This is a genomic window from Kribbella sp. NPDC026596, from assembly GCF_040638415.1.
In the GTDB taxonomy this organism is placed as follows: domain Bacteria; phylum Actinomycetota; class Actinomycetes; order Propionibacteriales; family Kribbellaceae; genus Kribbella.
This window is the reverse complement of the sequence record NZ_JBEZYF010000018.1, coordinates 1-55,026: the sequence shown is the minus strand read 5'-3', so window position 1 is coordinate 55,026 and position 55,026 is coordinate 1. Positions and strand designations below refer to the sequence as shown.

Sequence of the window (55,026 nt, the reverse complement as noted above, 5' to 3'; positions counted from 1 at the left end):
GGCCGGCTCTCGCCGGAGACCTTGTACGCCGAACTCGGTGAGATCGTCGCAGGACGCAAGCCCGGGCGCGAGAATGATGCCGAGCGCAACCTTTTCTGGCATCGCGGACTGTCGTTGCTGGACGTCGCGATCGCGCACCTGATCCTGCGCAAAGCCGAGGCCGCCGACATCGGCACGATGCTGCGCTTCCACTGATGATCAACGAACCGTCGGACCTCGACCCGGCCTCCACCGAGCCCATCACGATCGCCCAACCCCTCTTCGATCGTCTGGCCGCGATCCGCGCCGCAGCGCTCCACACCCTCGACTCCGGCCTGCCCGTCTACGGTGTGAACACCGGGATGGGCAACCTGAGCAAAGTCCGCCTCACCGAGGACGAGCAACGCGTCCACCAACGCAATCTGCTGCTCGGGCGAGCAGTAGGCGGCCCGCCCTGGCTCCCACCCGACGAGGCCCGAGCCGTCTTGATCGGCCGCCTGAGGACCTTCCTGACCGGCGATGCCGCTGTATCGGTCGGACTGATCCAGCAGCTCGTCACTCTGATCAACAGCGGCGTGCTGCCGGCCGTCCCGGCCGAGGGTGCAGGCTCAGCGGGGGAGATCATCCCGCTCGCGCACGCCCTCGGGCCGCTCGTCGGAATCGGCTCGGTGCTCGACACGGGCGCCGAGGGCATCCGGCCCGCAGCAGAGCTCCTGCCGGCAGCAGAGCCCCGGCCTGCAGCCGAGCTCCGGCCTGCAGCCGGGCTCCGGCCTGCAGCGGGGGCCCGGCCAGCATCGGGGGTCCTGCCCCGCTTCGAGCTCGGGCCCAAGGAGGGTATCGCCTTGCTGGCCGGGATTCCCGGCGCCAGTGGGCGAGCTGCTCTCCACGCCAGGCGGACGCACGGCCTCGCGGACCACCTCAGCTCGGTCGCCTCCGGAGCGATCGCGGTGATCGGCGCCAACCGATCGCCGTACAGCCCGGCAGCCGCACGGGGCGATGACTTCCTGGTGGCCGAGTTCGGCCGGATCCGCGCACTGGCCGGCCCCGAGGACGAGCCGCGGAGCCTCCAGGCACCCGTGTCCTTCCGGGTCGCGGGACACGTGCATGCGCATCTTCGGCGGACTCTGAACGCCCTGGACGACGCGGTCGAGCGGGCGTTCGCCGGCGTCACCGACTCACCGGCGTACCTGGACGGTGAGTTCATCGGTACGGCCGGCTTTCACGGGATCGACCTGGCCGCTCACTGCGATCACCTGACCGCGGCCCTCGCCCATGCGGCTGAGGTCTCGACCGCCCGGCTGCATCGCCTGCTCGACCCGGTCGTCACCGGCCTGCCCGCTCAGCTGGCCCACGAACCCGGCCCGCAGGCCGGGCTCGTCGCCGTCCACAAGCGCGCCGTCGCCACAACCCACCAGCTCCGCCGCCTGACGTTGCCCACGGCAATCAGTACGGCGCAGACCTCGAACGGCCAGGAGGATGTCCAGACGTTCTCCTGGGAAGCCGTCGGCGTCCTCGCCGAAGCGATCCGGCTCACCCGCGAGACGACCGCCTGCGAACTCCTGGCCGTCCGCCAAGCCTTCGCCCTGTCGAATCGCCCGATCCCCACCGGTCTGAGCGACCTGATGCGGGCGGTCGACGCCGTCGTACCCCCGATCGACACCGACCGCCCGTTCGGTGAAGACCTGACCCGACTGATCGAGCAAGTCCTCAGCTCTTCTCGAGAGGTGTCTAAGAAAGGTAAGCCTCATCTAATTTTCTAGGCGGTCTCGGTCATGGGTTGATCGAAAAAGCCAGCGCGACACGCGGAGGTGGGCAAGCCGTAAGTAGCCTGCGCGGGGTCTGTGTCGTTGGCCTGGATACGGGCGCGTGAAATCTGGGCCAAAGCTGCTCCGGCGGGGCTGTCACCGGTCCAGACCATCGACTAGCCTGACCAAGGTTCGAGGCGGAGTTGGAGGAGATTCTTGAAGCGGTTCGTGGTCCCGCCGACCTGGCCGTCGCCGCCCCGCCGTAGTTGGGTCCCGCCGAAGACCTGGCGCCCGGATCCGTCCTGGCCGCCGCCACCCGAGGACTGGAAGTTCTGGGTCGACGGCAGGGGCAACCCGGTCCGCGGCCCGGTCGGCCTGTATGCCGGCCCGTCCCGCCGGGTCATGTACGCCGGTGCCGCCGCCCTCGTGCTCTTCCTCGGAGTCAACGTCTGGGCGCTGACCGCGATCGGCCTGTTCGGTGGCGACCCCGGTGATTCGAAGGCCGTCCAGGTCGTCGACGACCGTTCGTCGACCCCCTCGGCGACGCCGAGCCCGACTCCCGTCGTGCCGCAACTGACCACCCCGCCGCCGGTGCCGACGACGCCGACTCAGAAGCCGACGACGCGGCCGACCCAGCAGCCGACGAAGACCCGGACGACCGTTCGTCAGACCGAAGAGCGGCCCGACCCGACGCCGACCAAGACGACCACCACGGCGAAGACCCCGAAGCCGCGGCGCCCGAGCACCAGCCCGCCGCCGACCCGCGAAGAGATCCTCCGCCAGTACTGCATCCAGCGAGGCTGGGACCCCGAGTGGTGCGACCCGGACAACTGGCCCCAGGACCCCGCCGACGATCCCCGCAACGAGGAGCCCTGAGTTCCCTGAGCGGTTGACAGCAGTGGAGCCCTCGCGCATCCTTAACCGTATGGTTTCAAAACCAAGTGGTTATGAAGATGCTTTGAACGGCGTCTTCGCCGCGCTGGCCGATCCGACCCGGCGCGCGATCCTCGGTGAGCTGCGGCAAGGTGACGCGACCGTGGCACAGCTGGCGGCGCCGTTCAGCATGTCGCAGCCGGCCGTCTCCAAGCACCTGAAGGTGCTGGAGCAGGCGGGCCTGATCAGCCGGTCCCGGCAGGCCACCGCACGATTCAGCCACCTGGAGGCAGCGCCGCTGCGGGAGGCCGTTGGCTGGTTGATGGACTACCGGTCCTACTGGGCCGAGAGCTTCGACCGACTCGACGACGTGCTCGACGAGCTGCGGGCCGAGTCATGACCGAGATGCGGGTGATCGCGGAGCCCGGCGTACCGCAGGTCGTCATCATCCGGGAGTTCAACGCTCCGCGGAAGCTGCTGTTCCGCGCGTACACCGAGCCGGAGCTGGTGGCGCGCTGGCTCGGACCGGCCGATCTCGAGTTGGTCGTGAACCAGCTGGACCCGCAGCACGGCGGGCGCTGGCGCTGGACGCACTACGACGCCGACGGCAAGGGGTATGCCTTCCACGGGCTGTATCACGGGACGCCGTCGCCGGACCGGATCGTGCAGACGTACGAGTTCGACCAGCAGCCCGGGACCGTCTACCTGAACCTGATCACCTTCGACGAGGCCGACGGCGTCACCACCCTGACGCAGAACACTGTGTTCTTCGCCGTCGAGGACCGCGACCTGTACGTCGATGGCGGCATGGAGCGCGGCATCCGCGCGTCGATGCAGCACTTGGACGACCTCGTCACCCAACTGGCCAAGGAGGGCCACCAATGATGCTCACCGGAAAGAACGCGATCGTGTACGGCGCGGCCGGACCGATCGGCTCCGCAGTCGCCAAGGCCTTCGCGGCAGACGGCGCGACGGTGTACCTCGCCGGGCGTAGGGCGAAGACGCTCGATCAGGTCGCGGACGAGATCCGCGCCGCCGGCGGAACCGCCGAGACGGCCGTCGTCGACGCCCTCGACGAGCGCTCGGTGGACGATCACGCCGACGCCGTGGCGGCCGCGGCCGGCAGTATCGACATCTCGTTCAATCTGATCGGCCACGAGCAGTCCTTCGGTACGCCGCTGGTCGAGATGTCGGTCGCGGACGTCGCGGCACCGGTGCGGGCGATGCTCCGCACCTTCTACCTCACCTCGCGGGCGGCCGCCCGGCACATGATCAACCAGGGCTCCGGCGTGATCCTGACGTTCGGCGGGTACGGCGAGCCGACTGCGAACCTCGGCGGTTTCCAGGCCGGCTTCGGTGCTGTCGAGGCGCTTCGGCGCAGCCTGGCCCTCGAGCTCGGAACGCACGGCATCCGCGTACTCACGTTGCAGACCGGCGGGATCCCCGAAGCCATTCCGAAGGACTTCCCCGAGAAGGCGGCCCGGGCGATCGCCGAGGACACCGCGCGCCGCACGATGCTCAAACGCGCCGCGACCTTGTCCGACGTCGGCGCCGTCGCCGTCTTCGCCGCCTCCGACCGCGCCGCCTCCATGACCGGCACCGCCCTCAACCTGACCGCCGGCGCCGTCGTGGACTAGGGCGTGTCTGACGGTCCCGCGAGACACGCCCTAAACCACGTTCCACTCGGCGCGTGGGCCGTGGTGCTGGAAGCGGCGCGCGTCGAGTGGGGTGATGTCGACGAAAGGCTCACGGTCCAGGTAGAGGTCGCGGATGATCTCGCCAACGGCCGGGCCTTGTAGGAAGCCATGGCCGGAAAACCCTGTGGCATAAAGGAATCGGGACACTCCGGCTGATTCCCCGATCAGTGCGTTGTGGTCCGGCGTCACCTCGTACAACCCCGCCCAGCCGCCGGTCAGGCCGACGTCGAGCAAGGACGGTGCACGGCGTTGCATCGCGGTCGTCAGTCCCGGGAGCCAGGTATCGGTCCGGTTCAGGTGGAAGCCGGGCTGCTCGTCCGGGTCCGACATCCCGACCAGCAGTCCGGGACCTTCACGGTGGAAGTAGAACGTGCTGCTGAAGTCGATCGTCATCGGGAGGCCTGCCGGTAGACCGTCGATCGCCTCGGTCACCACGATCTGCCGTCGGAGTGGCGTGACCGGCAGCTCGACCCCGATCATCGCGGCCAGCTCCGCCGACCACGCACCGGCGGCACAAATGACCGTGCTGGTGCGGACGTCGCCCAGGCTGGTCCGGACCGTGGTGATGTTGTTGCCGGCAGCATCGATATCGAGCACCTCGCAGCCGGTGACCAGGGTGGCGCCGAGTCGGCGGGCCGCGGTCGCGTAACCCAGTACGACGGACTCCGGCGTGCAGTGCCCGTCCGCCGGGGAGAAGCAGGCTCCGACGAGTCCGTCCGGAGCGACGATCGGTGCGAGGCCGATGGCTTCGTCGACGTCGATCATCCGGGTCGGCTGGCCGGCCGCGTTCTGCAGGCGGGTGCTCTCGCGGAACAGTTCGAGCTGGTCGGCTGTCTCGAGCAGGAAGAGGTAGCCGACGCGGTGCAGGTCGATCTCCTGGCCGGGCCGTTCGCCGAATCGCGCGAACGCCTCCAGGCTGCGAGCCCCCAGCGCGATGTTCAGCTCGTCGGAGAAGTTGGCCCGCACGCCACCGGCCGCCTTCGAGGTGGACCCGGAGCCGAGCTGGTTCTTCTCCAACAGCAGGATCCGTTGCACCCCGGCTTCGGCGAGGTGGAAGGCGACACTGGTGCCCATCACACCGCCACCGACAATCACAACGTCGGCGGAGTGGGGAAGGTGAGTCGTCATCGGCGCGCGGTGGCGGTCCGGCCGGTCAGGGCAGTTGGTAGTCGAGGTCGGCCTCGACCGTCTCCGTATCCATCTGCGCCTTCTGCAGCTTGCCCGAGTAGTCCCAGTTCATCGACTGCCAGCGGGTGAACTGGTCGAGCACCCAGACCCCGCTCTGCCGGGACCCGTTGCCCGACTTGCCGTTGCCGCCGAACGGCAGGTGTGCCTCGGCCCCGGAGGTCGAGTTGTTCACACTCACCATCCCGGCCGAGATCCCCTGCGCGAACCGGAACGCCTTGTTCGGGTCGGTGGTGTAGATCGAGCTGGACAGGCCGTAGCCCGACTTGTTGCCTAGGGCAATCGCTTCGTCCAGCGTGGTGTACGTCGTGACGCTCACCACCGGACCGAACGTCTCGTTCAGGAACAGCTCGTCATCCGGCCGCACCCCGGCCACGATCACCGGGTGGTAGAACAACCCTGCCGCCGGATCCCCGACGAACCCGCTCCGCGGGTTGTCCGCGGTGACCCGCCCGGTCCTCCCGATCACCCGGTGATGGGCCGCGATCCAGCCGAGCGACTTCTCGAACCCGGCCGCGAACTTCTCGTCCAGCAACGGACCGAACAACACATCCTGCGCCGGATCACCCATCGCCGCGTCCGCGACCGCCCGGCCGAACCGGTCGAGGAACTCGTCGTGCACCGACTTGTGGACGATCGCCGTACCGAGTGAGGTGCACCGCTGGCCCGCCGTACCGAAGCCGGAGAAGAGGGCGCCTTCGACGGCCAGGTCGAGGTCGGCGTCCTCGGTGATCACCATCGGGTTCTTGCCGCCGAGCTCCAGGCACGGGGTCTGCAGGTGCCGGCCGCAGAGCTCGCCGATCCGGGTGCCGACCGCACTCGACCCGGTGAAGCCGACCTTGTTGATCAGTCCGGCCTGCAGGGCCTGCTCGAGTCCGGTGAAGGTGTCCGGGCCATCGGCGTACACGACGTTGAAGACCCCGGCGGGTACGCCGGAATGCGCGAAGATCTCGTAGAACGCGTCGGAGACGACCGCCGAGTACTCGGCCGGTTTCCAGACGACCGTGTTGCCGCACAGCAGCGCGGGCACGATGTACCAGGACGGTACGGCGACCGGGAAGTTGCCGGCCGTGATCACGGCGACCGTGCCGACCGGGCGGCGGAACGTGAACAGCTGCTTGTCGGGCATCTCGGACGGGACCGTCTGCCCGTACAGCCGGCGGCCCTCGCCGACGAAGAAGTCGCAGGTGTCGATGATCTCCTGCACCTCACCGCGCGCCTCCGCGATCGGCTTGCCGATCTCGCGGGTGACGAGCGCGGCGAGCCGCTCCTTGTTGGCGGTCATCAGCCGGCCGACGTTCGCGATCACCTGCCCACGCTGCGGCGCCGGCGTCGCTGCCCACGCACCCTGCGCCGCCCGGGCCGCCTCGGATGCGCGGACGAACACCTCGGGTCCCGCGCTGCCGACCGTCCCCACGACATCGCTCAGCTGAGCCGGGTTGGTCGAAGGGGTACGGCGTACCGCGTCCGCCACTCGCTCGCCACCGACAACGGACAGCACCTCAACGGCCATGCGGCATCCCTTCCTCGTCGTGGGGCTCCACCTTAAGCACGCGGCGGCACCTTGCGGTCCGGATAGAGATCCGGGATCGGGATCGGCATCCGCCACAGGCGAGACTGCGGGTGGATCATGCCGTGCCGGATGGCGACGTACCGGAGCAGGCGGAGCGGGCCGGCGATCAGGATGAAGGCCAGCGGGAGCTCGACCAGGAGCGCGCTGAGCAGGGCCTGGGTGAGGTCGCCGCCACGCTGACTGGTCATCACGTCGAACCAGGCATCACAGATCAGCAGCACGCCGGAGGCGAACGCGGTCGGGAAGACGAGCTGCTTGCGCTTCCAGCCCGCGATCGCGGTCAGCGCCAGCATGGTGAGCAGCAGGATGTCGAAGCCGACCCAGGTCACGACCCAGTTCCTGGCGACGTAGTGGCTGGGCAGTGTGTTCGCCAGGTACACGGTCCACGGGATCAGGGCAGCCACGCAGACCACCATCAGCGCGGTCCGCCACTTGCGGATCCGCTCGATCGTTCGCCTGGACGGTAGCCCGGCCGGGCGGGGCGCCAGCCGCAGGATCAGGTCCTGCCGTTCGGCCGCCGTCATCGCCGCGATCTCTTCGTCGGTCAGAGGCACCCCTCCAGTATGTCTTGTGAATGCAATCACAAGCCGGTAGGCTGACTTCCGCGAAGCAACTGTCGATGAAGACAGATGAGGTGAAGCATGACCGAGCGCAAGCCACCGGGCATGAGTACCCAGGATTGGGTCCGGGCCCAGGTCCAGCAGGCCGCGAACGCGGGCGAGTTCGACAACCTGGCGCTGGCGGGCAAACCGCTGACCAGGTTGGCGGCCCCGCATGACCCGGACTGGTGGGTCAAGGACTTCATCCGCCGCGAGCAGATCGAGACCGACGCGCTGCTGCCACCCGCGATGCTGCTCCGCAAGGAGAAGCAGAAGGTCCAGGAGACCGTCGCGCGGATGCGCCGCGAGTCCGAGGTGCGCGATTACCTGGCGGATCTGAACAAACGCATCCTGGTCAGCATTCGCGACACCACCGGCCCGGTCGTTCCCGTCGGCACGGTGGACGCGGAAGCGATCCTGGCGCGCTGGAAGACCGAGCGGACGGAAGCCGCCAAGCCGCAGCCCAAGGCCGAGGTCGAGCCGCCGGCCAAGAAGTCGCTCTGGCAGCGCCTCTTCAGCTGAGCAGTTCGCGGGCCGCGGCCTCGATGGTCTCCTCGCTGAGCAGGACCTGATGCGCGGCCGCACCAAGCGGCACATAGGAGTCGTGGCTCGTCACCCGGGCCAGCCGGCCGGTGTAGCCGTGGTCGATCAGGGTGGCCAGGATGCCTTCGGAGACACCGCCGGTACGCCGGGTCTCGTCGACGACCAGCACCCGGCCGGTACTGGTTGCCTCGCGCAACAGATCGTCGACCGGCAGCGGAGCCAGCCAGCGCAGGTCCAGGACCCGGATGCCGGGAACCCGCGCGGCCACCCGCAGGCTCATCGGCAGACCGTTGCCGAATGTCACGATGGTGAGGTCCGTCCCGTCGCCGTACGTCCGGCCGCGCCCGATCGGCACCGGTTCGTCCGGGTACGACGCCAGCCACTGGTCGTCGCCGTCGTCGTACAGATCCCGCCGGTGGTAGAGCGCGATCGGCTCGAGGAACACGCTGACCGTGCCGGCGGAGCGCGCGGCCGCCGCGCACGCGTGCAGCATCGCGGCCGCGTCGTCGGGACGCGATGGTGACGCGATCACGAGACCCGGGATGTCCCGGAGGACGCCGATCGCGTCGTCGTTGTGGAAGTGGCCACCGAAACCCTTCTGGTAGCCGTACCCGGCGATCCGCAGGACCATCGGGTTCGCGTACTGCTCCTGGGAGAAGAACTTCAGCGACGCCGCTTCACCGCGGAGCTGATCCTCGGCGTTGTGCAGGTACGCCAGGTACTGGATCTCCGGGATCGGCAGCAATCCAGAGACTCCCGCACCCAGGCCCAGTCCCAGAATCGACTGCTCGTCCAGCAAGGTGTCGAACACGCGGGCGGGTCCGAAGGCCTTCTGCAGCCCGCGGGTCACACCGTAGACGCCACCCTTGCGGCCGACGTCCTCACCGAAGACCATCGCCTCCGGGTAGGCCGCGAGGACGTCACTCAGAGCTCGATTGATCGACTGGCACAGGGTCAGACGTTCGGTGCTCGGCGTGCGCTCAGGCAGCGCCTCGGCAACGGTCGTGGGATCGGGGTAGCGGAGCGGCGCGGCGACGGCTTCGGCCGAGGACAGCTGCGGCAGGCCCGCGACCTCGGCCGCGATCCGCATCGCCTCGGAACGCTTGTCCTCGTACAGTTCGATGATGTCGTCCGCACTGAATCCGGCGCCGAGCAGCAATCGCGCCGTACCGAGCAGTGGGTCGAGCTCCTCGTCCGCGGCCAGCTCGGCCGGACTCCGGTACGCCGCCTCGACGTCGGAGCCGGCGTGACCGAGCAGGCGGACGGTGCGCAGGCGCAGGAAGGCCGGACGATGGTTGCGACGGACGAAGGTGGCCGCCTCGGTCGCGATCGACAGGGCCGCGGCGAGATCGGTGCCGTCGGCATCGAAGTACCGCAGGCCGGGCCGCTGCCCGTACGCCTGCCGGATCCAGCCGTCCGGGGTGCGCACGCTGATCCCGATGCCGTTGTCCTCACAGACCAGCAGCAGCGGCATCGGCAGCCCCTGGTACGACGCGTGCAGGGCGGCGTTGATCGCGCCGGTCGCGGTCGAGTGGTTCGCGGACGCGTCGCCGAAGCTGGTCACCACGATCGCGTCGGCCGGCCACGGCGAGGGTACGCCGAGCTTCGCCGAGCGGGAGATCGAGAAGGCGACGCCCATCGCCCGCGGCAGGTGCGACGCGATCGTCGACGTCTGCGGGATGATCGCCAGGTCGTGCCGGCCGAACACCTTGTGCCGGCCGCCGGCGATCGGCTCGCTGGTCGCGGCGGCGACGCCGAGCAGGATGTCGCGCAGCCCCTCCTTCGAGCCGCACTGGTCGGCGCGGGTGAGGTAGAAGGCACCGGAGCGATAGTGCAGCAGCGCGGGGTCGGTCGGTTCGAGGGCCGCGGCAACCGCGGCGTTCCCCTCGTGGCCGGCGGATCCGATCGTGTAGAAGCCCTTGCCCTCCGACTGCATCCAGCGAGCCGCGAGATCCGCGTGCCGGCTCCCGAGCTGAGCGTCGTAGAGCCTCCGCAGCAGCTCCGTGGGCTGATCCCACGGCGTCGGCTTGAGGGCGCGCACCCGCCCGGCGAACCGCTCGTCGACGCTGCTCACCACAGGGGCTCCAAGGTCCTCATCTCATCCATGATCGGTGAAGAACGCCGCAAGCACAGCTTCGCCCACGGATTGAACCGCCGCGTTGCGCCCGGATGGTATGCCGGATGCCGGCCGACGAGATCGCCCACCCGCTCGATCACCCGGTGGAGTCGGCGCCGACCCCCGCGTGAGGTGGGTTGGGGCCGATGACCTTGGGGAACGGTGACGAGGGGTAGTTCGTTCTTCGGGGGTAGGGGGTGCTGTGAGGTGTTCGTGGCGACGGTGAGTGAGTTGCGGTGATGCGTTCTTCCCCGATGGTCCGGCGGATGGCGATCGCGGCTGGCCTCGGGGTGGGAACCACCGGGGTGCTGGCGGGCGTGCTGCTGCTGGGTCCGCTCGCCGCGTCGATCCTGCTGGCCGTGGTGTTCGCGCTGGTCTGGCCGCTCGCCGCGGTGATCCGGTACGTGACTGACGAAGCGCCGTACGAATCGGCATGGACGGTCGCGGCGGCGGCGGCGGCCGCTGTGCTGTGCCTGCCGGGGCTGGTGCGGTTGCTCGCGTGGGGTGCGCTCGGGTTGGCCGTGGCACTGGTTTTCGCGGCGTTGTTCGTGCTGATCGACCTCGTCATGCCCGAGCGGCGGCCGCGGCGCTCGCGGCACCACCGGAAGCTCGCGCGGTTGACCGACGCGCAGTTCGTCGAGGACGAGCAGCTGATCGCCTCACTGCAGTGCCCACTCAGCATCGAGGAACTCTGCGGCGTCTGGTCCGAGACCGCCACTCAGCTCGCGCAGGGCGCGGGACCCCGTGATCGCCAGGCAGTCGCCGAAGTACGCCGAATCTGCCTGGACGAATTCGAACGCCGCAACCCCGACGGCTTCCACCGCTGGCTCGACGCCGGCGCCCCCGCCAACCCAAGCACCTACCTCCTGCCGACGCCGGACGAGTGAGCCCGGCCGTCCGCGAAGCTCAGGCCGCCTTCTTCGTGGCCTTCCTCGCGGTGGACTTCTGGTGTCGATCAGCTTCTGCACCCGCTGGTCAGAGCCGGTTGTAGCGTTTCCGCGCCTCGCGACTTTCCTTCTGGGCGTCGCGGGCGGCCCTGCGAGCGTCGTCGAGCTCGGCGCCCAGGCGTCGTACCAGCTCCTGGGCGGCGGTCAGGGCGTCGCGGGCGTCGTCGAGCTGGTTGTCGAGGTCCTCGACCGTCGCCTCGGCCTCCTGCGCGGCCGTGACCGCGTCCTCGAAGGCCTGCTTGGCCTTCGCCTTCTCGGCGGCCTCCCGCTCCTCCTCGTCGCGCTCCGCCGCCTCGCGCTTCTTACGTGCAGCCGCCGACTCCTCGTCGGCCTCCGTCTGCTGGGCCTTGCGCCGGTCCCGGGCGGCCTGGCGGCGTTCGTCGGTGAGCGGGGTGACGTTGGAGGGTTCGCCGTTCTCGTCGACGACGCCGAAGCCGACGTGCCGTAGCGCACTGCTCAACCGGCCTTCGCGTACGGCGTCACCCGCGGCCGGGTCGACCAGCGCGGCGTCGAGGGTCTCCCGCAGCTTCTGACCGACGTCGGCGCTGACCTTCTGGCCCTCCTCGCCGGCCAGCTTGGTGGCCTCCTTGGACAGCTTGTCCAGCAGTTGGTGGCGTCTCGGTGTCAGCTCGCGCAGCCGGTCACCGTCGAGATCGGCGGTCGCCTGGCGGAACTCGTCGCCGAGCGCGAGTAGGTCGTCCAGGTCGTCGGGCCGCTCGCGGGCCACCAGGTTCGTCACCCAGGCGGCGACGGTCGGTTTGCGCATCGCCTTCAGCCGCGTCGATCCGACCTGGTCGCCGTCCGCCTTCAGCTGTTTGGCCAGCTCGTTGCGAGTAGCAATGAAGTCGGCAGCCGGCGCCGCATAGAGCGCATCCGCCGCCTCTTCGAAGTCCACGAAGGCGACGCTACCGTACCGATGAACGGGTAGTACGGCCTTCAGCCCGTCCGACGACCCTCTCCTCCCGCTCGGGGCAGCCGAGCCGGGCCGACCACTACCCGTTCTTCGGTACGCCGTCCGGGGCGGCGAGGTCGGTGCGGAGGCGGTCGAGGATGCCGCGGAGCAGGCGGGAGACCTGCATCTGGCTGACCCCGAGCTCCTGGCCGATCTCTTCCTGGGTGAAGCCGTTGCGGAACCGGAGCTCGAGGATCCGCTTGTCCCGGTCGCCGAGGCTCGCGACCGCCGGCGTCAGGGTGTGCACGTTCTCGACCAGGTCGTAGCCGTCCTCGTCATCGGCGACCGTGTCGAGCAGGCTGGTCCCGCCCTCGACCGAGCCGGGCGCGTCCAGGGACAGCGTGGTGAAACAGCCGCGCACCGAGCTGGCCTCGGCGACCTCGGCCGCATCCGTACCGAGTGCCGCCGCAGTCTCCGCGTCGGTGGGAACGTGGCCGAGGCGCTGGATCAGCTCAGGCTCGGCGGCAGCGATACTGCCCTGGACCTCCTGGACCCGGCGCGGTGGCCGCACGGTCCACGCGCAGTCGCGAAAGTACCGTTTCAGCTCGCCTCTGATCGTCGGTACGGCGTACGACAGGAAGGCCGTGGACGCGTCGACCCGGTAGCCGTTGGCGGCTTTGACCAGGCCGAGATAGGCGACCTGTTCGAGGTCGTCTGAATCCACACCCTTGCTGCGGTATCGCGAGGCGATCGATCGGGCGACCGGGGCGTTCAGGATGACGACCTCGTCCAGGAGTTCCTGGTGGCGCGGATCCGGGGTTCCATCGGCTTCGAGCAGAAGTTCATGGGTTGAATCAGCAATGCGCTGTTTGGAGTCGTTGGCGCTGACAGCTGCGATCGTCACGGGAGGGACCTCGTCGTGTCGTCGTGCAGGTCGGTGGCATCACGGCTGAACCACTTGTCTCCACCAGATCAAACTCAGCCGCCGCTTTCAAGTACCCGGCTGTTACAGGTGTTTGAAACGTGTGCGTTGAGTCGCGACGATGCAGAGCAGTACGACGACCGCGGTGAGGGGCGCGGTGATCGGGAGGCGCTCGTTCATCAGCAGCACCGACCAGACGAGGGTGAGCAGCGGCTGGGCGAGCTGCAGCTGACTGGCCTTCGCGACCCCGATGATCCCCATCCCGCGGTAGACCGGGCGGTGCGAGAGCTGCTCTGAACACTGACAGCTTCTGTCAGGGATAGCTGCTTCACTACGATCCATGGACGAGTGCTGCGCCGTGGTCGACCTGCGCCAATACACGCTGCATCCCGGGCAGCGCGACACCCTGATCGATGTCTTCGACGAACACTTCGTCGAAGGACAGGAAGCGGCCGGCATGCACATCGTCGGCCAGTTCCGCGACCTCGACGACCCGGACCGCTTCGTCTGGCTCCGCGGCTTCGCCGACCTGCCGGCCAGGGCCGATGCGCTGAACGCCTTCTACTACGGCCCGATCTGGCGCGAGCATGCCGCGATCGCCAACAAGACGATGATCGATTCCGACAACGCTCTCCTGCTCAAGCCCTTGCACCTCGGGGCCGGCTATCCCGGCCTGGACTCACCCCGCCCACCGCGAGGTACGACGGAAGTCCCGGACTCGATCGTGGCCGGAGCCGTGTACCACCGCGGTTCGCCCGATGACGGGTTCGTCGAATTCTTCACCGATCACGTCGTCCCCGCGTTGGCCGGCGCCGGGGCCGAGCCGGTCGCGGTCTTCGAGACTTTGGTTGCCGAGAACAACTTTCCGGCGTTGCCGCTGCGGGACGAGGTCGTGCTGGTGTGGTTCGCCCGCTTCGCCGACGACGCGGCGTACGACGACCATCGCCGGCGGCTCGCGGCCTCGGCGGTGTGGCAGCGGCAGGTGCTACCCGAACTCGTCTGCCGGACGGTCGCGCCGGCCCAGGAGTTGCGCCTGCGGCCGACCGGGCGTTCTCAGCTGCGATAAATACGTTGCGCGCCCCGAGAGGGGCGTGCATCCTGGTTCGACCGAGTAGCGGCGAGCGCTGCCTGGACCTAAGGAGGGCTGACGGATGGCCATCACTGTGCTGCGGCATGTCCGCGTCAGTCTCACCTCACCGTTCAGGAGCACTCCAGATGTCTTCAGACGTCTTTCGTACAGCGTCTAGTTCTTCGCACGACCTTTCTGACAACCTCTCAGACCTCGACTCCCGCTGGGCGGACTTCACCAGCGACGAGTCCCAACCAGATCCGGCCGATGCCTTCGTCTTCCGCTTCACCGAGGTCGACGAACATCTGGGACAGGATCAGCGGTGGTCCACCTGGCTGGACGTCGAGCGCGGTTCTCGCGGCCCGGAACCACGACCCGATTGGGTTGTGACGGAACAGGCTGCGATCGACACCGAGCTCGGCGTCCTCAAAACCGGCAAGGAAGCCGACGTCTTCCTGGTCGAGCGGGCCGTCGAAGCCATCGGTGACAACCCGGCGCGTTCCTCGCTGCTCGCCGCGAAGCGGTACCGCACCGAGGAACACCGGTCCTTCCATCGCAGTACGTCGTACGTCGAAGGGCGCCGTACCCGCAACAGCCGCGACACCCGGGCGATGGCGAAGAAGACCTCACACGGTCGCAACGTCGCCGCCGGGCAGTGGGCCGGCGCCGAGTGGGGTGCGTTGTGCGCCCTGTGGAAGGCCGGCGTCCCGGTGCCGTACCCGGTCCAGGTGGACGGTACCGAGTTGCTGATGGAGTTCATCGACGACGGTGAGGGCGGCGCCGCGCCACGGCTCGCCCAGGTCCGCCCGTCGAAGGAGTTGCTCGGTCAGTACTTCGAGCAGGTGCGGCACGGGATGCGCGAGTTGGCCAGGGCGGGGTTGGCCCATGGCGACCTGTCGCCATACAACGTCCTCGCCCAGGGGGATCGGATCGTGATGATCGACCTGCCGCAGGTGGTCGACATCGTCGGCAATCCGAAGGGCATGGACTTCCTGCTGCGGGACTGCCACAACATGGCGACCTGGTTCACCAACCGCGGGCTCGAGATCGACGAACAGGAACTGTTCGCCGACCTGCTCACGATGGTGTTCTGATCGCTTCCCGCAACAAGGGAACCAGCGGGGTCAGCCGGTCGGGGTAGGTGTCGACGAGACCGTCGACGTGGTTGCCTGCCTCGACCCGCTGGTACATGTGCAGCCCGGTGCTCCGAGCCATTCCGGCGTACACGTCGGAGTCCTGGGTGATCGGGAGCAGGCTGTCGTAGGTCCCGTGAATCGTGAGGAGCGGCTTGCCGATCTTCCCGGTCAACGCGATCCGCTTGACCGCCTTGTGTGCTTCGGGCCGGTGCGCGTAGTCGTAGTCGGCCTCGGTGCCGGTGTACGTCGGGTCGAGCTCGGCGGCGTAGATCCGTTGGGTCAGCTTCCAGTAGATCGCGTAGTGGTAGTCCCAGAGGAAGTCCGACCGCGGATCGAACCCGGCGCCGGTGATGAGCTCCGGAGAATGTTGCTCGTAGCCCCTGATCGCCGGAGGCAGGAAGGTGAACAGATTGGGCCCGTTCACGGTCCACAGCGTCCCTTCGAGGTCGACGCCGCGGGTGTAGAGCTCGGGGTGGTTCTCGAGCTGCCAACGGACCAGATAGCCGCCGTTCGAGATCCCCGCGGCAACCACCTCACGGGGCGGGCGGCCGTAGTACTGCGCGATCGTGGCCCGCGCGGCCCGCGTCAGCTGCGTCGTACGGACGTTCCACTCCACGATCGCGTCGCCGGGACGCAGTCCGTCGGTGTAGAACTCCGCGCCCGTGTTGCCCTTGTCGGTGCCGGCGTACGCATAACCCAGGGAGAGCACGTAGTCCGAGATCGCCTTGTCGTTCGCGTACTGCGCTCGCACACCAGGCGACCCGGAGACGACCAGTCCGCCGTTCCACCGCCGCGGCAGCCGGATCACGAACTGGGAGTCGTGGTTCCAGCCGTGGTTGGTGTTCAGGTGCGAGTTGTCCGGGAAGTAGCCGTCGATCTGGATCCCGGGCACTCCGGACGGCGCCGGCAGACCCGCCTGGGTGAGCCCCGCGTAGTCGGCGGGGTTGGTGTGACCGGAGGCTACGGTCCCGGCCGTGGTCAGATCGTCCAGGCGCGCGAGTTCTTGGTACTCGGCACCCGGCACGCGGATCAGTCGATGAGCGTCGGCCGGCACGGTCACACCCGTGAGCAGCAGGACGGCGGAGAACAGGGTGGAAGACAGGGCGAGGAGGCGGCGCATGGCGTCACGCTAGGAGTCGCCTCCTTCGCCAGACAGAGGGTCGGACCACACAACCCGCTGCGTCCGGATGGTCTCTTAGGACACCGCCTTCGCGGCCGCGCGGCCCGCCGTACGTCCGGTGAAGAGGCAGCCGCCGACGAAGGTGCCTTCCAGGGAACGGTAGCCGTGGATGCCGCCGCCGCCGAAGCCGGCGACCTCGCCGGCCGCGTAGACCCCGGGCAGCGGCGTACCGTCGGCACGCAGCACGCGGGAGTCCAGGTCGGTCTGCAGACCGCCGAGGGACTTGCGGGTCAGGATGTTCAGCCGTACGGCGATCAGCGGGCCGGCCTTGGGATCGAGGATGCGGTGTGGTGACGCGACCCGGATCAGCTTGTCGCCGCGGTAGTTCCGGGCGCCGCGCAGCGCAGTGATCTGCAGGTCCTTGGTGAACGTGTTGGTGATCTCGCGGTCCCGGGCGACGATCTGGCGCTCCAGGTCGTCGAGGTCGATCAGCTTGTCACCGGTCAGGTCGTTCATCCCGCGGACCAGATCGGGCAGGTTGCCGCGGACGATGAAGTCGGCGCCCTTGTCCATGAACGCCTGCACCGGCGCGGTCGCCCCGCCACGGGCGCGGCCGAGCACGCCCTTGATGTCCTTGCCGGTCAGGTCCGGGTTCTGCTCGGAGCCGGAGAGGGCGAACTCCTTCTCGATGATCTTCTGGGTGAGCACGAACCAGGTGTAGTCGTAGCCGGTCCGCATGATGTGCTCGAGCGTGCCGAGGGTGTCGAAGCCGGGGAAGAGCGGCACCGGGAGTCGCTTGCCGGTGGCATCGAACCACAGCGACGACGGACCGGGGAGGATCCGGATGCCGTGCATCGGCCAGATCGGGTCCCAGTTCTGGATGCCTTCGGTGTAGTGCCACATCCGGTCGCGGTTCACGTACCGGCCGCCGGCCCGCTCGGTGATCGCGAGCATCCGGCCGTCCACGTGCGCCGGGACGCCGCTGATCATCCGCTTCGGCGGCTGACCCATCCGCGCCGGCCACTGCGCGCGTACGAGGTCGTGGTTGCCGCCGATGCCGCCGGACGTGACGATCACGGCCTGTGCGGTCAGGCTGAAGTCACCGATCTCGACGCGTGAACTCGACACCCCACGGGCGACGGTGCTCGGCTCCAGCACCTTGCCCGTCACGCCGTCGACCACTCCGCCGGTGAGGGTCAGCTCGTCCACGCGGTGCCGGAAGCGGAACTCGACCAAACCCTTCGCCACCGCCTCGCGAACCCGCCGCTCGAACGGCGCGACCAGACCCGGCCCAGTGCCCCAGGTGATATGGAAGCGCGGGACCGAGTTGCCGTGACCGTCGGCGTTGTACCCACCGCGCTCGGCCCAGCCGACCACGGGGAAGAACCGCACGCCCTGGCCATGCAGCCACGGACGCTTCTCACCGGCGGCGAAGTCGACGTACGCCTCGGCCCACTGCCGGGCCCACTTGTCCTCGTCGTCGAGCCGGTCGAACCCGGCCGAGCCGAGCCAGTCCTGCATCGCGAGGTCGCGTGAGTCCTTGATCCCCATCCGGCGCTGCTCGGGGGAGTTGACGAACATCAGTCCACCGAACGACCAGAACGCCTGGCCGCCCAGTGACGCCTCGGGTTCCTGGTCCAGCAGCAGTACCTTCCGGCCCGCGTCGGCCAGCTCGGCGGTCGCGGCCAGCCCGGCCAGCCCCGCCCCGACCACGATCACATCGGCGTCCATGGTGTCCATATATAGCGCAATTGAAAGGATGGCGGTTGTGACGATTCTTTCCGCGCATCAGCTCGTCCTGCCCGCCGCCTCCCTCGGACCGGAGAATCCGCTCGCTCCGCTGCACAGCCACCAAGAGCTCAAGTCCGTCGAGAACCTCGCCGACCTCCCTGAGGACCTGCGCGACAACATCCAGTACGGACGTCTGCACAGCACACTGCCGTGCCTCAACCAGGACGGCTACGACCGCTCGCTGGTCGACACCGCCTTCCCCGTGCTCGTCCTGGAGAACGATCACCTGCGTGCGACCGTAATGCCCAGCCTGGGCGGACGGCTCTACTCGCTCGTCCACAAAAGCAGCGGACAGGAACTCCTCTACCGCAATCCCGTCTTCCAGCCGGCGAACCTTGCTCTGCGCAACGCCTGGTTCGCCGGCGGCGTCGAGTGGAACGTCGGCAGCACCGGCCACTGGACCGGCACCTGCGCTCCCCTGCACGCCGCCCGTGTCGAAGGCCCGGACGGTACGCCGGTGCTCCGGCTCTGGGAGCTCGAACGGACCCGGAACCTCGTCACCCAGCTCGACTTCTGGCTGCCGGCCGACGCGGAGTTCCTGTACGTCGGGGTCCGCCTGCAGAACCCGTCCGACACCGAGGTCCCGGCGTACTGGTGGTCGAACATCGCGGTCGAGCAGTCGCCGGAGACGCGGGTGCTGGTGCCGGCGGACCAGGCCTGGCGGTTCGGGTACGCCGGTGCGGACCGCCCGGATGCGACCGGCCGATGGCTCGACCTGATCGGCGTACCGGACTTCGACGGCATCGACCTGACCTACCCGATGCGGCATCCGCGGGCGGTCGACTTCTTCTTCGAACCGCTGGCCGGCGAGCGGCCGTGGATCGCGTCGGTGGATGCGGCCGGCCACGGGTTGGCGCAGGCGTCGACCGAACGGTTGCGCGGGCGGAAGCTCTTCGTCTGGGGTGAGAGCGACGGCGGCCGGCGCTGGCAGGACTGGCTGGCGCCGGGCCTCGAGGGCGGCGGGTACGCCGAGATCCAGGCCGGACTGGCGCGGACTCAGCTGGAGCACTTGAAGTTGCCCGCAGCAACTTCCTGGCATTGGCTGGAAGCCTACGGACGGATGTCGGTGGATCCCGCTCTTGCGCACTCGGAAGACTGGCAAACGGCCCGTAATGCAGGGGCTTCGGCACTCCGTCCAGTAGTCGATGACCTGGCGGCGCGCGAGCGGGAGTGGCTCGCGGTGGTCGATGCCGCACCGGTCGAGCAGTTGGCGGTCGGGTCGGGGTGGGGTGCGTTGGAGGTGGCACGGACCGGGTGGACGATCTCACCCGGTACGCCGTTCGCCGACGACACGATGACCTCGCGGGAACGCGCATGGTCGCCACTGCTGGACGGGCGGTTGCCCGCGGTTGACGGCGTACCCGATGGGACGTTGGTGGCGTGGCGGGAGTTGCTGGAGAGGGCCGAGGACAACTGGCTGGTCTGGTACCACCGGGGTGTCGCGCGGCACTGTGCCGGCGAGGTGGAGAGTGCGGTCGACGCGTGGCGGCGGTCCGGCGACAACCCGTGGGCGCTGCGCAACCTCGGGCTGGTGACCGGCGACCTGTCGTACTACGAACGCGCGGTCGAGCTCCGGCCCGACCTCGTGCCGCTGGTCGCGGAAGCCGTCGCCGCTGCCCTCGACACGGACGTAGCGCGAGCCGAGCGCATGCTCGACCATGCTCCGGACGACCCGCGGATCCGGCTGCTGCGCGTCCGCCACGCGCTGCAGATCGGCAACCCCCAGACTGCCCACGAGCTACTCGCCGAAGGCATCCAGCTCGCGACTGTCCGCGAGGGTGCGAACCCGCTCACGGACTACTGGCTTGCCGCCGAGGAAGCCCTCGGAACCAACCGTCCCGTGCCCTCGCGGTACCAGTTCGGCATGGGCGGAAACTGACCGCGCTCCCTCCCACCACGCTCCGTCTGCCCCGACCACAGCCGCCACTGTCTGCTCTGTCAAAGATCTTTGTACTGACCTGGAACCGACTGGTCGCCTGCGGCGTCTCACCGGTGTGCGGCAAGGGCCGCGCAAGGCAGTTCGACTACGACGACCGCGCTGCTCGCGGGCGGCGCGTCGGGGGTGAGTGCCATGTTGACGATCGTTGTGCTCGGTGGGTTCGGCCTGGTGCTGCTGGTCACGGCATGCATCGCTGCAGACGTGATCGGCGGTCTGCGCCGGAACGAAACCCCGTCGGGTACGGAGGAGAAGACCGCGGGGCAGGTGATCCGGGTTCGTGGCCCGGTCCGCGGTCAGCTGGACGGCGGGATCCCGGCCGAATACACCGAGGTCACCGTCGAGTACTGCACCCGCCGGGGTGAGGGACCGTTCGAGGTGTCCCGGAAGTTCCCGACCGGGAGCCGGATGACCTACGCCAAGGGTGACCGGGTCATCGTCAGCTACGACGTACGGACGCCCCGCCGGGCCCGCATCGCCGGCCGGGTCAGCCACTGGCCCCAGCTGGGACCGCGGGCCGGACAGTCGGCGGATCCAGTTCCACAGCCATGAAGAGCTGACCGCGACAGCGGTCGGCAACCGGAGTGATCCGCAATCCCTCGCCTTCGAGGCGGGGGCCTTTCAGTTTTCCGCACCTGCCGTCAGGACGGCAGGTGCGGGGCCAGCAGGTTGTACAGCACCGGACGTCCCTGCGACAGAACGAACTCCGCTTCCGCGGCCGGCAGCCGATCGGCCAGATGCGCCAGGGATTCACCCATCGCGATGCTCAGCGTGACCGCCAGCCGGAACTCGCGGCTGTCGTCCGCGCCGAAGCGAACCGCCAGCAGCTCGGCGAATTCACCGGCATGCTGGTCGTCGTACTCACCAGGCTGGGTTTCCAGGTCCGGGTCACCCAACCCGCTCAACACCACCGCGCGGAAGCCCGGGTCGTTGCGATGCATCTCCCGGAACGTGTCGAGCGTGACGTCGACAGCACCACGCCAACTGGTTACCGTCGCCAGCCGCTCGCGGACCGCCTCGGTGTAGCGCGCCTGGTTCCGGCGTTCGATCGCCTGGATCAGGCTTCGCTTGTCCGGGAAGTACCGGTACACGCTGCCGACCGCGATCTCGGCCCGCTTGGCGATCCCGCTCGTCGACGCGGCGTCGTACCCGCGCTCGACCACCTCGGCGCAGGCCGCGTCCAGGATCCGCTCGACCTGCCGGCTCGCGCGGTCCTGGGTGGGCGTCCGGCGGAGCGGATAGGCCCCCGAAGTCACCATGTCGCTCATTGTCCATCCTCCAGGGGGACAACGTTGGCACCTTACTGTGACAGATTGCCGTCAATCGCTGTCCACAGGAGGGGAACTCTTCGCATGCGCATCAGCAGAACGATGGTCGCCGGCGTGGCTTCCGCCGCGGTCGCCGCCTCCGGCCTCGCCGGTACGGCGCTCACCGGCCGGCACGACCCACAGGGCGCGGGGGCGGGCCTGCGACTCAACCAGATGCAGGTGGTCGGATCGCACAACTCCTACCACCGCGAGCTGAGCCCGAACGAGCAGAAGGTCCAGCTGCAGAACAACCCGGGCTCGGTCGATCTCTGGTACTCGCACGCCCCGATCGACCAGCAGCTGGAGGACCAGAACGTTCGGTCCCTCGAGCTCGACCTGTTCCCGGACCCGCAGGGCGGGCTGTACACGTACCCGTTGATCCGGAAGCTGACCGGTCAAGGCCCGCTGACCGACCCGGCGATGGCCCAGCCCGGCATCAAGGTCATGCACGTCCCGGACTTCGACTACAACACCAACTGCGACACCTTCGTGCTGTGCCTGCAGCAGGTGAAGACCTGGTCCGACGCGCACCCCAACCACGTACCGATCGCGATCAACCTCGAGCTGAAGCAGTCCGACCCGAACGTGGTCGCCGCCGGTGGTGTGAAGGCGCCGCCGTGGAACGCGGTGAACCTGGACTCTGTCGACACCGAGATCCGCTCGGTGTTCACCGAGAAGGAGATCCTCACGCCGGACGACGTACGCAAGCCGGGCCTGACGCTCGAGCAGTCGGTGCTGACGAAGGGCTGGCCGAAGCTGAGCAGCGCCCACGGCCAGGTGATGTTCTACTTCGACAACGGCGGTCCTGGTGAGATCCGCGACCTCTACACCGCCGGCAAGCCGAACCTGGAAGGCCGGGCGGTCTTCACGCGCGGTCCGGAGGGCGCGGCCGACGCCGCCGTCACCGAGGTGAACGACCCGCGTGGTGCGAACCAGGCCGAGATCCAGCGCCTGGTGAAGAAGGGGTACCTGGTCCGGACCAGGTCGGACGAGCCGATGGCGACGATCCGGGACAAGGACTACAGCCGGCTCGGGATCGCGCTGGCCAGCGGTGCGCAGTGGGTGACCACCGACTTCCCGGTCGCCGGGATGGCCGCCCGCTACGACAGTGACTTCGTCGCCAAGCTGCCCGGGCACACTCCCGTACGATCGAATCCCGTCACCGCAACCGCGAGGACGGCTGTCTCGGAAGGATGAGCTGAGCATGTCGGAGCACGTGGTCGATGTCAGTTGGAGCCGTGGTGAGCACGAGTTCGGCTACGACACGTACAACCGCGACCACGAGTGGCGCTTCGACGGCGGGATCACCGTGCCCGGGTCGGCGAACCCGAAGTACCTCGGCAACCCGGGCCCGGTCGATCCGGAGGAGGCGTTCGTGGCGGCGCTGTCGTCCTGCCACATGCTCACGTTCCTGGCGATCGCGGCCCGCAAGCGTCTGGTCGTCGACGCGTACGACGACCACGCGGTCGGGGTGATGGCGCCGAACGAGGCGGGTCGGCTCGCGATCACGCAGGTGACGCTGAACCCGAAGATCGTTTGGGGCGGCCCGGAGCCGGACGCCGAGGTGCTGGAGCGGATGCACCACCTGGCCCACCAGGAGTGCTTCATCGCCAACTCGGTCACCACCGAGATCACCGTGGCCGGCTGACCCCCGCTCACCTTTCTTTGTTTTCCTTCCTTCCCTGCAAATAAACCACCCGCCGGTTTGGCCTGAGCCTCGCGCAAGCGGCGTCAGGACAGCCGGCGGGTGGTTGCGGTGCATCTCTGTGGTGATGCACCAGACGGATCCGGCGGCGCCTCGCACTGGGCGCCTCTGCGTTGGTGCGACCTCCGTGCGGTCTAGCTCGGTGGGCAAGACCGTCCGGGTGCGCCGCCTGGATCCGTTCGTCCGGTTCGCGCCAACTACTGCTCGGCGGCGGCGTCGCTCCGGTCGTCTGTGGTCACGGTCGTGTCGATGGCCAGCAGATCCTCGAGCCGGCGAACCTGCTCGGTGGCCATCGAGGTCATCAGTCGGTGGATCGTCATGCCAGTGAGACGCACGCGGTCCCGGGGTATGACGGGAATCCGGCTCATCTTTTTGATGTGACCTACTTCTCATCCAGCCCGTCGGGGCGGAGCGGGACCAGGTCGCGGGCTTCGTCGTACGTCGTCCCGGTCAGTTCGAGCAGATCGACCACGGTGGAGCGGATCTGGCCGAGGACCACGATCGCCGACAGGCCGGCAGGCAGCGGCATCTTCGCCGTGCGGCGGCCGAGCTCGCCCAGCACGCGGTGGGCGGCGACATCGGCGGCCGGCTCGAACAGCGACTCGCCGATCAGCCGGGTGCCGTCGGCGAGGCGGTCGAGCAGCAGCGGGTACTCGTCAGGCATCGCCTCGTCACGCCAGACGGACACCGCGCAGCGTCGTACCAGGACGCGGATGTTCCGGATCGCGCGATCCAGCGGTACGACGAGGTCGGCGATCTCCTGGACCCGGCCGCGGTGCCGGCGCCGGAACGGCGACAGCCGGACCACTGCGACCCCCTCGTCGGCGGCGCTCCGCAGGTCGTCCAGCAGTGACTCGGAGGCGCGGGCCCGGCGCAGCGCGTCGGTGACCGCCACCTCGTCCCAGGCCCGGAGGCCGTCGGCGGTCTCGACCAGAATCTCGGCCAGCTCGGTCAGGACCCCGTTGGCCTGTTGCCGGGGACGGCGGATCGCCGTGACCGGGGCGATCGTGGCGGCGGCCAGCGCGACCAGGCCGCCCAGGACCGCGTCCAGCCAGCGGCTGAAGCCGGCGCCCGGGTTCGGCAGAAGGGTGGTGACGATCGCGGCCTGGACGCCTGCCTGCGTCGACATCAGAGTGCCGGCGCCGAGGAGGACGGCGATGCTCATCGCGAGCGCGATCACGAAGATGATCTGCGCGACCCCGGTGCCGAAGACGCGGACGAACAGGTCGCCGACGCCGACCCCGACGGCCACGCCGACCATCACCTCGACGACCCGGCTCAGCCGCTGGCCGAAGCTGAAGCCGAGGCACACCATCGCCGCGACCGGAGCGAAGAACGGTGTCTTGTGGCCGACGACGTACCGGGCCAAGGCCCACGCCACCCCGGCCGCGATGGCGCATTGGGCGATGAAGAAGACCCGGCTCTGCCAGCGTTCCACCCGGCGACGGATCGAGGCGCGCGAACGACGGGCTGCCTGCGGCGCGATGTCGTCGCGCAGCTCCCGCAGTTGGTCCAACGTCAGCCTGACCGGATCCACGCGCCCCATTGTGGTGCACGAGCTCTCCGGCTTGCTTCGCCCGCTCCTGGGCGTCAGGGTTGGGGCATGACGGAGAACAACCGTGAGGACTACGGCAGCTACAGCGTCGACGACGAGGACCAGCTGCAGGCCGAGGACACCCTGAACGACCGTGGGGTGGAGGACCTGCTCGACGAGGGGTACTCGCCGCCGGAGAAGTGGTCCGCGGGCGAGGGATTCGGTACGACGGCCGAGGAGGCGCTGGAGGGCGAGACGCTGGACCAGCGGATCGCCCAGGAGGAGCCGGACGTCGACCCGTACGCCGAGGACGGCGAGGACGTCGGCGGTCCCGAGATCGGGGTCGAGCGCTCCGGCCGCCTGGTCGCACCCGACGAGGGCGCCCACAGCGACGACGACCAGGAACTGATCGCCGAAGACGTCGGCTTCGACGGGGCCGCGGCGTCCGCCGAGGAAGCCGCCGTCCATGTCGTCGACGACGAGGAGAACTTCGAACTCGAGGACGACGACGAGGAAGACCTCGAGTCCTACGAGAACGTCGACCTGGGCGACGTCGGCGACCCCGAAGACTAGGAAGTGGGGAGGATCCCGGCGCGTATCGGCGCAGGATCCTCCCCGCACTACTTGAGATCAGCGGCGGGTGACGATCACTTCGGAGCCTCGGCGGGGGACCAGGGTGACGTTCTTGGCTTGAGCCGGCTCGGGCTTGGGGTTCGGGGCGGTGAAGTTGTAGGCGGCGAGCGCGGCACGGAGGATCTCCGTGCCTTCCATCAGTGAGAAGCCGGCCCCGATGCACCGCCGCGCCCCGCCGCCGAACGGCATCCACGTGCCGGGGGCCGGCGGATCATCGGAGAGGAACCGCTGCGGGCGGAACTCCTTCGGCTGGGGAAAGTGCTCGCCGTCCCGGTGGACCAGGCCGATCGCGGCCATGATCGTCGTACCCCGTGGCAGCCGGTAGCCGGCGATGTCCGTGGTCTCGGTGACTCGCCGGCCGACCTGGTACACGACCGGGTGCAGTCGCAGGGCCTCCTTGAGGATCGCCTCCAGCTCGTTGTCGGCACCGGCATCCGAAGCCCGCTGACCGAAAGCCAGATCCTCCGGACTTCGGGCCAGCTCATGGAACGTCCAGGCCAGTGCGGTCGCGGTTGTCTCGTGCCCGGCCAGCAGCAGCGTGACCAGCTGGTCCCGCAGCTCCTCGTCCGTCCAGTTGCCGGCAGCAAGCAACCGCGAGAGTACGTCGGTGCGTCCGGCAAGATCCCCGCGGCGCTTGGCGATCTCGTCGTACAGGATCTCGTCGACCTGCTGCTGGGTCTCCAGGTACGTGCGCCACGGCCGGATCCGGAGCAGCGCCGGGTAGAACCCGCCGAGCATGATCACCGGCGACACCGAGACGATCTTGTCCATCAGCGGCCTTAGCAAGGCCAGCCGGTCGGAGTCCGTCACGCCGAAGATGACCTGAAGAATGATCTCGAGGGTCAGATTCCGCATCCGCTGGTGCACTTTGAATGGAGTGCCGGTCGTCCAGGTGGCGACCTCCGCAAGGGCGAGTTCGTGCACCATCTCGGCGTACCCACGCAAGGCCTGGCCGGAGAAGGCCGGCATCAGCTGCCGGCGCATCCGGACGTGGTCCTCGTCATCGAGGAGGAGCAGCGAATGCGAGCCCATGATCGGCTCGAGCACGGTGTTGCCCTCGCCCGCGTGCATCACCGACGGCGGGCTGCCGAACACCTCGCGGATGTGGTCCGGCCGGCTCAATACGACGCACACGCGGCTGGACGGAACCAGTCGGATCGTGAACACATCGCCGTACTTCTCCCGCATCCGTGGGAAGAACGTCCGGCGGTGACTCGCGAACAGGACGGTCTGAACCAGCGTGGGCAAGCGCGGACCTGGCGGGAGCGTGCGCGCCGTCTGCCGGTCGAGCGTCCGGGCACCGAGCAAGGGTGTCGAGGCCATACCTTCACGCTACGTCAGACGGGTGAACACCGGGCGTCGTCCGCGACAAGCGCCGCCGCCCGCCAGCCAGAAGCCGGGGCCGTGGACAGGAACCGGGGGCCTGGGACAGGTTATTGCCTGTCTCAGGTCCCCGGTGGGGGTTCACGCCCCCGGCTTGTGGCCGGTGGTCAGGAGCGCTTGAAGCGGAGGGTGAGGATCTGGAACGGGCGGAGCTCGAAGGAGACCCCGCCTTCCGTCAACTCGCGGTCCGCCAGGTGGCGCTCGAGCAGGTCGACCTCGGTCACCGACGCCGCGCCGAACGACGGCGTGACGGTGGCGCGAGCGCGGCCGCCGGAGGACTCGTACAGCCGGACGACGACGTCGCCGGACTGGTCGTCGGCCAGCTTCAGCGCCTCGACGATCACGTTGTCGTTGTCAACGGCAACGAGCGGCTCGGCACCCTCGGCTCCGGTCACGACCCGCTCGGGCAGGTTGATCCGGTAGCCCTCCTCGATCGCGTCCGGGATCCCGGCGCCGACCACCAGCGCGTGGTTCACGGTGTGCACGCCCTGGTCGGTCTGCGGGTCGGGGAACCGCGGCGCCCGGATCAGCGAGGTCCGGATCGTGGTCGTGGTCCCGCCGTCCTCGCGGGCGGTCCGGTTGATGTCGTGGCCGTACGTCGAGTCGTTGACGACGGCAACGCCGTACCCTGCCTCGCCGACGTGCACCCAGCGGTGCGCCGCGATCTCGAACTTCGCCGCGTCCCACGAGGTGTTCTGGTGGGTCGGCCTGAAGATGTGCCCGAACTGGGTCTCCGACGCCGACCGGTCGGCGTGCACGTCGACCGGGTACGCCGCCTTGAGGAACTTCTCCGCCTCGTGCCAGTCGATCGTGGTCTCGATGTCGACCCGCTTCGCGCCCGGCCGCAGCCGCAGCGTCTGGGTCACCGACGACCGGCCGAACGACCGCGTCACGACCACCGTCGCGACGCCGGAGACGGTGCTGAAGTCGACGCTGTCGACCTCGGTGACGTCCCGGACGTTGTTCTTGTAGAACGAGTCGACGTCCCACGCGTCCCAGTTGTTCGGGGTGTCCACGTGCAGCTGCAGAAGGTTGCCTGCGGCACCTGGTGCGATCACCTCACGCTGGGCCTCGACGTCGTACAGCGAGGTGATCAGACCGCGCTCGTCGATGGTGACCCGGATCAGCCCGTTGTCCAGTACGCCGTTCTCGACCGACACGGACTGGCCTTCGCCGGCCGCGATACCGGCGCCGAGTCCGGCGACACCGTTGCGCCCGTGCGGTGCGGCGTTGAACACGATCTGCGCGTCACCGGAGCCGGCCAGCGCCTGCTGCGCCGTCGCGATGATCGCCTCCAACTCGGAAGCCAACCGAGCGTACGTCTCCTCGGCCTCGCGGTGCACCCACGAGATCGACGAGCCGGGCAGGATGTCGTGGAACTGGTTCAGCAGCACGGCCTTCCAGATCCGGTCCAGGTCCTCGTACGGGTACGCGTCCAGCTTGCCCGCGACCACGGCCGCGGCCGACCACAGCTCGGCCTCGCGGAGCAGGTGCTCGCTGCGCCGGTTGCCCTGCTTGGTCTTGGCCTGCGAGGTGTAGGTCGCCCGGTGGATCTCCAGGTAGAGCTCACCGGACCAGACCGGCGCGTGGCCGGCGTACTCGTCCTCGGCGGCGCTGAAGAACTCGGTCGGGGACTCGATCGTCACCCGCGGCGAGGACTCCAGGTTCGCCACCCGGCGAGCGGTCGCGACGAACTCACGGGTGGGGCCGCCACCGCCGTCGCCGTACCCGAACGGGACGAGCGAGCGGGTCGCCGCACCGTTCTCGGCGAAGTTGCGCTGGGCGTGCGCGAGCTCCCGGCCCGACAGGTCGGAGTTGTAGGTGTCGATCGGCGGGAAGTGGGTGAACACCCGGGTGCCGTCGAGGCCCTCCCACCAGAAAGTGTGGTGCGGGAACTTGTTCTCCTTGTTCCAGGAGATCTTCTGGGTCAGGAACCACCTCGACCCGGACAGCTTCACCAGCTGCGGCAGCGCCGCGGTGTAGCCGAACGAGTCCGGCAGCCAGACCTCCTGGGTGTCGATCCCGTACTCGTCCAGGAAGAACTTCTTGCCGTGCACGAACTGCCGGGCCAGTGCCTCGCCACCGGGCAGGTTGGTGTCGGACTCGACCCACATACCGCCCACCGGAACGATGGTGCCGTCGGCAACGGCCTTTTTCAGCCGCTCCCAGACCGCCGGGTAGTTGTCCTTCACCCAGGCGTGCTGCTGGGCCTGCGAGAACGCGAAGACGAGCTCCGGGTACTCCTCGGCCAGGTTGGCGACGTTGGACACCGTCCGGGCCACCTTGCGCCGGGTCTCGCGCAGCGGCCAGAGCCAAGCCGAGTCGATGTGCGCGTGCCCGACCGCGGACAGCTGGTGCGCGCTGGCGTGCGCCGGCCGGCTCAGTACGTCGGTCAGCTGTGCGCGGGCGTCAGCGGCGGTGCCGGCCACGTTCTCGTAGTCCAGAGCGTCCAGCGCGCGACTCAGCGCCCGCAGGATCTCCCGGCGGCGCGGCTCCTGCAGGGACAGTTGCTCCTGCAGGCCGTTGAGGGCCTCCAGGTCGAGGATCAGGTCCCAGACCTCGGCGTTGAACACGGCCACGTCGGCGCGGGTCAGCCGGTAGATCGGCGTGCCGCCCGGCTCGGGCTTGCTGCCGACGTCGGTCGGCGCGAACGCGTTCGACCCGAGCACCTCGGGGTTCGCGGCCGCCTCGACGTAGAACTCGATCCGGTCGCCGGCGTGGGCCGGCGTACCGTCGGGGCCGAGGATCGACAGCGGGGCATAGGTCTGGCGCGGGTGCAGACCCTTCAGCGGTACGCCGGAGGTCGTGTGGACCAGACCCTCCGCGGAGAACCCGGGGCCGCCGCTGAAGCCGAGGTCGATGACCGCCTCGATCTCACTGCCGCTCCACTCGGCCGGCACCTGGCCGCTGAACTTGAACCACGCGGTACCCCAGGCTGCTCCCCAGGGCAGACCGATCGCGGCCGGCTCGTAGGTCTGGGCGAGCGCCTCGGCGGGGGACACGGGCTCACCAGGGGCGTGCCACACCTCGATGTCCAGCGGGACCGCCGCGCCGTAGATCGCGGGGCGGATCCGTTCCCGCAGGGCGCGCTGAAGCCGCTCCTCGATGAGTTGACGGTCGTCGTGCACGAAATCATCCTCCGGGGAAGGGGTCCTCACGCGGCCCACGCAGGCCGCACGGATGACAACGCTGTCACACCTACCCCTGACACGTCCAGACATAGTTTCATCGCGGTCGTCGCCGTACCTGCGGGTAGCGGTTCGGTTGCGGCCGGGGACGCGGCTACCCCGGAGGCCCCGTTGTTGTCTAGGTTGTCTGCATGGATCGCCCCCGCCTGCTGACCCCTGCCCGGCCGACTGGGATGACCCGACGCAGCGTGCTCGGCCTAGGTGCCGCCGCTGCCTCGGCTCTGATGCTGCCCGGCTGCTCCCGCGGCCGAGCCGACGAGCCGGCTCCGGCCGGACCGGCCACGTTCGCGACCGGCAACGCCGGTGGTGTCTATGCGGTCTTCGGCAGCGCGCTGAGCGGACTGGTCAGCGAGGTCACCGGCATGGAGCTCAAGCCGGTGCTCACCAACGGTTCGATCGACAACCTGATGAGGGTGGCCAGCGGCAAGGCCGACCTCGGCTTCGCTACGTCGGACACCGCGCTGGCGGCGTACGAGGGGAGTGGGCAGTTCGACACCGGCCGGCTGAAGTTCTCCGCGCTCGCCCGGGTGTACGACAACTATGTCCACGTCGTCGTACCGATGGCCTCGAACGCGTCGAAACTCGAGGACCTGAACCAGAAGGACCCGAAGAAGCCGCCCCTGGTCGTCAGCGTCGGCCCGACCACCTCCGGCACCAGGGTCGTCGCGGATCTCATCCTGGCCGCGGCAGGCGTCACGGTGACGAAGAAGTACCTGACACTGGAAGACGCGGTCAAGCAGTTGGAGGACAAGGCCAACGGCAAGAACCCGAAGGGGATCGATGCGCTGATCTGGAGTGGTGGTGTACCGACCGACCCGATCAAGGAACTGCAGAAGAGCATCGGGTTCCGGCTGCTCGACATCGGTCCGGTGGCCGAGAAGATCGCGCTCACGCGGTTCGGCGGATATGTGGTGTCGTCGATCCCGCCCTCGCAGTACGGGCTGGCCAGTTCGGTGGCGACGCTGGCGATCCCGAACTACCTGGTCACCAAGCCGACCCTGTCCGACTCGTGGGCCTGGTGGACGGTCAACACGTTGTTCCGCCGGCAGAACGACCTGGTCAAGAACCACCCCGAGGCCGGCGCCCTGGACCCGCGCTCAGCGATCGCGACGATGCCGGTCCCGCTGCACGCCGCCGCCGAACGCTGGTACCGCAACAACCACATCTGACGCCCGCGGGGACCCGGCGGGAGCGGGTGCGCAGGCGGTGTAGTCGTGCTCAGGCGTCGTAGTCGTCGATCAGGGGGACGCGGACCTCGATCACCAGGCCGCCGCCGATCGGCGGGCGGGCGACCACGCGGCCGCCGACCCGGGCCGCCTCGGAGCGGACGATCGCCAGCCCCAGGCCGGTGCCCGGCATCTCCCGGTGGTGCGCGCTGCGCCAGAACCGCTCGCCGACCTTCTTCAGGTCGCGCGATCCGAGCCCGAGCCCGTGGTCGCGGACCGACATGACGACCTCGGTGCCGTCCCGGGTCACCGAGACCTCGACCGGCGGAGCGCCGTACTTGGACGCGTTGTCGAGCAGTACGTCGAGGATGTCGTCCACCTCGAGCTCCGGCGCGACACCGCCCGGCACCATCTCGCCGGTGATCAGTTCCAGGTCGTCGGCGGCGTACACGGCCTTCCAGCCGACCAGCCGCTCCTTCACCGCCTGCGCGAGGTCCAGCGGCTCTTCGTTGCCCTCGACATCGGCTCCCGGGCGGTCCGAGCCGGCCAGCCGGGACAGTCGCTGGACGATCCGGCCGAGTCGGTCGATGTCGCTGAGCGCGAACCGTGCGGTCGGCGACAGCCGGGACAGGCCCTCGATGTGGATCCGGGCCGAGGTCAGTGGCGTCCGCAGCTGGTGCGACGCGTCCGCGACGAACTCCCGCTCACGCTGGCGGGCCTGGTGCAGGCTGAGCGCCATCGAGTTGAAGCTGTCACCGAGCCGGCGCAGCTCCGGGGCACGCCCGTCGGTCGACACCCGGGTGTCGAGTGCGCCGCGGGTGATCTGGTGGGTCGCGTTGTCCAGGTCCTTCAGCGGCCGCAGCACCCAGCGGGTGATCGGCCGGACGATACCGATGATGATCGCGCCGATGCTGATCAGCAGACCGCCGAGCAGCAGCAGCAGACCGCTCTGCACCGTGTCGCGGGACTTCTCGGTCGGCACCCGCAGTACGGCGGCACCGAGCACGCTGCCGTTGTTGACGACCGGGCGGGACACGATCATCTCGCCGGAACGCCACGGCCACAGGGCCGGCGGCTCGGCCGGCAATCTACCGGCCAGTGTGCTGTGCAGTGCGGCCTCGATGTCCGGTTCCTTGACGTTCACACCGGACACGGAGGTCGCGACCACCCGGGAGTCGACGTCGACCACGAAGACCGGGGTGTTGTAGAGCTCCTGGTACCGAACGGTCAGCTCACGCAGGTTGGCGATGTCGCCGGTCTGCAGCGGCGACTCCGCCATCGCGGCGAACCAGTCCGCGTCGTTGCTGCGGGACAGGAAGAGGGTGCGCGACGCACTCGTGGCGATGTAGTTGGCCAGTGGTACGACGGCCACGATGGCGAGCGCGATCACCATCGGAACGAGGGACTGCAGCAGGCGACGGCGCAAGGGTCAGTCCGAACCCAGGCGGTAGCCGACACCGCGGATCGTCTGCACCAGCTCCGGCCGGCCGAGCTTGGCGCGCAGGCTGGCCACGTGCACGTCCATGGTGCGCGAGGAGGCCTCGAACACGGACTGCCAGGCATACAGCGCGACCTGTTCGCGGGGGACCACCCGGCCGTGATGAGCGGCCAGCACAGCTAGCACGTCGAACTCCTTGCGGGTGAGGCTGATGGGCTTGTCCGCGACCTGTACGGTCCGGGCCTCGATGTCCACGGTCAGGTCGCCGACAGTCACCCGGGGGCGGGGCTGCAAGAGGCCGGTACGACGAAGTACAGCATCGATGCGGGCCAGTAGCTCGGAAATCGCGAACGGTTTCACCACATAGTCGTCCGCACCGCTGCGCAACCCGCGCACCCGGTCGGCCGCCTCGCCCCGCGCGGTCACCGCGATCACCGGGACGTCGGAGACCGTCCTGATCTGCCGGCACACGTTGATACCGTCCCCGTCCGGCAGACCGAGGTCCAGCAGGACCAGGTCGCCGGGGTCCGCCGCGAGGGCGTCCGCGGCCGTCCGGACATGCGTGACCATCAAGCCGTAGCGCCGCAACGCGGGTATCAGGGCATTCGCGATATCGAGATCGTCTTCGACCAACAGAATCCTGACCGCGCCACTCATGCGGTGATCGTAGGCCAGGAGGCGCTCACATGTGTCAGATCTTGGTAAAGACGTAATCACGTGACTCCACCCAGTGTTCGGCAACATTAGCCTTCCGGACACAGGAGGGAACCGATCGATGACTGTCGGTATCGGCACGGGGGCCGGTTTGACCGCGCCCTCCGACGAAGAGCTCGCCGAGTACGAACAAGAACGACCGGCTCGGCGGCTTCGGCCTGCCCTGGACCTGGGGATCTCGGTCTGGTGCGCAATCATCAGCATCGGCGTGCTCGCGCAGGTCTTCTTCCCATTACCACAGGGCACGCAGTTTTACTTGGTGATCTTTCTCGCAGCGGTTCTGCCGATCACGCTGCTGTGTTACCGCGGTTGGAAGGTTCCGGCGTTCCTGAATCCGTTGCGTCGGAGGGCTGGTGACGACCCCGGGATCACCGACTGGATCCTGGCCGTCGTCGCGTTCGCGGTCTGTATCTACCCGCTCTTCGACTTCGACGCCTATCTCGAACGGCGGCAGGCGCCGACCACGTTGGACCTGGTGGCTGGTGCGCTGCTGCTGATCCTGTTGCTCGAGGCATGCCGTCGTACCACTGGCTGGGTGCTGCCGGCGTTCAGCCTGCTGTTCATCGCGTACGCGTACTACGGCGGCTATCTGCCCTACACGTGGTCGCTGGCGCACCAGGGCTTCAACTTCGACGCGATCATCGCGCAGTTCACCATGGGCACGGCGGGGTTCTACGGGACGCCGTTGAGTGTCGCGGCCAGCTACATCGTGCTGTTCACCATCTACGGCGCGGTGCTCGACTACTCCGGCGCCGGCAAGTTCTTCATCGACCTGTCGTTCGCCGCCTTCAAGCGCAGCCGTACGGCGCCCGGCCGCACGGTGACCCTGGCCGGCTTCCTGCTCGGCAGCGTGTCGGGTTCGGGTACGGCGACCGCCGTGTCGCTCGGCACGGTCTCGTGGCCGATCCTGCGCCGGGCCGGCTACCCGGCCGAACCGGCAGGCGGAATGCTCGCCGCGTCCGGCATCGGCGCGATCCTGTCACCACCCACGCTCGGCGCGGCCGCGTTCATCATCGCGGAGTTCCTGCAGGTCTCCTACCTGACGGTCCTCGGGTACGCCGTGATCCCGACGATCCTGTATTACCTGGGCATCCTGCTCGCGATCGAGATCGACGCCCGCCGGCACGGGACCACGTCGGCCGAGACCTCTGATCAGTCCGCGTGGCGGTTACTGCTGCGGTTCGGGTACCACTTCCTCTCGCTGTTCGTGATCATCGGCTTCATGGCGGTCGACGTACCGCCGTTCAAGGCCGTGGTCTACGCGGTGATCATCCAGTTCGCGCTGTCGTTCCTGGACCGCGAGCATCGGCTCACCGCCGGGCGGCTGTTCAATGCGCTTGCCCAGGGCACCCGTTCGGTGCTGCCGGTGGCGGCGACCTGCGCGACGGCCGGCGTGATCGTCGCGGTCACCACGCAGACCGGTCTCGGGCTGAACCTGGCCGAGATCATCGTCGGGGCGGCCCACGGACTGACCGACAACCACACCGTCGTCCTGATCCTGACCGTGGTGCTGTCGGGGTTCGCCGTCCTGATTCTCGGACTCGCGGTGCCGGTGACCGCGTCGTTCATCATCGCCGCGGTGATCATCGCGCCGGCGTTGGTGCAGCTCGGGGTGACGCAGCCCGAGGCGTACATGTTCATCTTCTACTACGCCGTACTCTCCGAGGTCTCGCCGCCGACCGCGCTGGCCGCGGTGGCGACGGCCGCGATCACGGGCGGCAAGGTGATGCCGACGATGTGGCAGGCGTGGAAGTACACGCTGCCGGCGTTCCTGGTGCCGTTCGCGTTCGTGCTCACCGACAACGGCGCACACCTGCTCGGTCAGGGATCGTTCGTCGGCATGGTGTGGACGCTGCTGGTGTCGATGCTGGCCGTCGCCGCGCTGGCCGTGGTGACCGGTGGCTGGATCTTCGTGGCGACCAGTTGGATCGAGCGTGCGGTCTGCGTGCCGGCCTCGCTGCTGCTGCTCTACCTCGCGCCCGTAACCATCACGGCCGGAATCTGTTTGCTACTTGTTGCCGTCGCGATCAATCTGGTCCGGCGGCAACGCCAGGCCGCCGCCCCGAAGGAAGGACCCGTCACTTCATGAGACTCCGTCGCCTCCCCACCGCCGCGGTGGCGCTCGCCGCCGTGGTCTCGCTCGTCGCCTGTGGTGGCCAGCGCGAACCCGCTGGAACCGGTACGGCCGACGGTGGCCGGCTGACGATTGCCACCGGCAACACGACCGGTGTGTACTACCAGCTCGGCGGTGCACTGGCCTCGGTGATCTCGCAGAAGGTCTCCGGCTACCGGGCGACCGCGAGCGAGACGGGGGCGTCGGTCCAGAACGTGCAGGGCCTGGTGGCGGGGAACTACGACATTGCCTTCTCCCTCGGCGACACCGCGGCCGACGCGGTCAAGGGCGTGAACAGTTTCAAGGTGCCGCAGGACGTCGTCGCGCTGACCCGTCTGTACAACAACTACACGCAGGTCGCCGTCCGTACGTCGGCCGGGATCAACTCGATCGCCGACCTGAAGGGCAAGCGGGTCTCCACCGGTTCGCCGAACTCCGGCACGGAGGTGATCGCCCGCCGGCTGCTCGAGGCGGCCGGTCTGGACCCGATGCGCGACGTCACCGCCCAGCGGCTCGGGCTGCCGGAGTCGGTGGACGCGATGAAGTCCGGCTCGATCGACGCGCTGGTCTGGTCCGGCGGACTGCCGACCGGTGGCATCACCGACCTGACCACCAGCCTGGGCAAGAACGTGAAGCTCTTGCCGATCGTGGATCTGCTGCCGAAAATGCAGGAGAAATACGGCACGATCTACACCCAGGCGCCGATCCCGGCGGCGACGTACAAGCAGCCGGCCGACGTGGCGACGATCATCGTGCCGAACGTGCTGCTGGTCCGGAAGAACATGAAGGACGAGCTGGCCGAGCAGTTGACCAAGGTCATCTACGACAACAAGGACGCACTCGTCGCGGTCAACGCGGCGGCCAAGGGCATCACCGCGGAGAACGCCGGCAAGACGGACCCGGTGCCGTTGCACCCCGGCGCGAAGAAGGCGATCGACGGACTGAAGTGACACACTGACCGTCCTCCCCCGCACACCAGGCGCAGCGGGGGAGGACGCACAGGGACCCACCTCCGCACACCAGGCGCAGCGGGGGCGGGACCCAGCCGGCCCCACAACCAGGCGCAGTGAGTGCCGGCAGACCGGGCCGGCCCGTCGGAGGCATCCGAAGGGCCGGCCCGGTCACCTACTTCTGGTCGTCCTCCATCGGGGTGCCGTAGAGGTAGTGCGAGAGTGCGGAGTCGCGCTTCGGGTGGGCGTGGTACCTGATCGGTACGACGCGGCCCTCGGCGCTGTCCCACGCGTTGTCGGCCATCCGCCACATGCGATGCACCCACCGGCCGGCCATCCCGGTATGCGGCGAGACTGGATGTGCGCGGGTCGGCGCGATCTCCTCCGCCTCGAGGAGCTGTTCGGTCAGCGTGTTGACGTCCGAGCCGTCGAGTTGCTCGGAGATCCGCCGGCTGTACTCCGTCTCCATCGTCTCGTGCCGCATCAGGAGCCGGTCGATCTGCTGCCAGAGCTCGTCGTGATGCAGGTGCAGGAACCGGCTGTCGCCGTACTGGCGTCCCTTCAGGAACCGCAGCGAGCGTTCCAGGTCCTTCGCGTTGTCGACGTACTTGGTGACCAGGTCGTCGCCGTCGGGCAGGCGTCGTACGTGCGGGAGGAGGACATCCTCGGCGGCGGCCAGGTGCTGGGCCGCGATCGCGTAGAACCAGTCGGTCTGGTGCCTGCGCTCAGGATGTGCGGCGTCCGGGTGGTGAGCCGGCTCGGCCAGCTCCCGGATCCGGGCATGTTCGTACGTCAGGGCCATTTCGAGCGTCGAAGCGGTCATGACAACCACCTCCTGGAGGGTCTCCTTCCAGCCTGTGCCCATCGCGGGAGGACTGCAACCACCCGACCCCGCTCCGTGGCCCAAACACAACAACTGCCCCGTAGCCAGGGCTACGGGGCAGTTGTCTTCGAGGTCAGCTGTCCGAGCTCTTCTTCCAGAGGTTGATGCCGGCCTCGACGGCGTCGGCGTCGATGGCTTCGAGCTCGTCGGCGGAGAACTTCAGGTTGCGGACGGCGGCCAGGTTGTCCTCGAGCTGGGCGACGCTGGAGGCGCCGATCAGGGCGCTGGTGACCCGGTCGTCGCGCAGAGTCCAGGCGAGCGCGAGCTGGGCGACGGACTGGCCGCGCTCCTTGGCGATCTCGTTCAGCGCGCGGACGTGCTTCAGCGTGTCCTCGGTCAGCGAGTCCGGGTTCAGCGACTTGCCCTGCGCCGCGCGGGAGTCCGCGGGCACGCCGTCCAGGTAGCGGTCCGTGAGGACACCCTGCGCGAGCGGCGAGAACGCGATCACGCCGACGCCCAGCTCACCGACGGCCTCCAGCAGATCCTCCTCGATCCAGCGGTTCAGCATCGAGTACGACGGCTGGTGGATCAGCAGCGGCGTCCCGAGCTCCTGCAGGATCCGCGCCGCCTCCCGGGTCCGATCCGCCGAGTACGACGAGATTCCGGCGTACAGCGCCTTCCCCGAGCGCACCGCGGTGTCGAGCGCGCCCATCGTCTCCTCGAGCGGCGTGTCCGGGTCGAAGCGGTGCGAGTAGAAGATGTCGACGTACTCGACACCCATCCGGCTCAGCGACTGGTCCAGGGACGCCAGCAGGTACTTCCGCGAGCCGCCACCCTGACCGTAGGGACCCGGCCACATGTCGTAGCCGGCCTTGGTCGAGAGGATCAGCTCGTCGCGGTACTGCTTGAAGTCGCGGGCGAAGTGCGTCCCGAAGTTCGTCTCGGCCGAGCCGTACGGCGGGCCGTAGTTGTTCGCCAGGTCGAAGTGCGTGACGCCGAGGTCGAACGCCCGCCGCAGGATGTCGCGCTGCGTGGTGAACGGCTTGTCGTCACCGAAGTTGTGCCACAGCCCCAGCGAGATCGCAGGCAGTTCCAGCCCGCTCCGTCCCGTCCGCCGATAAGCAATCTGGTCGTCATACCGGCCCTCAGCCGCCACATAATCAGTCACGGAACCCCAGTCTGCCCCATGTCGCGACAAGTACGAAACCCCTTGTTTTCAAGCAGAAATCCGAGCACTGACTCCTAGAACCCGACCTTCTTGATCTAGGTCAGGCCCGACCAGGGCTCAGGTGGGTCGGCGGCGAAGAACCGGAGGATGCCGAGGAGCCGGCTGGCAAGTGGAGCAGTCCAGTGTCGTTGCCCCGGCCAGGGCTCGGCTGTGAGCTTGCCGAGGCCCCATTCGAGGTGCAACCACAATGCCCCCGCGGCGAGCTCGTCCTCTCGTCCGTCGCCCTGCGTGTGGCGGACGTACTCGGGGAGGATCGCCGCGACCTGGTCCAGCGGGAGCTTGGCGAAGTCGACCGCCCGCGGGGCATGGGCGGCGTCGCCCCAGTCGATCAGGGCGGCGAGTTCACCGTCCGGGCCGGCCAGAAGGTTGTGAGCGGCAACATCTCCGTGAATCAGCACCATCGGCTCGTCCCGGTCGAACCGGCCGGCCAGCCGGGTGAACCAGTCGCTCAACCACTTCGCCGTACCGAGGTCGACGTACCCACGTTCCACGAGATCGTCGACGGTTCGCCACGGATCACCCCAGCCGTCCTGCGGTAGGTCGTAGGTTCCCTCAGCCTGGTGCAAGCGCGCGAGTTGCTCCGCCAAGCCTGCCGGTACGCCGGTCGGCTCGGTGCCGTGAACTCGCTCCATCACGACGTACGGCGCGTCGATCAGGGTGCGGCTCTCGTCGTACTCAACGATGGCCGGCGTCAGCACGCCCGCCGACCGCGCCACCGGAATGACCGTGGTCTCCTTCCGCAGATCCGCCTCGAACCCCGGCCGCGCCACCCGCACGAACAAACCCTCGCCAACCACAAACCCCCGATTGGCAACCCCACCCACGACCTCCCGCACCAGCCCAGCCCCCACCCCATGCCGCCCAGCCACCACCCCCACCTGCCCCAACACCACATCCACCCCCTGCCCCGCAGCCCCGTCCGCCACCCGCTCCACAGCCCGGTCCACCACCTGCTCCGCAGCTCCGTCCGCCACCTGCCCCGCAGGCCCGTTCACCCCTGCCCCGCAGCCCTGTGCGCCACCTGCTCCGTGAGCCGATCCGCCGCCTGCTCCATGGGCCTGTCGTGCTCCAACCTGTGCCTCCGTCGTCCTGGACGATTCGCCTGATCGATCCTGATGCCGGGGTGCGGCGGCGTCCACCGCATTTGATGTACTGCGGACGTGCGTGTCGATGTGGATCCAGACGTAGTGAGCCGGCGAGAGTTCTACGCCTTGCTGAACTCCGTGGTCGTGCCACGGCCGATCGCCTGGGTGTCGAGCCAGTCAGCCGACGGCGTACTGAACCTCGCACCCCACTCGTTCTTCACGGTTGCGTGCGTCCAGCCACCGATGGTGCAGTTCACCTCGGTCGGCCGAAAGGACAGCCTGAACAACGTCGAGGCCACCGGCGAGTTCGTCGTGAACTTCGCCGCGGAGCCCCTGTACGAACAGGTGAACGCCTCGGCCACGAACTTCCCACCGGAAATCTCCGAGTTCGAGGCAATCGGCGTCCACCCCGAGCCCTCCCGAACAATCGCCGTACCCAGGGTCGCGGAGTCCCCGGTCGCCATCGAATGCACCCTCCACACCACCCTCGAACTAGGCGACTCCACCGTCGTCATCGGCCGAGTCCGCCACTTAGCCCTGGACCCATCAGTCATGGATGGCGACCACCCCGAAATCCAACTCCTCCGCCCCCTGGCCCGCCTAGGCAAAGACGAGTGGTCCACCATCGGCGAAGTCCGCTCCATCACCAGAATCCGCCACTCCAACTGGCCCGACCACTTCACCCCACCAGCACCCTGACCCCGCATTACCCGGCCACCGCTCGCAGACCAGTTCCTTCAGGTTTGAGCGTCGTACTGCCCGGAGTGGGCAGCTCCACGTGCGAACGCCATGCCCACAGGCGAGCTAGTTGCCGAGAGCCCCTTCCCGCCGGTCAGCACCTGCCCGCGCCACGAGATCGTGGGCTAGGGCGGGGGTGGTGGGGGTTCTTGGGTGGCTAGGAGTTTGGTGAGGGACTCGAGTTCTGGGGAGAGGCGGAGTGGGGTGTGGTCGACGGAGGCGGTGGTGGCTGGGTGCCAGGTGTATTGGGTCGAGATGGGGTTGGGCTCGGCGGCGGGGGTCGTGCAGGCGCCGGTGGTGAGGGTGGTTGCGGGGTGGGTTGGGGTGGTGGGGAGGGCTAGGTGGACTTCGGGGGATAGAGGGCTGCGGTCGTGGGTGTGGGAGCGGGCGGTGAGGTTGAGGAGGAGGCCCAGGGCTGGGATGAGGGAGAGGTTTTGGATTACGTGGATGAGGAGGATGTCTCGGGTGGGGAAGGAGACCAGGAGGCCGTGGGGTGGGGTTTCCAGGTGGAGGGACTCGCGCAGGACGGTGTCCAGGACCAGGGCTCGGGAGGCGGTGAATGAGGTGCCGGTGATGAGGGCTAGGCGGATGTCGTCGTGTTCGACGTACTCGACGTGGTCGGTGAGGCGGCGGAGGTTGGACAGGCCGAAGTGTTCGGCGGTGGACCAGGTCAGGCCGAAGTCTGGTGGGTTGAGGTACATGGTGACGACGTCCTCGTTGACGGTGGCGGGGACGGACACCAGGCCCGGGACGAAGTCGGGGCGGTCTGCTGTCCAGTTGTCGGGGAGTGCGTGCCGGGGCACGAGACGCTGGATCAGCTGTCGCTCGGGGTCGGTGGGTGGGTCGGGCGGACCGTGGCGGAGTTGCTGCAGGATTTGCGTGAAGTGTTCTTTGATTAGGGCGGGCCAGTCGTGTTCGCCGTACCTCGAGAGGGTTCGCGCGAGGTTGCTCAGGCCGAGGATTGGGCTGGAGGGTGTCGGGGTAACCGGGACGAGGGCTGCGTCGCCTTTGTAGGTGACCTCGAGGCCGAGCTCGGCGGTGGTGGTCAGGCAAAGGCGGACGAGCCGGGCGGCTTGGGCGCGGGTGAGGGGAGTCAGGGCCGGGTCGGGCCGGTCGGAATGGTTGCCGTGGGCATGTTCGGTGAAGCTGTCGATGGTCATCGGGGCCACCTCCTCGCCAGAGAAAGTACGAGGATCAGCACTCCGCGAGACCCGCGATTTCGTCCCTGTGGATAACCGGGCCGGGATAGTCTGCGCTGGCCCGGGTTGGTGAGTTGGAGGAGTCTGTATGTCCAGCAGTCCGTTGTCGCGGCCGACTTCTGAGACGCGGCTGTCGTTGTCGCATATCACTGCGCAGAGCGAGGCCAATCTGCTGGGGACAGTGCATGGTGGCGTGATCATGACGCTGGTGGACTCGGTCGCTGGGGTGGTGGCGGCGCGGCACTCGGGTGGGGCGGCGGTGACGGCGTCGATGGACGAGATGGTCTTTCTGGTGCCGGTGCGAGTAGGGGACGTCGTGCACTTCAGCGGGCAGGTGAACTGGACCGGGCGGAGTTCGATGGAGGTCGGCGTACGGATCACTGCCGATCGGTGGGACTCGGTCGGACCGCAGGTTCATGTGGCGTCGGCTTATCTGGTGTTCGTCGCGGTGGATGCGGATGGCAAGCCTCGGGAGGTGCCGCAGGTCGTTCCGCAGACGGATGAGGAACGGCGGCGGTTGCGGGAGGCCGAGATCCGCAGGAGTCACCGGCTCGCCCGGCGCGCGGCGATCATCGCCTCCCGCGAGGAAGCAGCACGCGAGGAAGCAGCACGCGAGGATGCAGCACGCGGCGGTGGGGAGGACAGTCCGTGAGTGTGGTGGGGAGTGCGCGGCGGCATCCTTCGGCGGTGTTGCTGGTGGTGCAGTTGCTGGGCGTGTTGGTCTACCCGGCGATGGAAGGGTCGCGCGGCGGGCGGGTTGCGTTCGAGATTCTCGGCATCGTCGTGCTCGTGCTCGCTGTCTTCTCGGTGCGGGCCACGCCGGGACTCACCTGGGTCAGCATCTGCCTCGGCATTCCAGCAGTGGCACTGTCCCTGGTCGACGCGTTCAACCCGACCGAACCGGTCGTCGCCATCTCCGGCGCGCTCCACGCCGCGTTTTACTTCTACGCGGCGTACAGCCTGCTCCGCTACATGCTGTCCGACCACGACGTCAGTGCCGACGAGCTCTACGCGACCGGTGCAACTTTCACCTTGGTGGCTTGGGGTTTCGCCTACGTGTACGTGTTCGTGCAGGTCCTGGTCCCCGGCAGCTTCACTGCGGCTGTTGACCCAGGCAACGATCGCACGTGGATGGAGTTGCTGTTCCTCAGCTTCACCACCCTGTCCAGTACCGGCCTGAGCGACATCATCCCCATCACGTCATGGGGCAGGTCAGTGGTCATGCTGGAGCAGCTGGCAGGTCTTGGGTACGTCGCCATGGTCGTGTCCCGCCTGGTCGGCCTGACCATCATGCGGCGCAGCAACTCCTAGACCCGCGGCCACCCGGCCAGTAGATCGGCGGCGGCCCGCGCGGCCACCTCCGGCGCACGCTCCATCGCAGCGACGCGATAGCTGACCAGTGCGCCCTCGTGCAGCAACAGCAACCGGTCCGCGAGCTCGTCAGGGTCAGCGAGGCCGGCCAGCGTGGCCTGTGCCTTGAACTCCGACCGCATCCACTGCTTCTGTCCCACGATCACCGGCATCGCCGGATGGTCCGGCGCCGCCAGCTCCACGCTCGCGTTGATGAACCCACACCCGTTCCGCGACCCGGCCAGCCAGTCCGTCAGCGCAGCGAACAGCGCGAGGATCACCTCTTCCGGCGTCTCCGGCCGTCGCGCAGCCAGTTGCTCGTCGAGGAACGCGTGCCACTCCCGGTTCCGCCGCTCTAGATACGCCGCGATCAGACGATCCTTCGACCCGAACCGGTCGTACAGCGTCTTCTTCGTCACGTCGGCCTCATGCGCGATCGTGTCCACGCCGACGGCCCGGATCCCCTGCTCGTAGAACAGCGTCGACGCCGCCGTCAGGATGCGCTCCCCGGCCGGCGTCAGCGGGGTCGCCGCGGAGACTCCGCGATCGACCAGCAGTCTCATCTGGTGGTCCAGCATACTGACAGTATACCGACCGGTGTGGTTACTGTCGTGGCCATGACCACTCAGCAGGCAAAGGCCGTGGCAGCCGGAGCCGGGTTCGTCGTGTTCTGGAGCTGCGGCTTCATCGGCGCCCGGTGGGGAACGCAGTACACGTCGGCGTTCGACCTGCTCGCCTGGCGCTTCCTCGTCGCCGGCGTACTCGCGGCTGTCGTCCTACTGATCAGACGGCCGAAGATCTCCCGCAGGGACCTGGTGACTCAGGTGTGGATGGCGTTCCTCACCCAGTTCGTCTACCTGGGCCTCATCTTCACCGGCATCGACCACGGCATCACGGCCGGAGTCACGGCACTCATCGGCTCGCTCCAACCCCTCCTGATCGCCACAGTGGCCGGACCGCTGCTCGGAGAACGCGTCAGCCAACGCCAATGGATCGGACTGGTTCTGGGTGTCGCCGGAGTCGGCCTGGTCGTCGCCGACGACCTCAACGCTGGTCATGGCTCGGCACTGCTCTTCCTGGTACCTCTCGGCGGTCTACTCGGCCTGGTGATCGGCACTTGCCTGGACCGGCGCCGAAAGCCCAGCACCAACTCCCTTGACGCATTGGCGGTGCAGAGCATCGTCTCGGCCGTTCTGTTCACCGCACTGGCCGCGTCTACAGACCAGTTCACTGTTCCGGAGGAGCCAGGCTTCTATGGCGCAGTCGTCTGGCTGGTGCTCCTGGCAACAGGCGGTGGCTGGGGTCTGTACTTGGTCAACCTCAAGCTTTCCGGCGCAACCCGCATCAGCTCACTGCTGTACCTCGTACCGCCGACCACGATGGTCTTCGCCTACCTGATGTTCGACGAGACCATCGGGGCGCTGGCGGTGATCGGCATGCTCGTCTGTGCCATCGCCGTACTCCTGATCCGGATCCGCGAACAAGTACGCTGCGGGGATGGCGGAACCCCGGTGGCTGGACCAGAGAGAAGCACAGGCCTGGCGCGCGTTCATCGCGGCACAGCGAGTAGTGAACAGCAGGATCGAGCAGCAACTGCAGCGCGACGCCGGAATCCCGCACACGTACTACGAAATCCTGGTCCGGCTCTCCGAAGCATCGGACGGCCGGCTCCGGATGAGTGAGCTCGCAGTCGCCACCCTGGGCTCACGCAGCCGGTTGTCGCACGCGGTGAACCGGCTCGAGCAGAACGGCTGGGTACGGCGGGAGGGCATCGAGTCAGACCGGCGTGGTCAGGTCGCGATCCTCACCGACCTGGGCCGGAAGAAGCTCGTGGAGACGGCGCCCGGTCACGTCGAGGAAGTACGGAAGTCGATCTTCGACGCACTCACCGAAGAACAGGTCGAGAACCTGTACGACGTCTGCGCGACGCTGGCCCGGCACTCCGGTGACACGGTCGACCGCGCCGCCTGGGAGCGTCGCTGAAATGAGTCGTCCGGTCGCATTGGTCGCGTTGACAGCACTTGTCCTCGCCGGCTGTAGCGACAGCCAGTCCCCGCCGACCGCCGGCCCCAGCACAGTGCCGTCATCCTCGGTTCCACTGCCGACGACCCAGCCACCCACGACCGAGCAGCCGAGCGCCACCCCGACCAACACGCCGACGCCGACGCCGACAGCCACGTCGGCGAGCTGCGTCGACCAGAAGCTCAAGACCCTCACCCTCCGGGAGCAGGCCGCCCAGCTGATCATGACCGGCATCAGCGCCAACGGCATGACCTCGGCCCAGCGTCCCATCGTGCAGCAGGAGAAGCCCGGTGGCGTCCTCCTGCTCGGCACCGGCGGCAGCCTGTCCCACACGCGTACGGCGATGGCCGCGGCAAGCACCGCGGCCACGGTGAAGGGCGTCCGTCCGCTGGTCGCCGCGGACCAGGAAGGCGGTCAGATCCAGCGGCTGAAAGGCCCTGGGTTCGACCGCATCCCCGCTGCGACCGTGCAAGGCACCTGGTCCGCCGACAAGCTGACCGCCCGCGCGAAGCAGTGGGGCGGCCAGCTCAAGCAGGCCAACGTCAACGTGAACCTGGCGCCCGTCGCTGACGTCGTACCGAGCTCTCTGAAGTCTCAGAACGCGCCGATCGGCAGTCTGGACCGTGAGTACGGCAACACGCCGGAAGCGGTCGGCCCGTCGGTGCAGGCGTTCGTCGAGGGGATGAAGCAGGCCGGCGTGATGACCTCGGTCAAGCACTTCCCCGGACTCGGCCGGGTGCGTGGCAACACGGACTTCTCCTCCGGTGTGGTGGACACCGTCACCGTTCGCGGGGATGCCGACCTGCAGCCGTTCGCCGACGGGATCGAGGCCGGCGCCACCATGGTGATGATCTCCACCGTCACCTACACCAAGATCGACCCCAACAACCGTGCGGTGTTCTCGCCGACCGTCATCCAAGGCATGGTCCGGGGTGATCTGGGCTGGAGCGGCGTGGTGATCACCGACGACGTCGGGGCCGCCGCCGAGGTCGCCTCGGTGCCGGCGGGACAGCGGGCGACCCGGTTCGTCGCGGCGGGCGGCGACATCGTGATCAACGCCAAGGCCGCGCTGACCGCCACCATGATGAACGCACTGGTCGTCAAAGCCCAGCAGGACAAGGCCTTCGCCGCGAAGCTGACGAGTAGCGTCAGGCGCGTGCTGACTCTGAAGCAGGACCACGGCCTGGTGAGCTGCGGATGACGGTAGAGCAGGAGCCCGACTATCGCTTCACCCTGGCGAACGAGCGGACCTATCTGGCCTATCTGCGGACCTCGCTGGCCTGCTACGCGGGCGGACTGTCCGCGGTGCAGTTCCTCGATCTCGGTCCGGACCGCTGGCCGGCCCGGATCATCGGTGTGGTTCTGGTCACCGTCGGCATCATCACTACCGCCGGCGCCTTCCGCCGCTGGCAGCAGAACCTGATCGCAATGCGCCGCGGCAGCCCGCTCCCGGTGACCCGCCTGCCCTTGATGCTCGGGGCAACGATCGCTGTCGTGGGCCTGATCGGCTTGCTCTTCTCACTGTGGCGATGAGCACACCGGATCCCGGGCTGCAGCCCGAGCGGACCTTGCTCGCCTGGCGCCGTACCGCGCTAGGCCTGATAGCCAACGGCATCCTCCTGATCGCATCCGGACACGGTTCGTCGGACGTCCGCACCGGCCTCGGCATCGTCGTACTGACGCTCGCCCTGGCCTGCTGGGCGGCGGTGAGCGCGGTGTACCGCCGTACGAACGGCTCGAAAGTCCAGGCGCTCGGCCATGAGCGGGTGCTCCGGGTCGCGGCCGGTCTGGTGCTGATCGTCGGCCTCTTCGACCTTTACGCCGTGATCGCCCGGTGAAACCGATCGGTAACTCACTGTCCGTGTCGCCGCGAGCCAGTTCACTCCGACGCGCTACGTTGACAACGCGGATGCAACGTCAACCGCAGGTTCCCCCTAGCATGTTCACGGTTTGTCCCTCGTTCATCCGGAGCTTGAAGTGCCGTTACGTCTGCGTCCGAACGACCCGACGTTCTACGACCTTTTCACCGAATCCGCCAACCACCTCGTGGACGGATCGAAGATCCTGGCAGAGCTGCTCGGCAGTACGGCCGGAACCGGACTCTCCTCGAGTCACCAGATCGCCGCCGAGATGAAGGACGCCGAACACGCGGCCGACGAGACCACCCACTCGATCATCCGCCGCGTCAACTCCACCTTCGTCACCCCGTTCGACCGCGAGGACATCTACCGGCTGGCCTCCGATCTGGACGACGTGATGGATTTCATGGAGGAAGCGGTCGACTCCGTCCACCTCTTCAACCTGGAGAAGTTGCCGGAGGAAGTCGCCGAGCAGATCGAGGTGCTCCAGCGGATGGCGCAGCTGACCGCCGAGACGATGCCCCGGCTGCGCACGATGAAGGACCTGGCCGAGTACTGGATCGAGATCAACCGGCTGGAGAACACCGGTGACGCGGTGCACCGCCGGATCGTCGCCAAGCTCTTCAGCGGTGAGTACGAAGCGCTGACCGTGATGAAGCTCAAGACCGTGGTCGACCTGCTGGAGGCCGCGATCGACGCCTTCGAGCATGTCGCCAACACGGTCGAACAGATCGCCGTCAAGGAGAGCTGAGCGTGGAGTTCGCGCTCGTCATCGCGGTCGTCGTCATCGCGCTGTCCTTCGACTACACCAACGGCTTCCACGACGCGGCCAATGCGATCGCGACCTCGGTCTCGACCCGGGCACTCACGCCGCGGGTGGCGCTGGCGATGGCCGCGGTCTGCAACTTCCTCGGCGCGCTGGCCGGCACCGAGGTGGCCGAAACCATCGGCGAGGGCATCATCAGCATTCCGAGCGGCGAACCCGGCCTGGTGATCGTGATCGCGGCACTGATCGGCGCGATCACCTGGAACCTGATCACCTGGCGCCTCGGCCTGCCCAGCTCCTCCACGCACGCGCTGATCGGCGGACTGGTGGGCGCCGGACTCGCCTCGGCGAGCGTCGTGGAGTGGTCCGGGATCCTCGACAAGGTCGTCATCCCGATGGTGCTGTCGCCCGTGATCGGCTTCGCCGGGGCCTTCTTGCTGATGATCGCCATCCTCTGGACCTTCCGGCGGAGGAACCCGGGCAAGACGACGCGAGGCTTCCGGATGGCCCAATCGCTGTCGGCTGCCGCGGTGGCGCTCGGGCACGGCCTGCAGGACGCGCAGAAGACGATGGGCGTGATCTTTCTCGCCCTGCTCGCCACCGGTCACGTGAACGAGGGCGACGGCATCCCGCTGTGGGTGAAGATCTCCGCCGCGACCGCGATCTCGCTCGGCACCTACTCCGGTGGCTGGCGGATCATGCGTACGCTCGGGCGCCGCATCATCCACCTGGACCCGGCGCGCGGGTTCGCCTCCGAGGCGGTCGCCGCGTCCGTCCTGTACGTGATGGCGATCGGCCTGCATGCGCCGGTCTCCACCACCCACACGATCACGTCGGCGGTGATGGGCGCCGGTGCGACCAAGCGGCTGTCGGCGGTTCGCTGGGGCGTTGCCAGAGGCATCGTCACCGCGTGGGTGCTGACCATCCCCGCCGCCGGGTTGGTCGCCGCACTCTGTTATGGGCTTGCGCACCTGATTCTGGAGTAAGTTGCAGCCGAGAGTTCATTTCGAATTCACCCACTAGGCCTACCGTCGATCGATGGTGTGTCTTATTTCCGCCTAGGGGGAGTGATCGCGATGGACCTCTCGTTCCTCGTCGTCGTGGTGATCATCACCGCGTTGGTGTTCGACTTCACCAACGGTTTCCACGACACCGCCAACGCGATGGCGACGTCGATCGCTACCGGCGCCCTCAGACCCAAGGTCGCCGTCGCCCTGTCCGCGGTGCTGAACCTGGTCGGCGCGTTCCTGTCCACCGCAGTGGCCAAGACGATCTCCAGCGGCCTCGTCGATGACTCGTTGGTGACGGTGCCGATCATCTTCGGCGGCTTGGTCGGCGCGATCCTCTGGAACCTGGTGACCTGGTACTTCGGCCTGCCGAGCTCCTCGTCGCACGCCCTGTTCGGCGGCCTGATCGGCGCCACCTGGATCGCGGCCGGCAGCAGCGCGGTGAACTTCGGCACGCTGGTGCAGAAGATCATCATCCCCGCGGTCGCCGCGCCGATCGTGGCCGGCGTCGTCGCGCTGCTGGGCACCTTCCTGGCTTACAAGATCACCCAGCGGGCCCGGAAGAAGTCGGTCAGCGACGGGTTCCGGACCGGCCAGATCGCGTCCGCCTCGCTCGTCTCGCTCGCTCACGGCACCGGTGACGCACAGAAGACGATGGGCGTCATCACGCTGGTCCTGATCACGTCGGGCAGCCTCGCGCAGGGTTCGGCCCCGCCGACCTGGGTGATTTTCGCGGCCGGCCTCGCGATCGCCCTCGGCACCTACTTCGGTGGCTGGCGGATCATCCGGACGATGGGCAAGGGCCTGACCGAGATCGAGTCGCCGCAGGGCTTCACCGCCGAGACCAGCTCGGCCACGGTCCTGCTGGCCTCGTCCCACCTGGGCTTCCCGCTGTCCACCACCCAGGTCTGCTCCGGCAGCATCCTCGGCGCCGGCCTCGGCAAGCGGCTCGCGCAGGTGCGCTGGACGATCGCCGGACGGATGGCGATGGCCTGGCTGTTCACGCTGCCGTCCGCCGCGATCGTCGGCGCCCTGGCCGGCCGGGTGGCCGACACCGGCAACGCCGGCGTCGTCATCGTCGCGATCCTCGCGATCCTGGCCGGCGGCGGCATCTACGTGGCGTCGCGGCGCAGGCCGGTGACGGCGGAGAACGTCAACGAGTACCCGGGCAGCACGACCCCGGCCCCGGCCCCGGCCACGACCGTCTGAGAGGAGTACGGCGATGCACATCAACTGGAGTGCACTCGGTCAGGTGGCACTGGTCAGCCTGCTCTTCGGTGTCGGGCTGGCGGTCATGTTCGCGCTCGGTGTGACCGCGATGTCGCGGCGGGCGGTGGCGCTCGAGGAAAAGAAGCCGCCGTCGATCGTCGACACCACAGTGGCCGGGCTCTGCTTCGCCGCGTGCCTGGCAGCGGTGCTCTACGGGCTCTACTTGATCATCCCGCAGTTCCACTGACAGCTAGCGGTTCCAGCGTCGTACTGACTTGGCCACGTCCTTGGAGCGGATGGAGCCGAGGTTGTACTCCCACGCGGCCGCGAGCTTGTCGCCCAGGATGCTCGCGTCGAGATAGGTCCGCGGCCGCACCGCCACCGCCCAGGTAGCGGCAGCCGCGTGGCCCTGCTGGTGGAGCAGGTGGTCGACGGTCGCCTCGATCCGGGTCCGGCTCTCGCCCCTGAGGCCATCGGTGGCCCAGCGCTGCAGGATGGCCGTGTCGTCGGACGTCATCCGGGCCAGGTAGGTCAGCGGACCGCGCCAGAAGCCCTTGCTGCCGATGCTGTCCAGGCTCTCGAGCGGGAACCAGCCGTTCTGGCAGCGGCGCCCGTTCACCGCGGACTCGACCTCGAGCGCCCGGCCCGCGGGCAGGCCGCGGGTCGCCCACTCGACGAAGAACGTGCCCGCGTCCGGGATCTGATCCGCCACGTGGGGCGCCGGAGTCATCATGCCCGGTTCGAACAGATGAAGCTCTTCCGGTGAATCGAACAAAACCTTCCCCGCCCGCCTGAGTACCGCGGCCGCGCGTACCGCTGCCCGGCCCGCCACACAGGGACCCCCCAGGTTCCTGTTCCATCAACAACGACAAGTCTTCGTACCCTCGATTCGGCCCGAGGGTCAAGGTCCTGTCCGCGCTACCGGTCCTCCTTGGTCCGCCGTGCGGCCCGGCGGGCGAGCTCTTCCTGATCCAGGCGCTCGGCTTCGGCCGGAGTCGGCGCGGAACCGCCGTACGACGCCGGCAACCACCAGGCACCGGCTGGTTGCTCGGGGTAGGCGCGGATGGTCTGATCGAGCATCCCGGCCATCGTCGCGTGCAGCCGCGCGGTCGCCTCGGCCGAGTCGTCGGCCCGGGTGACGGTCATCGGCGCGCCGACGGTGATCGCGATCGTGCGGTGCCGGGAGAAGTCGCGCGGATGGTCCTTGGTCAGCATCCGCTGCGTACCCCAGAGGATCATCGGAATGATCGGTACGCCGGCCGCGGCGGCCATCCGGACCGTGCCGGACTTGAACTCCTTGAGCTCGAACGACCGGCTGATGGTGGCCTCCGGGAACACGCCGACGACCTCGCCCTGGCCGAGATACCGCAGCGCTTCGCGGTACGACGCCATACCAGCCGCGCGATCCACCGGGATGTGGTGCATGCCGCGCATCAGGGGGCCTGAGTACCGGTTGCGGAACAGCACCTCCTTGGCCATGAACCGCACCAGCCGCTTGCTCGGCACCGCGCCGTACCCACCGAGCACGAAGTCGACGTAACTGATGTGGTTGAGCGCGATCACCGCGCCGCCGGTCCGCGGCACGTTCTCCGTCCCGGTCAGCTGGAACTTCACGTCCAGCACCTTGAACGCCGCCTTCGCGAAGCCGATCACCGGCGGGTACACGACATCTCGCATGCCCCGACGCTACAGCCTTCGTCTAGGGTGGCGGTCACAACTGGAGATCGCGGGAGCTCGCACCGTAGCGGGCTGAGAGGGCGGCTGGATCAACCGGCGCCGCCGACCGCCGAACCTGTCCGGGTAATTCCGGCGTAGGGAGCAGCAAGGTGAATGTCAGCACGATTCGACCGACTGTCACCACGGGCCCGATCTCGGGGTCCGAGAAGATCTACCGCGGCGAGCTGGGTGTTCCGGCCCGCCGTGTCCGGCTCACCAACGGCGAGCACTTCGACCTCTACGACACCTCGGGTCCGTACACCGACGTGTCCGCGCAGATCGACGTACAAGCCGGTCTCCCCGCAGTGCGGCGGGACTGGATCGCCGGGCGCGCACCGCTGACCCAACTGGCGCACGCGCGCGCCGGGACGATCACCGAGGAGATGAGGTACGTCGCCACCCGGGAGGGCGTCGACCCGGAGTTCGTCCGGTCCGAGGTGGCCCGGGGCCGGGCCGTGATCCCGGCGAACCGGCGGCACCCGGAGAGCGAGCCGATGATCATCGGCAAGAAGTTCCTGGTGAAGGTGAACGCGAACATCGGCAACTCGGCTGTCACCAGCTCGGTCGAGGAGGAGGTCGAGAAGCTCGTCTGGGCGACCCGGTGGGGTGCGGACACGGTGATGGACCTGTCCACCGGCAAGAACATCCACGAGACCCGGGAATGGATCCTGCGGAACTCGCCGGTGCCGATCGGGACGGTGCCGTTGTACCAGGCTCTGGAAAAGGTGAAGGGCGATCCGGCCGCGCTGTCGTGGGAGGTGTATCGCGACACGGTGATCGAGCAGTGCGAGCAGGGTGTCGACTACATGACCGTGCATGCCGGCGTACTGCTGCGATACGTGGCGCTGACCGCGCAGCGGATCACCGGGATCGTGTCGCGGGGCGGTTCGATCATGGCCGCGTGGTGCCTGGCACATCACCAGGAGTCCTTCCTGTACACCCATTTCGCCGAGCTGTGCGAGATCCTGCGGGAGTACGACGTGACGTTCTCACTGGGCGACGGGTTGCGCCCGGGATGTATCGCGGATGCCAACGACGCGGCGCAGTTCGCGGAACTGCGGACGTTGGGGGAGCTCACTCGCGTTGCGTGGGAACACGATGTGCAGGTGATGATCGAAGGCCCGGGACACGTGCCGATGCACAAGATCGCCGAGAACGTGCGGCTCGAGGAGGAGCTCTGCGGCGAGGCGCCGTTCTACACCTTGGGGCCGTTGGCAACTGATGTGGCGCCGGCCTACGACCACATTACATCGGCGATCGGTGCGGCCCAGATCGGCTGGCTGGGTACGGCGATGCTGTGTTACGTCACGCCCAAGGAACACCTCGGCCTGCCGGATCGTGACGACGTGAAGACCGGCGTGATCACGTACAAGATCGCCGCCCACGCGGCCGATCTGGCCAAGGGACATCCGGGCGCGCAGGACTGGGACGACACGTTGTCCAAGGCAAGGTTCGAGTTCCGCTGGGAGGACCAGTTCAACCTGTCACTGGACCCGGACACGGCGCGCTCGTTCCATGACGAGACCCTGCCCGCCGAGCCGGCCAAGACGGCTCACTTCTGCTCGATGTGCGGTCCGAAGTTCTGCTCGATGCGGATCACCGCGGACATTCGCGCGTACGCCGAGGATCACCAGCGCATGCTGCCGCTGGTCGACTGAACGCTGTCCGGCCCGGAGTACGCCGTACTCCGGGCCGGAAGTGTGCTGACTCCGCGTGAGGCCGGTGGGGTGAGTCGGGATGCCGAACCGACCGAATCCAGCAGAGAATGGGGGAATCGGAATCCTCCAGAACGGTCACTGGGAGTGACCGGGTGAACCGATTCAGGTTTTTTCCTTCACTCTACGTGAATAAGACTGTAGCCTTAAGACGTTCGGAAGGAGGTGCAGGGCGATGGTCTTCGTTCTCACGGTAGATCAGCGCGGTAGCCGAAGCATGAGCGATCTCGTACCCGAGCTGCTGAACTCCCTGAACCGCCGGCCGCGACGGACAGGGTTGCTCCGCAAGTTCGAGCGGACCGCCGGCGACGAGGTGCAGGGTGTGCTCTCGGACGCCCGGGCCACCGTCGACGTGATCGTCGAGCTGCTCCGCCCCGACATCTGGTACGTCGGACTCGGCGTCGGCGAGGTCGTCCAGCCACTGCCGAGGAGCACCAGGGCGGGCAGCGGTGACGCGTTCGTGTTCGCGCGGGAGGCGGTGACCCGGGCCAAGTCGAGCCCTCATCACGTCAACGTGGTCGGCTCCGACTCGCGAGCCGCGGAGCGGGTGGAGACAGTGCTCTGGCTGATGGCGTCAGTACTGCGGCGTCGTAGCGACCGTGGCTGGGCTGTGGCCGACCTACTGGGCGAAGGACTCACCAGGCGGGAGATCGGTGTGAAGCTGGGGATCAGTCAGTCGGCGGTGACGCAGCGGGCGCAGGCCGCCGGGTTCGCCGAGGAACAGCGTGGACGGGTGCTGGCGGCCGAGTTGCTCGACGCTGGGGCCGCTGCGTGACGGCACTGATCCTGTCGTTGACCGCAGCCGGCCTGATCCTCGCCGTACTGGCGTGGGTGCCGAAGGCCGGCTCTACCGTCGAAATCGTGCTCAGTGCGGCCACGCTGGCCTGCCTGGTCACGGTCGGCCTCCTACTGCTGGCAGGCCACGGCGCGGAGGGCTGGCGCGAGCGCTGGTGGAACGTATTGCTCCTGTTGTCCGGTGGCCTCGCGGTCACCGGTGGCGGGCCGCTCACGACGTCTGTACTGGCGCTGGTCGACCGGGGGAACACCAGAGCCCAGTCGACGCAGAAGGCCGGTGAGGTACTGCGTGGCGGCGCGCTGATCGGTTCGCTCGAGCGGACCGCCATCTTCGCCTCCCTGGTGACCGGGTGGCCGGAGGGCATCGCCGTCGTACTGGCGATCAAGGGGCTGGCCCGCTACCCCGAGCTGCGCAGCCCGGACCAGCCGGCCTCGGTCACGCCACAGGCGGTCGCCGAGCGCTTCATCATTGGCACGTTCACCAGTGTGCTGTGGTCCGTGACCTGCGCCGGGTTCCTCCTGTCCCACTAAAGGTCAGAGCCGGATGACGATGTCGTTGACGACCTTGTCGTGCCAGGTCTGCTGCTTGTCGTCCCACAGCGGCCAGATCACGTTGAGGATGCAGAGCTGGTTGAAGATCTGGGCGCAGATCTCACGGCCGAGGTTCGAGCCCAGGCCGATCAGCTGACCGCTCTGCGCGTGCACCACCCGCAGGCCGGTCAGCTTCTTCCCGAAGGACTGGCCGGTCCGGCCCTGCTGGATCAGCCGGTTCCAAACCCACACCGCGAACCCGACGGCGAAGCCGGTAACCATCGCGATCCCACCGCCGGGCCCGAGCTCGTCCTGGTCGCCGTCGATGACCAGGGCCACGATCACGCCGACGATCGGGGGGATCGAGATGATCAGCGAGTCCAGGATCGAGGCGCCGACGCGGATCGGCCAGCCGGCCAGTTGTCCCGGTGGCGCGTAGCCATAGCCGTATCCGCCCTGCCCTTGGCCGGCCTGTCCGTACGGGTTGTAGCCCTGAGGCTGGAACTGGCCCGGCTGACCAGCCGGGTACTGCCCTGGCTGTCCCGGTGGGAACTGCGGCTGGCCGTCGTACGGAGGGGTGGTCACCTGCCGGTCCTTTCTACGGCCCGGACGCCGCGGCCTGAACAGGCCGCGGCGGCCGGGAGATCGCGGGACGCCGTCCGTGCTTGTTGGCGGAGGTGGTGGTGTTATTTTACGCGAACGTCTGGCGCGTAGCGTCCCACAGCGGCC

At 68.3% G+C, this 55,026-nt stretch carries 57 protein-coding genes and 1 riboswitch (1 of these 58 only partly in view); of the genes, 33 read left to right on the top strand and 24 right to left on the bottom strand.

The genetic code is table 11. The features are described from left to right. From AB0E63_RS17300 to AB0E63_RS17275, 6 genes are all read left to right on the top strand, one after another. Positions 1-195 carry the 3' end of an ornithine cyclodeaminase family protein gene (locus AB0E63_RS17300; RefSeq protein ID WP_360366490.1) on the top strand. It extends 810 nt beyond the left edge of the window, so 195 of the gene's 1,005 nt are visible here — the last part of the coding sequence; its start codon lies off the left edge, out of view; the stop codon is at positions 193-195. Further along, complete coding sequence (locus AB0E63_RS17295; RefSeq protein WP_360366488.1) at positions 195-1,739, top strand: aromatic amino acid lyase; 1,545 nt, start codon at positions 195-197, stop codon at positions 1,737-1,739. The genes AB0E63_RS17300 and AB0E63_RS17295 overlap by 1 nt, the downstream gene beginning before the upstream one ends. 201 nt (positions 1,740-1,940) lie before the next feature. Continuing rightward, entirely contained in the window at positions 1,941-2,600 is a 660-nt protein-coding gene (locus AB0E63_RS17290; RefSeq protein WP_360366486.1) for a hypothetical protein, read from the top strand. A gap of 49 nt (positions 2,601-2,649) precedes the next feature. After that, on the top strand, positions 2,650-2,997 hold the full coding sequence (locus AB0E63_RS17285; protein ID WP_360366484.1) for a metalloregulator ArsR/SmtB family transcription factor: 348 nt from the start codon (positions 2,650-2,652) through the stop codon (positions 2,995-2,997). Beyond that, a complete protein-coding gene (locus AB0E63_RS17280) occupies positions 2,994-3,482 on the top strand; it encodes an SRPBCC domain-containing protein (RefSeq protein ID WP_360366482.1) in 489 nt (162 codons plus the stop codon). Before AB0E63_RS17285 ends, AB0E63_RS17280 begins: the two co-directional genes overlap by 4 nt. Then, a complete protein-coding gene (locus AB0E63_RS17275; protein WP_360366480.1) occupies positions 3,479-4,234 on the top strand; it encodes an SDR family oxidoreductase in 756 nt (251 codons plus the stop codon). The genes AB0E63_RS17280 and AB0E63_RS17275 overlap by 4 nt, the downstream gene beginning before the upstream one ends. A 30-nt stretch (positions 4,235-4,264) precedes the next feature. Here AB0E63_RS17275 and AB0E63_RS17270 read toward each other — a convergent pair whose 3' ends face one another. Genes AB0E63_RS17270 through AB0E63_RS17260 form a run of 3 tightly spaced genes read right to left on the bottom strand, consistent with a single transcriptional unit; the run spans position 4,265 to position 7,606 of the window. Further along, the gene (locus tag AB0E63_RS17270) at positions 4,265-5,422 is read right to left on the bottom strand and encodes an FAD-binding oxidoreductase (protein WP_360366478.1); all 1,158 of its coding nucleotides are present in this window, start codon (positions 5,420-5,422) and stop codon (positions 4,265-4,267) included. A gap of 25 nt (positions 5,423-5,447) precedes the next feature. Continuing rightward, positions 5,448-6,992, bottom strand: coding sequence for an aldehyde dehydrogenase family protein (locus tag AB0E63_RS17265; protein WP_360366476.1), 1,545 nt, complete (start codon positions 6,990-6,992; stop codon positions 5,448-5,450). A gap of 32 nt (positions 6,993-7,024) precedes the next feature. Further along, a complete protein-coding gene (locus tag AB0E63_RS17260) occupies positions 7,025-7,606 on the bottom strand; it encodes a hypothetical protein (protein ID WP_360366475.1) in 582 nt (193 codons plus the stop codon). 87 nt (positions 7,607-7,693) lie between these two features. Here AB0E63_RS17260 and AB0E63_RS17255 point away from each other — a divergent pair, with 87 nt between their 5' ends. Continuing rightward, complete coding sequence (locus AB0E63_RS17255) at positions 7,694-8,173, top strand: DUF1992 domain-containing protein (RefSeq protein WP_360366474.1); 480 nt, start codon at positions 7,694-7,696, stop codon at positions 8,171-8,173. Here AB0E63_RS17255 and AB0E63_RS17250 read toward each other — a convergent pair. Then, positions 8,166-10,268 (bottom strand): thiamine pyrophosphate-dependent enzyme, encoded by a 2,103-nt coding sequence (locus AB0E63_RS17250; protein WP_360366472.1) that lies wholly within the window; start codon positions 10,266-10,268, stop codon positions 8,166-8,168. The genes AB0E63_RS17255 and AB0E63_RS17250 overlap by 8 nt on opposite strands. A 308-nt stretch (positions 10,269-10,576) precedes the next feature. Here AB0E63_RS17250 and AB0E63_RS17245 point away from each other — a divergent pair, with 308 nt between their 5' ends. Next, positions 10,577-11,197, top strand: coding sequence for a hypothetical protein (locus AB0E63_RS17245; protein WP_360366470.1), 621 nt, complete (start codon positions 10,577-10,579; stop codon positions 11,195-11,197). 88 nt (positions 11,198-11,285) lie between these two features. On the opposite strand, the gene AB0E63_RS17240 is transcribed toward AB0E63_RS17245, so the two are convergent. From AB0E63_RS17240 to AB0E63_RS17230, 3 genes are all read right to left on the bottom strand, one after another. After that, positions 11,286-12,152: a hypothetical protein gene (locus AB0E63_RS17240; protein ID WP_360366468.1), complete on the bottom strand. Its 867-nt coding sequence runs from the start codon at positions 12,150-12,152 to the stop codon at positions 11,286-11,288. Positions 12,153-12,249: 97 nt separating this feature from the next. Beyond that, entirely contained in the window at positions 12,250-13,053 is an 804-nt protein-coding gene (locus tag AB0E63_RS17235; RefSeq protein ID WP_360366466.1) for a sigma-70 family RNA polymerase sigma factor, read from the bottom strand. A 102-nt stretch (positions 13,054-13,155) separates the two neighbouring features. Next, positions 13,156-13,332, bottom strand: a complete 177-nt coding sequence (locus AB0E63_RS17230; RefSeq protein WP_360366464.1) for a hypothetical protein — start codon at positions 13,330-13,332, stop codon at positions 13,156-13,158. Between the two features lie 79 nt (positions 13,333-13,411). On the opposite strand from AB0E63_RS17230, the gene AB0E63_RS17225 reads away from it, so the two are divergent. Both AB0E63_RS17225 and AB0E63_RS17220 read left to right on the top strand, forming a co-directional pair. Next, complete coding sequence (locus tag AB0E63_RS17225) at positions 13,412-14,137, top strand: NIPSNAP family protein (protein WP_360366462.1); 726 nt, start codon at positions 13,412-13,414, stop codon at positions 14,135-14,137. 389 nt (positions 14,138-14,526) lie between these two features. Next, positions 14,527-15,234: an RIO1 family regulatory kinase/ATPase gene (locus AB0E63_RS17220; RefSeq protein ID WP_360366460.1), complete on the top strand. Its 708-nt coding sequence runs from the start codon at positions 14,527-14,529 to the stop codon at positions 15,232-15,234. On the opposite strand, the gene AB0E63_RS17215 is transcribed toward AB0E63_RS17220, so the two are convergent. Together AB0E63_RS17215 and AB0E63_RS17210 are read right to left on the bottom strand one after the other, a co-directional pair. Next, positions 15,218-16,396 (bottom strand): tannase/feruloyl esterase family alpha/beta hydrolase, encoded by a 1,179-nt coding sequence (locus tag AB0E63_RS17215; RefSeq protein WP_360366458.1) that lies wholly within the window; start codon positions 16,394-16,396, stop codon positions 15,218-15,220. The two genes, AB0E63_RS17220 and AB0E63_RS17215, sit on opposite strands and share 17 nt — an antisense overlap. Positions 16,397-16,471: 75 nt before the next feature. Beyond that, the gene (locus tag AB0E63_RS17210; protein WP_360366456.1) at positions 16,472-18,127 is read right to left on the bottom strand and encodes an FAD-binding dehydrogenase; all 1,656 of its coding nucleotides are present in this window, start codon (positions 18,125-18,127) and stop codon (positions 16,472-16,474) included. A 28-nt stretch (positions 18,128-18,155) separates the two neighbouring features. Between AB0E63_RS17210 and AB0E63_RS17205 the strand changes: the two genes are divergently transcribed. Both AB0E63_RS17205 and AB0E63_RS17200 read left to right on the top strand, forming a co-directional pair. Beyond that, positions 18,156-20,066, top strand: a complete 1,911-nt coding sequence (locus tag AB0E63_RS17205; RefSeq protein ID WP_360366454.1) for a DUF5107 domain-containing protein — start codon at positions 18,156-18,158, stop codon at positions 20,064-20,066. Positions 20,067-20,258: 192 nt separating this feature from the next. Then, on the top strand, positions 20,259-20,675 hold the full coding sequence (locus AB0E63_RS17200; protein ID WP_360366452.1) for a DUF3592 domain-containing protein: 417 nt from the start codon (positions 20,259-20,261) through the stop codon (positions 20,673-20,675). 89 nt (positions 20,676-20,764) lie between these two features. Here AB0E63_RS17200 and AB0E63_RS17195 read toward each other — a convergent pair whose 3' ends face one another. Next, positions 20,765-21,391, bottom strand: a complete 627-nt coding sequence (locus AB0E63_RS17195; protein WP_360366451.1) for a TetR/AcrR family transcriptional regulator — start codon at positions 21,389-21,391, stop codon at positions 20,765-20,767. Between the two features lie 84 nt (positions 21,392-21,475). Here AB0E63_RS17195 and AB0E63_RS17190 point away from each other — a divergent pair, with 84 nt between their 5' ends. Then, entirely contained in the window at positions 21,476-22,627 is a 1,152-nt protein-coding gene (locus AB0E63_RS17190) for a phosphatidylinositol-specific phospholipase C1-like protein (RefSeq protein WP_360366449.1), read from the top strand. A 7-nt stretch (positions 22,628-22,634) separates the two neighbouring features. Next, positions 22,635-23,078: an OsmC family protein gene (locus tag AB0E63_RS17185; RefSeq protein ID WP_360366447.1), complete on the top strand. Its 444-nt coding sequence runs from the start codon at positions 22,635-22,637 to the stop codon at positions 23,076-23,078. A 254-nt stretch (positions 23,079-23,332) separates the two neighbouring features. Here AB0E63_RS17185 and AB0E63_RS17180 read toward each other — a convergent pair whose 3' ends face one another. Then, a complete protein-coding gene (locus tag AB0E63_RS17180) occupies positions 23,333-23,455 on the bottom strand; it encodes a hypothetical protein (protein ID WP_360366445.1) in 123 nt (40 codons plus the stop codon). Between the two features lie 62 nt (positions 23,456-23,517). After that, entirely contained in the window at positions 23,518-24,681 is a 1,164-nt protein-coding gene (locus AB0E63_RS17175) for an FUSC family protein (protein WP_360366443.1), read from the bottom strand. Positions 24,682-24,738: 57 nt separating this feature from the next. On the opposite strand from AB0E63_RS17175, the gene AB0E63_RS17170 reads away from it, so the two are divergent. After that, entirely contained in the window at positions 24,739-25,242 is a 504-nt protein-coding gene (locus AB0E63_RS17170) for a DUF5709 domain-containing protein (protein WP_360366441.1), read from the top strand. Positions 25,243-25,299: 57 nt separating this feature from the next. Here AB0E63_RS17170 and AB0E63_RS17165 read toward each other — a convergent pair whose 3' ends face one another. Both AB0E63_RS17165 and AB0E63_RS17160 read right to left on the bottom strand, forming a co-directional pair. Next, on the bottom strand, positions 25,300-26,625 hold the full coding sequence (locus AB0E63_RS17165; RefSeq protein WP_360366439.1) for a cytochrome P450: 1,326 nt from the start codon (positions 26,623-26,625) through the stop codon (positions 25,300-25,302). A 167-nt stretch (positions 26,626-26,792) separates the two neighbouring features. After that, positions 26,793-29,813 carry a glycoside hydrolase family 38 C-terminal domain-containing protein gene (locus AB0E63_RS17160; RefSeq protein ID WP_360366437.1) on the bottom strand — a complete coding sequence of 1,007 codons (3,021 nt, stop codon included), beginning with the start codon at positions 29,811-29,813 and terminating at the stop codon, positions 26,793-26,795. Positions 29,814-30,004: 191 nt separating this feature from the next. On the opposite strand from AB0E63_RS17160, the gene AB0E63_RS17155 reads away from it, so the two are divergent. Next, positions 30,005-31,042: a TAXI family TRAP transporter solute-binding subunit gene (locus AB0E63_RS17155; RefSeq protein ID WP_360366435.1), complete on the top strand. Its 1,038-nt coding sequence runs from the start codon at positions 30,005-30,007 to the stop codon at positions 31,040-31,042. A gap of 49 nt (positions 31,043-31,091) precedes the next feature. On the opposite strand, the gene AB0E63_RS17150 is transcribed toward AB0E63_RS17155, so the two are convergent. After that, positions 31,092-32,465, bottom strand: a complete 1,374-nt coding sequence (locus tag AB0E63_RS17150; protein WP_360366433.1) for a HAMP domain-containing sensor histidine kinase — start codon at positions 32,463-32,465, stop codon at positions 31,092-31,094. Between the two features lie 3 nt (positions 32,466-32,468). Then, complete coding sequence (locus AB0E63_RS17145) at positions 32,469-33,134, bottom strand: response regulator transcription factor (RefSeq protein ID WP_012918592.1); 666 nt, start codon at positions 33,132-33,134, stop codon at positions 32,469-32,471. Between the two features lie 118 nt (positions 33,135-33,252). Here AB0E63_RS17145 and AB0E63_RS17140 point away from each other — a divergent pair, with 118 nt between their 5' ends. Together AB0E63_RS17140 and AB0E63_RS17135 are read left to right on the top strand one after the other, a co-directional pair. Further along, positions 33,253-35,280 carry a TRAP transporter fused permease subunit gene (locus AB0E63_RS17140; protein ID WP_360366431.1) on the top strand — a complete coding sequence of 676 codons (2,028 nt, stop codon included), beginning with the start codon at positions 33,253-33,255 and terminating at the stop codon, positions 35,278-35,280. Then, entirely contained in the window at positions 35,277-36,254 is a 978-nt protein-coding gene (locus tag AB0E63_RS17135) for a TAXI family TRAP transporter solute-binding subunit (RefSeq protein WP_360366429.1), read from the top strand. The genes AB0E63_RS17140 and AB0E63_RS17135 overlap by 4 nt, the downstream gene beginning before the upstream one ends. Before the next feature lie 175 nt (positions 36,255-36,429). On the opposite strand, the gene AB0E63_RS17130 is transcribed toward AB0E63_RS17135, so the two are convergent. From AB0E63_RS17130 to AB0E63_RS17120, 3 genes are all read right to left on the bottom strand, one after another. Then, positions 36,430-37,077, bottom strand: a complete 648-nt coding sequence (locus tag AB0E63_RS17130) for a hypothetical protein (protein WP_360366427.1) — start codon at positions 37,075-37,077, stop codon at positions 36,430-36,432. 133 nt (positions 37,078-37,210) lie between these two features. Continuing rightward, on the bottom strand, positions 37,211-38,245 hold the full coding sequence (gene mgrA / locus AB0E63_RS17125) for an L-glyceraldehyde 3-phosphate reductase (RefSeq protein ID WP_360366425.1): 1,035 nt from the start codon (positions 38,243-38,245) through the stop codon (positions 37,211-37,213). 95 nt (positions 38,246-38,340) lie between these two features. Beyond that, the gene (locus AB0E63_RS17120) at positions 38,341-39,129 is read right to left on the bottom strand and encodes an aminoglycoside phosphotransferase family protein (RefSeq protein WP_360366681.1); all 789 of its coding nucleotides are present in this window, start codon (positions 39,127-39,129) and stop codon (positions 38,341-38,343) included. A 336-nt stretch (positions 39,130-39,465) separates the two neighbouring features. Here AB0E63_RS17120 and AB0E63_RS17115 point away from each other — a divergent pair, with 336 nt between their 5' ends. Then, entirely contained in the window at positions 39,466-40,089 is a 624-nt protein-coding gene (locus AB0E63_RS17115) for a flavin reductase family protein (protein ID WP_360366423.1), read from the top strand. Positions 40,090-40,253: 164 nt separating this feature from the next. On the opposite strand, the gene AB0E63_RS17110 is transcribed toward AB0E63_RS17115, so the two are convergent. Beyond that, entirely contained in the window at positions 40,254-41,288 is a 1,035-nt protein-coding gene (locus AB0E63_RS17110) for a hypothetical protein (RefSeq protein WP_360366421.1), read from the bottom strand. A 127-nt stretch (positions 41,289-41,415) separates the two neighbouring features. Here AB0E63_RS17110 and AB0E63_RS17105 point away from each other — a divergent pair, with 127 nt between their 5' ends. Together AB0E63_RS17105 and AB0E63_RS17100 are read left to right on the top strand one after the other, a co-directional pair. Continuing rightward, positions 41,416-41,979, top strand: a complete 564-nt coding sequence (locus tag AB0E63_RS17105; protein ID WP_360366419.1) for an acyl-CoA thioesterase — start codon at positions 41,416-41,418, stop codon at positions 41,977-41,979. Beyond that, positions 41,976-42,638 (top strand): potassium channel family protein, encoded by a 663-nt coding sequence (locus tag AB0E63_RS17100; RefSeq protein ID WP_360366417.1) that lies wholly within the window; start codon positions 41,976-41,978, stop codon positions 42,636-42,638. The genes AB0E63_RS17105 and AB0E63_RS17100 overlap by 4 nt, the downstream gene beginning before the upstream one ends. Here the strand turns inward: AB0E63_RS17100 and AB0E63_RS17095 are convergent. Next, positions 42,635-43,255 carry a TetR/AcrR family transcriptional regulator gene (locus AB0E63_RS17095; RefSeq protein WP_360366415.1) on the bottom strand — a complete coding sequence of 207 codons (621 nt, stop codon included), beginning with the start codon at positions 43,253-43,255 and terminating at the stop codon, positions 42,635-42,637. The two genes, AB0E63_RS17100 and AB0E63_RS17095, sit on opposite strands and share 4 nt — an antisense overlap. Positions 43,256-43,294: 39 nt before the next feature. On the opposite strand from AB0E63_RS17095, the gene AB0E63_RS17090 reads away from it, so the two are divergent. The 9 genes from AB0E63_RS17090 (at position 43,295) to AB0E63_RS17050 (ending at position 49,787) form a co-directional block, all read left to right on the top strand. Next, complete coding sequence (locus AB0E63_RS17090) at positions 43,295-44,359, top strand: DMT family transporter (protein WP_360366413.1); 1,065 nt, start codon at positions 43,295-43,297, stop codon at positions 44,357-44,359. After that, a complete protein-coding gene (locus AB0E63_RS17085) occupies positions 44,247-44,660 on the top strand; it encodes a MarR family transcriptional regulator (protein WP_360366411.1) in 414 nt (137 codons plus the stop codon). The genes AB0E63_RS17090 and AB0E63_RS17085 overlap by 113 nt, the downstream gene beginning before the upstream one ends. Position 44,661: 1 nt before the next feature. Next, complete coding sequence (locus AB0E63_RS17080) at positions 44,662-45,900, top strand: glycoside hydrolase family 3 N-terminal domain-containing protein (RefSeq protein ID WP_360366409.1); 1,239 nt, start codon at positions 44,662-44,664, stop codon at positions 45,898-45,900. Then, on the top strand, positions 45,897-46,232 hold the full coding sequence (locus AB0E63_RS17075; protein WP_360366407.1) for a DUF202 domain-containing protein: 336 nt from the start codon (positions 45,897-45,899) through the stop codon (positions 46,230-46,232). Before AB0E63_RS17080 ends, AB0E63_RS17075 begins: the two co-directional genes overlap by 4 nt. Then, on the top strand, positions 46,229-46,537 hold the full coding sequence (locus AB0E63_RS17070; protein WP_360366405.1) for a DUF202 domain-containing protein: 309 nt from the start codon (positions 46,229-46,231) through the stop codon (positions 46,535-46,537). Before AB0E63_RS17075 ends, AB0E63_RS17070 begins: the two co-directional genes overlap by 4 nt. Before the next feature lie 139 nt (positions 46,538-46,676). Next, positions 46,677-47,309: a DUF47 family protein gene (locus AB0E63_RS17065; protein ID WP_360366403.1), complete on the top strand. Its 633-nt coding sequence runs from the start codon at positions 46,677-46,679 to the stop codon at positions 47,307-47,309. 2 nt (positions 47,310-47,311) lie between these two features. After that, on the top strand, positions 47,312-48,310 hold the full coding sequence (locus AB0E63_RS17060) for an inorganic phosphate transporter (protein ID WP_360366401.1): 999 nt from the start codon (positions 47,312-47,314) through the stop codon (positions 48,308-48,310). A gap of 90 nt (positions 48,311-48,400) precedes the next feature. Continuing rightward, a complete protein-coding gene (locus tag AB0E63_RS17055; RefSeq protein ID WP_360366399.1) occupies positions 48,401-49,540 on the top strand; it encodes an inorganic phosphate transporter in 1,140 nt (379 codons plus the stop codon). Positions 49,541-49,553: 13 nt separating this feature from the next. Beyond that, a complete protein-coding gene (locus AB0E63_RS17050; protein ID WP_360366397.1) occupies positions 49,554-49,787 on the top strand; it encodes a hypothetical protein in 234 nt (77 codons plus the stop codon). Positions 49,788-49,790: 3 nt separating this feature from the next. On the opposite strand, the gene AB0E63_RS17045 is transcribed toward AB0E63_RS17050, so the two are convergent. Both AB0E63_RS17045 and AB0E63_RS17040 read right to left on the bottom strand, forming a co-directional pair. Further along, positions 49,791-50,252 carry a hypothetical protein gene (locus AB0E63_RS17045; protein ID WP_360366395.1) on the bottom strand — a complete coding sequence of 154 codons (462 nt, stop codon included), beginning with the start codon at positions 50,250-50,252 and terminating at the stop codon, positions 49,791-49,793. A 206-nt stretch (positions 50,253-50,458) separates the two neighbouring features. Further along, positions 50,459-51,217 (bottom strand): lysophospholipid acyltransferase family protein, encoded by a 759-nt coding sequence (locus AB0E63_RS17040; protein WP_360366393.1) that lies wholly within the window; start codon positions 51,215-51,217, stop codon positions 50,459-50,461. A 39-nt stretch (positions 51,218-51,256) separates the two neighbouring features. Continuing rightward, positions 51,257-51,376: riboswitch (TPP riboswitch) on the top strand. Positions 51,377-51,381: 5 nt separating this feature from the next. Between AB0E63_RS17040 and thiC the strand changes: the two genes are divergently transcribed. The 3 genes from thiC to AB0E63_RS17025 all read left to right on the top strand — a co-directional run bounded on the left by thiC (position 51,382) and on the right by AB0E63_RS17025 (position 54,297). Beyond that, the gene (gene thiC, locus AB0E63_RS17035) at positions 51,382-52,914 is read left to right on the top strand and encodes a phosphomethylpyrimidine synthase ThiC (RefSeq protein ID WP_360366679.1); all 1,533 of its coding nucleotides are present in this window, start codon (positions 51,382-51,384) and stop codon (positions 52,912-52,914) included. 274 nt (positions 52,915-53,188) lie between these two features. Then, positions 53,189-53,746, top strand: a complete 558-nt coding sequence (locus AB0E63_RS17030; RefSeq protein ID WP_360366391.1) for a transposase — start codon at positions 53,189-53,191, stop codon at positions 53,744-53,746. Then, a complete protein-coding gene (locus AB0E63_RS17025; RefSeq protein WP_360366389.1) occupies positions 53,743-54,297 on the top strand; it encodes a hypothetical protein in 555 nt (184 codons plus the stop codon). The genes AB0E63_RS17030 and AB0E63_RS17025 overlap by 4 nt, the downstream gene beginning before the upstream one ends. Positions 54,298-54,300: 3 nt before the next feature. Here the strand turns inward: AB0E63_RS17025 and AB0E63_RS17020 are convergent, their stop codons facing one another. Then, the gene (locus AB0E63_RS17020; protein ID WP_360366387.1) at positions 54,301-54,882 is read right to left on the bottom strand and encodes an RDD family protein; all 582 of its coding nucleotides are present in this window, start codon (positions 54,880-54,882) and stop codon (positions 54,301-54,303) included. Positions 54,883-55,026 lie beyond the last annotated feature (144 nt).

What these genes read in the sequence shown, in the direction of transcription:
- AB0E63_RS17295 (WP_360366488.1), top strand. Translation starts at nt 195, where the DNA reads ATGATCAACGAACCGTCGGACCTCGACCCGGCCTCCACCGAGCCCATC.
- AB0E63_RS17285 (WP_360366484.1), top strand. Translation starts at nt 2,650, where the DNA reads ATGGTTTCAAAACCAAGTGGTTATGAAGATGCTTTGAACGGCGTCTTC.
- AB0E63_RS17280 (WP_360366482.1), top strand. Translation starts at nt 2,994, where the DNA reads ATGACCGAGATGCGGGTGATCGCGGAGCCCGGCGTACCGCAGGTCGTC.
- AB0E63_RS17275 (WP_360366480.1), top strand. Translation starts at nt 3,479, where the DNA reads ATGATGCTCACCGGAAAGAACGCGATCGTGTACGGCGCGGCCGGACCG.
- AB0E63_RS17270 (WP_360366478.1), bottom strand. Translation starts at nt 5,422, where the DNA reads ATGACGACTCACCTTCCCCACTCCGCCGACGTTGTGATTGTCGGTGGC.
- AB0E63_RS17265 (WP_360366476.1), bottom strand. Translation starts at nt 6,992, where the DNA reads ATGGCCGTTGAGGTGCTGTCCGTTGTCGGTGGCGAGCGAGTGGCGGAC.
- AB0E63_RS17255 (WP_360366474.1), top strand. Translation starts at nt 7,694, where the DNA reads ATGACCGAGCGCAAGCCACCGGGCATGAGTACCCAGGATTGGGTCCGG.
- AB0E63_RS17245 (WP_360366470.1), top strand. Translation starts at nt 10,577, where the DNA reads ATGGCGATCGCGGCTGGCCTCGGGGTGGGAACCACCGGGGTGCTGGCG.
- AB0E63_RS17230 (WP_360366464.1), bottom strand. Translation starts at nt 13,332, where the DNA reads ATGGGGATCATCGGGGTCGCGAAGGCCAGTCAGCTGCAGCTCGCCCAG.
- AB0E63_RS17225 (WP_360366462.1), top strand. Translation starts at nt 13,412, where the DNA reads ATGGACGAGTGCTGCGCCGTGGTCGACCTGCGCCAATACACGCTGCAT.
- AB0E63_RS17215 (WP_360366458.1), bottom strand. Translation starts at nt 16,396, where the DNA reads ATGCGCCGCCTCCTCGCCCTGTCTTCCACCCTGTTCTCCGCCGTCCTG.
- AB0E63_RS17210 (WP_360366456.1), bottom strand. Translation starts at nt 18,127, where the DNA reads ATGGACGCCGATGTGATCGTGGTCGGGGCGGGGCTGGCCGGGCTGGCC.
- AB0E63_RS17205 (WP_360366454.1), top strand. Translation starts at nt 18,156, where the DNA reads ATGGCGGTTGTGACGATTCTTTCCGCGCATCAGCTCGTCCTGCCCGCC.
- AB0E63_RS17200 (WP_360366452.1), top strand. Translation starts at nt 20,259, where the DNA reads ATGTTGACGATCGTTGTGCTCGGTGGGTTCGGCCTGGTGCTGCTGGTC.
- AB0E63_RS17195 (WP_360366451.1), bottom strand. Translation starts at nt 21,391, where the DNA reads ATGAGCGACATGGTGACTTCGGGGGCCTATCCGCTCCGCCGGACGCCC.
- AB0E63_RS17190 (WP_360366449.1), top strand. Translation starts at nt 21,476, where the DNA reads ATGCGCATCAGCAGAACGATGGTCGCCGGCGTGGCTTCCGCCGCGGTC.
- AB0E63_RS17185 (WP_360366447.1), top strand. Translation starts at nt 22,635, where the DNA reads ATGTCGGAGCACGTGGTCGATGTCAGTTGGAGCCGTGGTGAGCACGAG.
- AB0E63_RS17180 (WP_360366445.1), bottom strand. Translation starts at nt 23,455, where the DNA reads ATGACGATCCACCGACTGATGACCTCGATGGCCACCGAGCAGGTTCGC.
- AB0E63_RS17175 (WP_360366443.1), bottom strand. Translation starts at nt 24,681, where the DNA reads ATGGGGCGCGTGGATCCGGTCAGGCTGACGTTGGACCAACTGCGGGAG.
- AB0E63_RS17170 (WP_360366441.1), top strand. Translation starts at nt 24,739, where the DNA reads ATGACGGAGAACAACCGTGAGGACTACGGCAGCTACAGCGTCGACGAC.
- AB0E63_RS17165 (WP_360366439.1), bottom strand. Translation starts at nt 26,625, where the DNA reads ATGGCCTCGACACCCTTGCTCGGTGCCCGGACGCTCGACCGGCAGACG.
- AB0E63_RS17155 (WP_360366435.1), top strand. Translation starts at nt 30,005, where the DNA reads ATGGATCGCCCCCGCCTGCTGACCCCTGCCCGGCCGACTGGGATGACC.
- AB0E63_RS17145 (WP_012918592.1), bottom strand. Translation starts at nt 33,134, where the DNA reads ATGAGTGGCGCGGTCAGGATTCTGTTGGTCGAAGACGATCTCGATATC.
- AB0E63_RS17140 (WP_360366431.1), top strand. Translation starts at nt 33,253, where the DNA reads ATGACTGTCGGTATCGGCACGGGGGCCGGTTTGACCGCGCCCTCCGAC.
- AB0E63_RS17135 (WP_360366429.1), top strand. Translation starts at nt 35,277, where the DNA reads ATGAGACTCCGTCGCCTCCCCACCGCCGCGGTGGCGCTCGCCGCCGTG.
- AB0E63_RS17130 (WP_360366427.1), bottom strand. Translation starts at nt 37,077, where the DNA reads ATGACCGCTTCGACGCTCGAAATGGCCCTGACGTACGAACATGCCCGG.
- AB0E63_RS17110 (WP_360366421.1), bottom strand. Translation starts at nt 41,288, where the DNA reads ATGACCATCGACAGCTTCACCGAACATGCCCACGGCAACCATTCCGAC.
- AB0E63_RS17105 (WP_360366419.1), top strand. Translation starts at nt 41,416, where the DNA reads ATGTCCAGCAGTCCGTTGTCGCGGCCGACTTCTGAGACGCGGCTGTCG.
- AB0E63_RS17095 (WP_360366415.1), bottom strand. Translation starts at nt 43,255, where the DNA reads ATGCTGGACCACCAGATGAGACTGCTGGTCGATCGCGGAGTCTCCGCG.
- AB0E63_RS17090 (WP_360366413.1), top strand. Translation starts at nt 43,295, where the DNA reads ATGACCACTCAGCAGGCAAAGGCCGTGGCAGCCGGAGCCGGGTTCGTC.
- AB0E63_RS17080 (WP_360366409.1), top strand. Translation starts at nt 44,662, where the DNA reads ATGAGTCGTCCGGTCGCATTGGTCGCGTTGACAGCACTTGTCCTCGCC.
- AB0E63_RS17075 (WP_360366407.1), top strand. Translation starts at nt 45,897, where the DNA reads ATGACGGTAGAGCAGGAGCCCGACTATCGCTTCACCCTGGCGAACGAG.
- AB0E63_RS17070 (WP_360366405.1), top strand. Translation starts at nt 46,229, where the DNA reads ATGAGCACACCGGATCCCGGGCTGCAGCCCGAGCGGACCTTGCTCGCC.
- AB0E63_RS17055 (WP_360366399.1), top strand. Translation starts at nt 48,401, where the DNA reads ATGGACCTCTCGTTCCTCGTCGTCGTGGTGATCATCACCGCGTTGGTG.
- AB0E63_RS17050 (WP_360366397.1), top strand. Translation starts at nt 49,554, where the DNA reads ATGCACATCAACTGGAGTGCACTCGGTCAGGTGGCACTGGTCAGCCTG.
- AB0E63_RS17040 (WP_360366393.1), bottom strand. Translation starts at nt 51,217, where the DNA reads ATGCGAGATGTCGTGTACCCGCCGGTGATCGGCTTCGCGAAGGCGGCG.
- AB0E63_RS17030 (WP_360366391.1), top strand. Translation starts at nt 53,189, where the DNA reads ATGAGCGATCTCGTACCCGAGCTGCTGAACTCCCTGAACCGCCGGCCG.